This is a genomic window from Sphingomonas sp. 3P27F8, from assembly GCF_005502745.1.
Classification (GTDB): domain Bacteria; phylum Pseudomonadota; class Alphaproteobacteria; order Sphingomonadales; family Sphingomonadaceae; genus Sphingomonas.
Genome location: NZ_SCNL01000006.1, coordinates 170,853 through 228,523 on the forward strand (window position 1 = coordinate 170,853; position 57,671 = coordinate 228,523).

The following is a 57,671-nucleotide window of genomic DNA, read 5'->3' on the forward strand; positions in this document are numbered from 1 at the left end:
ATCGGCCCAGCCAGTGCCGATCCAGAAGGCCGAGCCGATCAGGATCGTCGCCGTCGTGCCCAGCGCCGCTCTCAGTGCGGCCGGGCGATCGCGGTGAAAGGTGCGGCGTGTCGTCTGCGCAAGCATTTCGGTGACGACCGGGCTTATCGCGCGCCGGCTGGGCGAACGCATCTGGTCCCGCAGATCGCGCACCGCATGATGCGCGTCGATCAGCTCTGCCGCGCGCCCCGCGAAGCTCAGCAGCAATGCGTCTTTCCATTGCAGCGGCGCGGCGGCGGTCGGTTCGAGAGCGCGAGCTTCGGCGACAAGCGCTGACGTGATCTCCGCGCGCGCACGTACGTCCTGGGGCGGCATCGTGAGCCAAGCGCTGATGCGGCCGATCAGCGCCTCGGCGGCGTCGGGCAGCGCCCCGATCGCGCGCAGCTGAGCGATGCGGTCCTCAGTCGCGCTTGCCAGCGGCAGGATCAGCGACAATTGATCCTGAAACGCCCGCACCGTGCGCACGCGCGGCAGGAAGCGCGCGGTGTCGAACGGCAGATGTATGGAAAGCTGATGCAGTTCGTTGATGTCGAGCACCAGCCGCCGCCGATCCCTGTCGAGCGATCCGTCTTGCGCCTCGCCCAGCGCGTCACGGGTCCAGCGTTCGACATCGCCGAGGATCGCATCGATCCGAGTTACCAACTGGCGCGTCACGGTCTGCGGCAGGATCACCGCGTGCACCAAGCTTCCGCAAACGATACCGAGCGAAATCTCCTGCACGCGCAGAATTGCGGTGGTGAAGATCGCGCCGGGCGCTTCAACGCTCGGAAAGCCGATGATGCTTGCGGTGTAGCCGGCGAGCAGAAAAAGATAGCTGCGCGGCGTGCGGTCCTGAAGCGCGATATAGAGGCAAAGGCCTAGCCACAACGCGAGCCCAAGCGAAAGCAATTCGGGCGCGTTGACCAGATTGGGCACCAGCACCACCGCCGCAACGGCGCCCAGCACCGTGCCGATCAGCCGGAACACCGCCTTGGATACAGCGGCGCCCGCGAGCGGCTGCGCGACGATATAGGCGGTGGCGACCGCCCAGTAAGGCCGTGTCAGCCCAATCCGCAGCGCGATCCAATACGCGAGCATCGCGCCCACAAAGCATTTTACCGAGAAGAGTGCGGCATTGAGGCCCCAACGCTGGGTCAAGACACAGCCCCCGTCATGGCGATCGCGATGACGATCACGATTTCGGAAACCAGCGACAAACGCAACCTCGAACGGATAACGACAGTGACTCTGTCACGCTTCCGGTTAGTCAAAATGACAGCGACGAGCGAGCCGTTTTTTGCACCGCACAATTCACGATGGTGCTGGGATCGAGCACATCCGCCTCTTGCGCGGCGGCGTGCGAAGGCTCACCCATGCCGCCATGCCCGTAATGGGCGAATCTTTTCGAGGATAGGTTTGATGGCAACCCGTTTTCTTTTTGCATCGATGCTGCTCGCCAGCGCCGCCGGCATCGCCGCTCCGGCGCTGGCGCAGGGCGGCAATCCGTTCGCCGCGCCCAGCACGCTGCCGTTCCAGGCGCCGCGTTTCGACATCATCAAGGACGGCGATTATCAGCCGGCGTTCGAAGCGGCGATGAAGGATCATCTGGCGGAGATCGCCAAGATCGCCGACAATCCCGCCGCACCGACCTTCGACAACACAATAACCGCGCTGGAGAAATCTGGCCGGATGCTGGACCGCGTGAGCCTCGCGTTTTTTGGCGTGGTGGGCGCCAACACAAACGAAACGCTCGACAAGGTGCAGGAAGCCGTCGCGCCGAAACTGTCGCAGCATCAGGACGCGATCAACCTGAACCCCAGGCTTTTCGCACGCGTGAAGACGCTGTGGGACAAGCGTGCCGCGCTGAAGCTGACGGGCGAACAGGCGCAAGTCCTGAAGGTCTATTATGACGGGTTCGTTCACGCGGGCGCGCAATTGTCGGCGGCCGATCAGACGACGCTCAAGGATTACAACACCCGTCTCGCCAGCCTGGAAACGAGCTTCCAGCAGAAGCTGCTGGCCGCCGCGAAGGCCGGTGCGCTGGTCGTGGACGACAAGGCGAAGCTCGCCGGGCTGGACGAAGGCGCGATCGGCGCGGCGGCCGCCGCCGCCAAGGGCCGCAACCTCGACGGCAAGTGGCTGATCCCGCTCCAGAACACCACGCAGCAGCCGAGCCTCGAGGACATGACCGATCGCGCGACGCGCGAGGCGCTGTTTATGAACGGCTGGACGCGCACCGAAAAGGGCGACGCCAACGATACCCGTCCGCTGATCCAGCAGATCGCTCAGCTCCGCGCCGAAAAGGCGAAGCTTCTCGGCTATCCCAACTGGGCGGCCTACACGCTATACGATCAGATGGCGCGCACGCCCGAGGCGGCATCCGCCTTCATGCGTCAGCTCGCCGCCGCCACTGCTCCGGCACAGAGGCGCGACGCAGCCGAATTGCAGGCGCAGATCAATGCTACCGGCGGCAAATTCCAGCTAAAGCCGTGGGACTGGGATCATTATGCCGCGCAGGTGCGCAAGGCGAAGTACGATCTCGATCAGAACGAGATCAAGCCGTATTTCGAGCTGACCCGCGTGCTGGAGGACGGGGTTTTCTACGCTGCCAACCAGCTTTACGGCCTGACGTTCAAGAAGCGCAGCGACATTCCCGTCTATCAGCCTGACGTCACCGTTTACACCGTTTACGACAAGGACGGGTCCGAACTCGGCCTGATGTATTTCGATTATTTCAAGCGCGACAACAAGAATGGCGGCGCGTGGATGTCGAACTTCGTCAATCAGTCCAAGCTGCTCGGCACCAAGCCGGTGGTATATAACGTCGCCAACCTGCCAAAGCCCGCCGCCGGTCAGCCTGCGCTCATCAGCTCGGACGACGTGACGACGATGTTCCATGAGTTCGGCCACGCGCTGCATGGCTTGTTCGCGAACCAGACCTATCCGGCGGTATCGGGCACGAATGTAGCGCGCGATTTCGTGGAGTTCCCGTCGCAGTTCAACGAGCATTGGGCGTGGGATCCCAAGGTGCTCGCGAACTACGCCAAGGATTATCGCACCGGAAAGCCGATGCCCGCCGCGCTGGTGGACAAGATCAAGAAAGCGGCCAACTTCAACCAGGGCTATGCACTGGGCGAGGTGATCGCCGCCGCGATGCTCGATATCGACTGGCATTCGTTGCCTGCGGGATCACCCAAGCAGGATGTCGACCAATTCGAGGCGAAATCGCTCGCCGCGACCGGGCTCGACACCACGGATGTGCCGCCGCGCTATCGCAGCAGCTATTTCCTGCACATCTGGTCGAACGGCTATTCGGCCGGATATTATGCGTATCTGTGGACGCAAATGCTGGAGCATGACGCCTTTCACTGGTTCAAGGACCATGGCGGCCTCACCCGTGAGAACGGCCAGCGGTTCCGCGACATGGTTCTCAGCAAGGGCCATACCGAGGATTATGGCCCGATGTTCAAGGCATTCTACGGCAAGGACCCTGATGTAGGCCCGATGCTGGAAGAACACGGCCTGACGATGCCTGCCAAGTAAGCCGCCGCATACGAAAAAGGGGCCGCCGGCAATCTCGCCGCCTGCCCCTTTTTTTAGTCGCGGGTGACGCGCGACTTCGGATCAATTCCGAGGATCGGTAAGCCGCTCCTCAGGTTCCTCGTCGTTGAGGATGCGCAACGCCGCCCCGTCGATATCGTCATACTGTCCGGTGCGGACCGCCCAGAAGAACGCGGCCAGACCGAAAAGCCCCAGCAGCAACGCGATCGGAATCAGAATGCCGACCGTGTTCACCGCGCCGCGTTCCGCAGTCGCATGGCGTTCGCCACGACGATCAGCGACGAGCCGGACATTGCGAGCGCTGCGACCAGCGGCGTGACGAGACCCGCGATCGCGAGCGGCACCGCGAGCAGGTTGTATCCGATCGCCAGCGCAAAATTCTGCGCGACGATCCGCATGGTGCGGCGCGCGGCGGAAACCGCGATCGGCACCGGGGCCAGCCGGTCGCCGAGAAACACCAGATCGGCGGCCATCTGGCCGACGTCGCTGGCGGTCGCCGGGGCCATCGAGACAAAGGCGGCCTTCAGCGCCGGGCCGTCGTTAATTCCGTCACCGACCATCAATACGCGATGCCCAGCGTCCTCGCTCGCGCGGACCATCGCATATTTGTCCTGTGGGGTGAGGCGCGCGTGGCCGGGAATGGCGAGCCGGGCAACCAGCGCATCGACCACGCCTGCCGTGTCTCCCGAAAGAATCTCGGGGGCAAGCCCCTGCGCGGCCAAGCGCATGACCGCTGCCGCGGCGTCCGCGCGCGGCTGATCGGCGACCCCGATCGACCACGCGGGATGTCCGTCGATACGAAAGACGATTGAGGCGTTATCGCCCGCGGGCCCAGCCCAGCCTGGCCGACCCAGCCGCGCCTCGACGCCGCCCGCTGTACCCCGCATGCCAAACCCCGCCTCCTCAACCACGTCCTCAACCAATGCAACCGGCTCGTCCGCAAGCGCCGACGCCACCGCGAGCGCGCTCGGATGGCGGCTGGCGCGGGCGAGCGCGTGCAGGATTGCGCGGTCGGCGGGGGCCGCAGGCAGGCCGCCCCGCACCTCGGGCCGCCCGAGCGTGATTGTCCCGGTCTTGTCGAGCAGCGCGATATCCGCCTGCGCGAGCCGTTCCAGCGCGGACCCGTCCTTTACCAGCACGCCAGCACGCATCAGCGCGCCGGCCGCAACCACCTGCGCCACCGGCACCGCCAGCCCAAGCGCGCAAGGACAGGTGATGATGAGCACCGCCACCGCATTGGTAAGAGCGGTGTGCCAGCCCGCCCCGAAAGCCAGCCAGCCCGCCAGTGTCAGCGCCGCCAGCGTGTGGACAGCAGGCGCATAAAGCCGGGAGGCGCGGTCAGCGATCCGCATATGCCGCGATTTTGCCTGACCCGCGCTTTCCATCAGCCGCGCGATATCGGCGATCGTGGTTGCCGCTCCCGCACGCGTCACCTTAACGGTCAGCGGTGCGGAAAGGTTGATCGTGCCGGCCAGCACTTCAGCGCCCGGCGCCACGGGCTCGGCCATGCTCTCCCCGGTGACGAGCGACCGATCGACCGCACTCACGCCGTCCTCCACCACGCCATCGGCGGCGATGCGCTCGCCGGCGGCAACCAGCATCCGCATCCCCGGCGAGAGCTCCGCGATGACGCGGCGCTGATGCGCGCCATCCCGCGCGATCACGGTCGCCTCGGCGGGCAGGCGGCGGAGCAGCGCATCCACCCCGCCGCGCGCACGATCGCGCATGACGCTATCCAGGAAGCGGCCGCCGAGCAGAAAAAACAGCAGCATCACCACGCCGTCGAAATACGCATGCGCGCCGCCAAGCACCGTTTCGTACAGGCTCATCGCGACGGTGACGAGCACCCCGATAGAAATCGGCACGTCCATATTGGTGCGTCCGCGCCGCAGCGCGCTCCACGCGCTCGCGAAGAAGATGCGGCCCGAATATGCAACGGTGGGCAGCGCGATCAGCGCCGAGAGCCAATGGAATAACTGCCGCGTCGCGCCGTCCGCGCCGGACCAGATCGACACCGACAGCAGCATCACGTTCATCATCGCGAAGCCGGCGACCGCAAGCGCCAGCACCAGCCGGCGCGATTCGCTGCGGGTGATATCTGCTGTATCGCCGGCGAAGGTGTGGGCGGTGAAGCCGAGATCGGCAATAGCGGCCACCAGCGCATCCTCACCGAGCTCGTCCAGATGATCGACGCGCACCTGCCGGTTCGTGAAGTTCACCCGCGCCGCTGCCACGCCCGGGAGCGCCACCAGCCCATGCTCCAGCTTGGAGATGCAACCGGCGCAGCGCAGCCCTTGGACCACGAAGGTCGATGCGGCGAGCGATCGCGCCGGTGCCTGCGGACGGGCGGCGGCAGTCATATCCGCACCTCGTCCTCGAAGCGCAGCCGCTGGGTTCCGCGCAGGCCGATGATCTCGATCAGCCAGCGCCCCGACGGCAACATCTGATCCGCGACATAGCGCGCGCTCGCCGCATCCCAGTGGAGCGTCAGCACGCGATCCGGCAGGCGGCCGAGCGGGTGGCGTGCCGTGGCTGTGAGCCGAACGTCAGGCGCAGGCACGCCGCGCCGGGTGAGCGATACGGAGAGCCGGTTTGCCGCACCCGTGGTATCGGCGCGCCAGCCGGCGTTCACTTGCGCGCGCGCCTCTGCGAGCCAGCGATCGTAATGCTGACTGGCGACGTAGCTGTTTTCCACCACCTCGCCGCCAAATGTGCTGATCGCGAACCGCGCCATCATCACGTTCACCGCTATCACCACGCCGAAGAAGGCGACGAGGATCATTGTCATGTGCCGGCCGGTGAAGGTGCGCGTCATCGGTTGCTCTCCGGGCGTTCGAAATAGCTGGTGTCGTCCGCACTTTCGGGTGGTGAATCGAGCGTCGTGGCGATGAAGCGCACGTCGCTGCGCGTCGCCCCTGCGGCTGGCGCGGCGACAAAAAGCTGCGCTTTGGCGACGCGATCCGCCGGAACGGTGATTGTCACCGATTTTCCCGCCGTGTCGCGCGCGCCGCCCTCCTTCCATAGTGCCGCGTCAATGCCTGACAGCGTCACCACGAAGGTGCGCGCGCGGCCCTCCATGTTGCTGAGCTTCACGGTGTAGGTGTTGCGGATAGCGCCGTCGGAAAGTCGCACCCAGAGCGGATTTCGCGTCTGGAGCACGCTCATCCCGATGTGCGTGCGCGTGCCGAGCGCGAACAGCATGCCACAGCCGACGCCCAGCCAGATCAGGAAATAGGCGATCGTGCGCATGCGCAGCAGCCGCTTGAGCGGTGACACGGGCGCTTCGCCGGCCGCCGCGCGCCTCATGTCCGCCTCGGTCGTATAGCCGATCAGGTGCGGCTCGCGGCCGACCTTCGCCATGATCTCGTCACACGAATCGATGCACAGGCCGCAGGTGATGCAGCCGATCTGCGGCCCTTCGCGGATATCGATCCCGGTAGGGCAAACCGCGATGCAGGCACCACAATCGATGCAGTCGCCGGCCTTTTCCCCCTGCGCCAGTCGAACGAGCGCGGGTGCCGGGGCGCCCGGCTCCGCCTGCGCGCGTTTCAGGCCGTGGGTGCGCGGCTCGCCACGCCAGTGCTTGTAGGTGACCGCAAGCGACTTCTCGTCCATCATGGCGGACTGGATGCGCGGCCACGGACACATATAGATGCACACCTGCTCGCGCATCAGCCCGCCGAGCGTGAAGGTGGTGAAGGTGAGAATTCCGACCGTCGAATAGGCGACGAACGGCGCGCTGCCCTTCATGAATTCGCGCGCCAGCGCCGGCGCATCGGCGAAGTAGAATATCCATGCGCCCCCGGTGGCGGCAGCGATGAGTAGCCAAACCAGGAACTTGGCCACGCGCTTGGCGATCTTCTCCGCGCCCCAGGGCGCGCGATCGAGCCTGATCTGCGCATTGCGATCGCCCTCGATCGCGCGTTCAACGTGGACGAACAGGTCGGTCCATACCGTCTGCGGGCAGGCATAGCCGCACCACGCGCGGCCAACCGCGGACGTGACGAGGAACAGCCCCACCGCCGCCATGACCAGCAGCCCGACGACATAGTAGAATTCGTTCGGCCAGATTTCGATCGCGAACATGTAGAAGCGGCGATGCGCGAGATCGACCAGCACCGCCTGGCTGGGCGCGAACGCGCCGCGATTCCAGCGCAGCCATGGCGTGACGTAATAGATCAGCAGCGTCACGGCCATGATCGCCCATTTCAGGCGCCGGAACGTACCCGACACGCGGCGCGGAAACACCTTGCGCCGCGCCTCGAAAAAGCGCGGCGTGGGGTTTTCGAAGGCGTCAGCGGCGGGCATTCGCGTCCGCCGCCGCCGCCATCATCGAACGGTTCATCTCGCCGCCGCCGAGCGAATGGACATAGGCAGCGAGCATCTTGATCGTCACGGGATCGAGCCGCCGTCCCCAGGCCGGCATGATGCCAAACCGCGCGTTGGTGACGGTATGCACCAGCGTGTCGCGATCCCCGCCATAGAGCCAGATCGCGTCGGTCAGGTTCGGCGCACCCAGCGTGCGATCACCCTTCGCATCCGGCCCGTGGCAGACGGCGCAATTGGCGGCGAACAATGCCTTGCCCCGTTTCGCCGCGACGCTCGCGGCCTCCTGATGCGAAACGTAGCGGACATAGGACACCGCATCCTCGACCTCGCCGGGGGTCAGCATGCCGTCACGCCCGAATGCCGGCATCTGAGACATGCGCGTCTGATCGTCGCCGGGTTGGCGGATGCCATGCGTGATCGTCTGCTGGATCGCCCGGAGATCGCCGCCCCACAGCCAGTCGTCGTCGTTCAGGTTGGGATAGCCCTTGCTCCCCGCCGCGCCCGAGCCATGGCATTGCACGCAATGCACCTTGAAGGCGGAACGCCCGCCCTCCACCGCCGCCGCGAGCAGCTTCGGATCGCCGGGAAGCTGCTCGATCGGCGTGCGTGCGAGCGCTGCGAGGATCGGCGCGCGACGGGCGTTCTCCTTTGCGGTATCGTGTGCGAGATCGGCTCGGCTCGACCAGCCCCACAGCCCCGGTGTCGCCCGGTGAAGCAATGGCACGGCGGGGTAAACGATCGCATAGCCGATCGCGAACACGATCGTGGCGTAGAAGATCAGCAGCCACCAGCGCGGCATCGGCGTGTCGAGTTCCTCGATCCCATCCCACTCGTGCCCGACCGTGCTGGTGCCGGTGGCATGATCGATGCGCTTGTTCTCAGCCATGATCGTTCTCGTCGAAGATGCTGTTGGCGGCGCGGCGGTTCGCCTCGCGGTTGTGCGGCAGGAAGGCCCAGCCGATCAGTACGACAAACACGCCGGTCATCACGATCAGCCCGTAGCTGTCGGCCAGGTGCCGCAGCGTTTCGTAGCTCATTGCGCCGCCTCCCGGGCCTGCGCCGACCTGTAGTCGACCTGCGTGCCAAGCCCCTGGAGATAGGCGATCAGCGCATCCATCTCGGTGATCCGCCCCGGATCGCCATCAAAATCGCGCGCCTGCACCCTGGGGTAGCGTTTCGCGAGGCCGGCGGTGTCGCCCTCGCCGAAGCCCTGCGTCCGTGCGTCCTCGTCAGCCTTGGCGATATCCTCGTCGGTGTACGGCACGCCCACCTTGCGCAGCGCGGCGAGATCGTCGCCCAGCCGGCTGGTGTCCAGGTTGTGCTCGGCGAGGAAGGCGTATTTCGGCATGATCGATTCCGGCACCACGGCCCGCGGATCTTTCAGGTGCTGGACGTGCCATTCGTCGGAATAGCGGCCGCCGACGCGCGCCAGATCGGGGCCGGTACGTTCCGATCCCCATTGAAACGGGTGGTCGTACATGCTCTCCGCGGCGAGGCTGTAATGCCCGTAACGCTCCACCTCGTCGCGGAACGGGCGGATCATCTGGCTGTGGCAGCCATAGCAGCCCTCGCGGATGTAGATGTTCCGGCCCGCCAGTTCGAGCGGCGTGTAGGGTCGCACACCGTCGACATGCTTCACGGTCGTCTCGATCCAGAACAGTGGCGCGATCTCCACGATGCCGCCGATCGCGACCACCGCGAGCGCGAGTAAGCCCAGCAGTGTGACGTTGCGTTCGATCTTCTTGTGGCGATTTGCCCAGCTAGCCATGGCGCAGCCTTTCCTTATCGAGCGAGGGCGGGAGCAAGTGGACGGTCGCGCTCGGGATCGAAGGCGGCGGCGGTCATCGGTGCTTCGGCGCGAAGCCTGCCGCGCACCGTCATCCACACGTTCCACACCATGAAGAAGGCGCCGGTGATATAGAGCAGGCCGCCCAGCGTGCGGATCAGGTAATAGGGATGGAGCGCCGCCACGACCTCGGCAAAGGAATAGACGAGGTAGCCGTCATCCCCATATTCGCGCCACATCAGCCCCTGCGTAATGCCTGCGACCCACATCGAGGAGGCGTAGAGAACGATGCCCAAAGTCGCGCACCAGAAGTGCCAGTTGACCATGCGCAGCGAATACAGCCGCTCACGCCCCCACAATCGCGGCGTCATGAAATAGATCGCGCCGAACGTAATCATCCCGTTCCAGCCGAGCGCCCCGGAATGGACGTGGCCGATCGTCCAGTTGGTGTAATGCGAGAGCGAGTTGACGGTCTTCACCGACATCATCGGCCCCTCGAACGTGCTCATGCCGTAGAAGGCGAGCGCGAACACCATCATGCGGATGATCGGATCGGTGCGGATCTTGTCCCACGCGCCGTTCAGCGTCATCAGGCCGTTTATCATGCCGCCCCAGCTCGGCATCCACAGCATCACCGAGAACACCATTCCGAGCGTCTGCGCCCAATCCGGCAGCGCGGTGTAGTGCAGATGGTGCGGACCGGCCCAGATGTAGAGGAAGATCAGCGACCAGAAATGGACGATCGACAGGCGATAACTGTAGATCGGCCGCTCCGCCTGCTTCGGCACGAAATAATACATCATGCCCAGGAAGCCGGCGGTCAGGAAGAATCCCACCGCATTGTGGCCGTACCACCATTGCGTCAGCGCATCCTGAACGCCGGAAAAGGCGGAATAGGATTTGGAGCCGACAAGGCTGACCGGCATCGACAGATTGTTGACGATGTGAAGCATCGCGATCGTGATGATGAACGCGAGATAGAACCAGTTGGCGACATAGATGTGCGGTTCCGAACGGCGCACGATCGTGCCGGCGAATACCGCGAGATACGCGACCCACACGATCGTCAGCCAGATATCGACATACCATTCGGGCTCCGCATATTCGCGGCCCTCGGTGATGCCCATGACGTAGCCGCTCGCGGCCAGCACGATGAATAGCTGATAGCCCCAGAACACGAAATTCGCGAGGTTCGGCCAGAACAGGCGCGCGCGACATGTGCGCTGCACGACATAGAAACTCGTTGCCAGCAGGGCATTTCCACCAAAGGCGAAGATCACCGCGGAGGTATGGAGCGGCCGAATGCGACCGAAATTGACGAACGGCGCGAAATTGAGCTGTGGAAAGGTTAGCTGCGCGGCGATCAGCACGCCGACAAGGAACCCGACGACGCCCCAGAAGACCGTCGCGATCACGCCCCAGCGAATCACGTCGTCATAATAGCTGCCCGCCATCGCGGGCGAAACGCGCGGTCCCATGCCGTCGCGCGCCTTGGCCCCCAGCCCGCGCACCGCGACGAAAAAAGCTGCGACGGCCGCGATGCCCATATGGATCGCGAATCCACCATCCACCGCCGTGGCCGATGCCAGCAACGCCAGCAGCGCGATGAACAGCCACCCGGCGGAGGCGCTGATATCCTTTGCCATTCGGTACACCTCGTTGCGGAAGGATGGCGCGGCCGCCCGTTCCCGTGCCGGCCGGCCGCGCCCCCCTCCCGTATTCCGGAAAGATGCCGATCACCCCCCGGCGTCCGGCCTGTCGATCTTGCGGGGTGCGAGCCCGGTCGCCTTGATCCGCGTCAAAGGCGCAATAATTCAGGCAGGTTCATCGTCCCCGCACGGGCAATCCGCCCCGGCGCGCTTGCGCGGCGCGCAGCTATGGCAGCCCCACATGCCATCATCGCGCGCTGGGCGCTTCTGCCGATCGAACGGAATGGTGATTGCATGGCCGGGCTGGCCGCAGATCGCGATCGCCATCCCCGGCATCGGCATGAAGGCATGCAACGGAACGGCGGCAAACCCGATCACCGCCGCGCCCACCAACGCCCGCGCCGGCAGATTACACTGCACTGCTGAACCGTGTCGCGCTTTGCTGGCGATAGGGGTCGATCGTCGCGGCGATCGCGCGTGCATAGGGTAGCGCTTCGGGCATGAGCGTCACCCGCGTGCCGCTCCAGCCGATCAGCCGCTCCGCCGCGAACGGCCGGAGACGTGCACGCACCCCGGCGAGATCCGGCAATCCGGCGAGATCGGCGCTGCCCCGGCACAGCAACTGCTCGATCGCCACGCCGCGCCGCCGGTCGAGCGCGTCGCGCCGGATTCCGCGCGCCGCCGCGAACTGGCCGTTGGCGATCCGCAAGTGATAGCGGCCGGCATTCTTCTCGTTCTGGAGCAGCGCGCCGGAAAAACTGCTGATCGCCGAAACGCCCACGCCGATCAGCACGTCCGCCGGATCGTCGGTAAAGCCCTGGAAATTCCGCCGCAGCCGGCCCCGCCGCTCGGCCACCGCCAATTCATCCGCCGGGCGCGCGAAATGGTCAAATCCGATAGCCTGCCAGCCGTCATCCAGCAGCCGCAGCTGCGCCGCCTCCGCCTGACGGAAGCGTGCCTCCGGCCCTGGCAATGCTGCCGTATCGATGCGGCGCTGGCGTGGGATAAGATGGGGCACGTGGGCATATCCGAACACCGCTAACCGGTCCGGCGCCATGTCGAGCGCGGTGTCGATCGTCTCGATCAGCATGGACACGTCCTGCGCCGGCAGGCCATACATTAGATCATAGTTGATCGAGCGCACGCCGCTGGCGCGCAAGCGCGCGGTGACGTCAGCGATCAATGCACGCGGCTGGATCCGGCCGATCGCGGCCTGAAGCGCGGGGGCGAAGGTCTGCACACCAAGGCTCGCGCGCGCGATCCCCACCGTCGCGAACACGTCATCCCAAGCCGGCGCGAAGTGGCGAGGGTCCAGCTCGACCGAAACGGAGGCCTCCGGGCAGGCAAAGGCCCGACGCACCTGAGCCAGCAGCAGCGCGAACTGCGCCGGCTCCAGCGCGTTGGGGCTGCCGCCCCCGAATGCGATCCGGCCGATGCGCCCGCGCCCGCCGAGCCGCCGCGCGACCAGCTCCACCTCCTCGCTCAGCCGCTGGAGATATGCGCCGATCCGTGCCGCGCGGTTCGCGGCGCCGGTATTGCACCCGCAGTACCAGCAGATTTCATGGCAATAAGGTATGTGGAGATACAGCGACATCGCCGCATCCGGCGCAACGCCCGCCAGCGCCTCCTCCATATCGCGCGCACCCATTTCGCCGAATTCTGCGGCAGTGGGGAAACTGGTGTAACGCGGCACCGGCGTCGCCAGCAGCTCGGGATGATAGGTCCACATGCTGATCCGGCTATCGCGGATCCCGGCTCCGGTATTTGACCGCCGTCAAGCCGGCAGCGCGACCGCCACGATCGCGCCACCGGCGCGGTGCAGAAAGCAATGCGAGGCCCCGCCGGCAGAAGTCGCGATGGGCGGTTCGCCGGAAAGATCGGTCTCGATCGCCTGCGGCTCGGCGATGTCCGCGCGGCCGAAGCGCTTGGCGTGCGCTTCCTTGAGCGTCCATCTGGCCAGTCGGTCGCCGCCTTCCCGCAGTTCGCGCGCGCTGAACAGATCGGCCGGAGGCGCGCATTGGTCGAGCGGCTCGATATCGACGCCGACCGGCACGCGGGCGAGCGCGATGGCGCACCAGCCATGCTGGCCAGCCATACTGATGTACCAGCCTGCCGGCGAGATTATGCCAAGCGCGCCGAAACAGGATCGTGATAGAATAATTCCATCCGGATGTACTTCAGCCACCGCAGCCAGCAGCGCCCGCGAGATCCGTCGCCGCGCCGCACCCCATTCGGCGTGCGGACGATGCGCGAGATCGGCGAGGTCGTCCGTCGTCAGCGCGGCGCGGGCGACCAGCGGGCTGGCTGCATCCAGCCGGCCATGCCAGACAAGGGCGGTATCCGGAGGAAGCGCGGGAATCGCGCCGCCCGCCGCCGCCCACATCACCTGGGTCATCCGCCGCGCGCGAGGCGGGCGGGCGAGCCTTCCCATGAAGTGCCGCGGGGCAGATATTCGCCCTTCATCACCACCGAAAGATCGCCAAGCTGCGCGTCCTCCCCGATCTCGGCATCGTAGAGCACGATCGCATAGGAGCCGATCGTCGCACGATCGTTAACAGTCACGCCGCTCACTTTCATCACGCGATCCTCGAACAGATGCGTCTGGAGCCCGGCGAAATCATTAAGCGCCACATCGTCACCGATCGTCACCAGATCGTGCTCGGTAAGGTCTGTCGTATCGAGATAGCAGCGCCGCCCGATCCTGCACCCCATCAGCCGCAGGTAGGCCGGCAGCCATGGCGTGCCCCGCAGCGGCTCCAGCAGATTGGGCACGGCAAGGTTTTCGTACGTCGCCGTCACCAGTTCGGTTCGCCAGACGAAGGTGCTCCACAATGGCTGCGTGGTCTGCCTGTAGCGCCCCATCACCAGCCATTTGAGTGCCACCACCGTCAGCCCGCAGGCCAGCGCAAAGCCGACGTAGAGGAACGGGAAGGCGACGAGCACGAGGTAGCCACCATTACGCATGTCGTCGATCTCGCCCACCGCCGATAGCAAGAGACTGAAGAACACGATGAACAAGGTCAGCGACAGCGTGACCCGAATCGCCTCGATCGACAAGCGCTTGGCCACCAGCTTCGGCCCGGGATTGAAGCGCGCGCCCTCGTCGAACAGCCCCACCGTCTGGCGTACCGGCAGCGAGATCGGCGGGGAGCCGAACCAGGTGCCGTCCGCACGCGCCGCCGCGCCATCGGCCGGCGGCTTGGACAGCACGCCGATCAGCACGCCGTCGCCGATCGTGGCGCCGGTGGGGAGCAGCGCGGAATTGCCGATGAAGGTGCGACGGCCGATCTTCGTATGCGCCAGCCGGATCGCGCCCGGCTCCACCCGCGCCGCGCCGAACAACACCGCATCGGCGATGAAGCTTTCCGGCCCGATATCGACGAGATCGGGCACGATCGCGGCCGCGGTGGAAATTTCCGCGCGCCGCCCCACCTTCACGCCAAGCGCGCGATACCAGGGGATGACATAGAGCGTCGCGTAGATCGGGTGCAGCAGCCGCAGCGCCAGATCGTTCACCTGCTGGACGAACCAGAAGCGCACGTAGAACCAGCTATCCATGCGATACGCACCCGGGCGGACGCGGCCCAGGAACAGCCGTTTGGCGATCACCGTCAGCACGCACATCAGGATCACATAGGTGGTCGCCAGCACGGGCGAGAGCATCAGATAGGTGTAGCTTTCGCTGCGCCAGTCGATCTCGATCATCGCGATGAGCCCCGGTGCGATCGGGACGATCGCCACCAGCGGCAGGATCAGCGCGGCCAGCGTGAGCGCAAGGCCGACGAGCAAGCGCCGCACGGCGCCACCGCGCGGGCGCGGCTCCCAGACGATGCCGCTTTCGATGCGCGCGGCGGGCGATCCGCTCCAGCGCTCATGGGCTGGGATATGCTCGCCGACGGGCAGCGCGGAAAGATCCTCCAGCGCGGCCCCCTCGCCGATCACACTGTCGCGCCCTACCACCGCCATCGATCCGACAAAGGCTCCGCGCCCGATTTCCGCCCGACCGAGCCGCAACAGCCCGCGCTCGACCGAACTGGTCGCGAGCATCGCGTAATCGCTGACGATCGCGCCCTCGCCGATCGTCACCAGATCGGCCACGTCGATATTGCCACGCCCGATGAAGGCATCGCTTCCGACCTTCGCGCCGAGCAGCCGGTAATAAGTGCGGATGAGCGGCGTGCCCGCCAGATACGGCGTCGCGATCACCTCCGAAAAGCGGCGGACGAACCACCAGCGGAAATAATAGCTGCCCCACAGCGGATAATCACCAGCGCGAAAGCGCCCGATCACCAGCCATTTTACGATGATCGACGCGAACATCGCCAGCGGCGGGATGAACATGAAGGCAAGGCCGCTCAGCATCAGCGCCGTCACGCGATCGACCTGATCGGCGAGCCGGGTGTAGGCGACATAGGGGAAAAACCATTGCAGGCCCGCGATCGTGAAGATCGGGATCAGCGCGATGGTCTGCGCCAGCCCACACAGCCAGCGCTTCCACGCCGCGATCCGGTGGAACGGCGGCGCATCCGCCGATTGCTCCGGCGCGGCCTGCTCCAGCCGGGCGGCGAGCGCGCGGATGCTGGGTGCGGCATAGAGATCCTGGATCGACACGCCCGCCAGCCCCGGCGCCTTGCGGATCGCGGAGACGAGCCGCGCGGCTTTCAGCGAATGGCCGCCGAGATCCTCGAACAGATCGTCGGTCACCGACACTTTCTGCGGCGCGAAGGACTCCGTCCAGATGGCGTGCAGCGTCGCCTCCAGCGGCGTCGCGGGCGCGATCGTCTCGCGATCGGCGACGGGAGCGAGCGTTGGGCGTTGCAGCGCCTTGCGATCGACCTTGCCCGAAGCGGGGAGCGTCGGCAGCGCGTCGAGCAACTGATAGCCGGCCGGGCGCATGTAATTGGGCAACCGATCGCGCACCCGCCCGCGCACCGTCTCCAGATCGACGCTCGCGCCGCCGCGCGGAACGATGAAACAGGCGAGAAACTCCGCGCCGTCGTCATCACGGAACAGGTGGACAACGGCCTGCGCGATCGTGGGATCGTCGGCAATCACGGCTTCGATCTCGGCCAGTTCGACGCGGAAACCACGGATCTTCACCTGCGTATCGATGCGACCGATGAAATCGATATCCCCCACCGCGTCGAGCCGCACGAGATCGCCCGACCGATATACCAGCACCGGGGCGCCCTCCGGCCCGTCGAACGGGGTGTGGACGAACTTCTCGCCGGTAAGATCAGGGCGATTGACATAGCCTGCGCCGACCCCGGGGCCACCGATCACCAGCTCGCCCTCGGCGCCGGCCGGGACCGGCCATAGCTTTTCGTCAACGATCCACGCGGTATAGCCGGGCAGCGGCCGCCCGATCGTGACGCGGCGGCCGGGCTGCACCTCCGTCCAGGTGGCCGTCACCGTGGTTTCGGTCGGGCCATAGGTGTTGAGCATCCGAAGCCCCGGCCGCGCCCAGCGCTCGACGAGGTCCGGCGGGCATGCCTCGCCGCCAAGGTTGAGCAGGCGCAGCGTCGGCATGGCCGTTTCCACCAGGCTGAGCAGCGAGGGCACGACGTGCCACACCGTCACCCCCTCGGCGGCCAGCACGATCGCCATGTCCGGGCCGGCGGTGGCGAGCGCCTCCGATGCGACGAGCAACTCCCCTCCGACGAAGAAGGCGCTCCACATCGTTTCCACCGACATGTCGAAGGCAAGGCTGAAGCCGCCGAACACGCGATCGGATTCGTCCAGCGCGAGGATCGCGCATTCCGAGCGGACGAGGTGGCAGGCGTTGCGATGCGTTATCATCACGCCCTTGGGGCGCCCCGTCGTCCCCGAGGTGTAGATGATATAGGCCAGGTCGTCGGGCGTCGCGCCGGTCTCCGTGCGCTCCGGCGGATAGGCGGCAGCAGCGGCGAGATCGCCCAGCATCATATCCACCGCCAGCGTGCGGACCGGCATCGCCGCCGCCCGCTCGCTTTCGGTGATGACCAGCACCGCGCCGCTATCGCTGGCGATGTAGTCTATCCGATCCTGCGGGTAGGCCCAGTCGACGGGCACATAGCAGGCACCGCACCACAAGGTGCCGAGGATCGCCATGTATTGATCCAGCCCGCGCGGCAGGCAGATCACCACGCGGTCGCCGCGCCCGACGCCAAGATCGCGAAGCTGGCGCGCGAAACGCCACGCGCGATCGCGCAGTTCGCTATAGGTCAGCGCGGTGCGGCGGCTGCTCTCGGGATCGACATCGATCTGCCGCACCGCGCAGTTCGCGGCGAATTTCTTGCACGCGTTGTCGAAAATCTCGTGGAGCAGCTCATCGCGCGCATAGGGCTCGTCCTCCCGAAGCGCCGGGGAGGGCGCGATCGGCGCGAAGATTGTGGGAGCGATTTCGGTTACGGTGGCCATGCCCCTAACTGCGCGATTTCGCGCGCATTTGCCACCCGTGCGTCAGTCGAACGCGGCGTCTCGCGCCCCGATCGTCACCGCGAGCGGGGAGAGGCCGGCAATAGTGACCTCGAGCCGGTCGCCGGGTATGACCGCGCCGACGCCGGCGGGCGTGCCGGTGTAGATCAGATCACCCGGCAACAGCGGCTCCAGCCGCGACAGATGCGCGATCACCTCGGCCGGCCGCCAGATCATGTCGGCCACGTCGCCGCACTGGCGCGTCTCGCCATTTAGCGTCAGCCGGATCTCGCCCGAGCCGACATGACCGCTTTCGCTGACCCGCCGCAACGACCCGATCGGCGCCGAGCAGGCGAAATTCTTCGCGGTGTCCCACGGTCTGCCCTTGTCCTTGGCGCGTGCCTGAAGATCGCGTCGCGTCATGTCCAGCCCGGCGGCGTAGCCATAGACGAGATCGAGCGCCCGCCCCGGCGCAACCGCCGCGCCGCCCTTGCCGATCGCGACGACCAGTTCTGCCTCGTAATGGAGATCGGCCGTCGCCGGGGGATAAGCGATCGTGCCGCCGCCCGGCACCAGCGCCTGCGCGAACTTGTAGAAGAAGAACGGCGGCTCTCGATCGGGATCGCTGCCCATCTCGCGCGCATGATCGGCATAGTTGCGGCCGACGCAGAAGATCCGTCCAGCCGGAAAGCGTTCATCGCAGTCGTCCACCGCGATCATCGGCAGCATGGGCGGATCGAACGGGGTGGACATGAATCGTGTTCCTGGATGGCGTGATGCCTACGTGCGTATCGCCTGCCGCCTGCGCAAGCCCGCGTTTCAGGCGGGAAGCAAGGTAGCGCGCAATCGCAGCAGCCCCTCCGCCAATACCGTGATCTCGGCGTCGCCCAGCGAACCGGCGAACACCGACGCGGACAGCGCGAAGCCGGGTGAGATGCCGGCGATCGGCACCGCGACTGTACAGATGCCACGGTGCGCGAAGCCATGATCGAGCGCGAACCCGCGTTCGGCGGCCGCCTTCACCTGCGCGGCATAGTCGTCGAACGACAGCGGCGTCTGCCAGCGCACGGCGTGATAGCGCCGCGCGAGTTCCTGCTCGTCTATCCTCTCCTCGGCCGCGAGCGCGCGCCCCACCGCGCCGCCACCGAGCGGTTGCCGCTGGCCGTCCGCCAGCGCGACGCGCAGCCCGGACTTGCTCTCCGCCCGTGTGACCAGGCCGACGCGCTCGCGCGCGATCACCTTCCACAAGGCGACCGCCGCGTCATTGGCCTCGGCAAGCTTCGCCATATGCGGCCGCGCGCGCTCCGCCAGCGCGCGTGCGCTATCGTTGCGCAGCGCATCGCTGGACGCCCAGGCGCGCGTCAGGCGATAGTGTTTCGTCCGCGCGTCCCGCTCGATCGCCCCCTCGGCCAGCAGGGTTTTCAGCAGGTTGAAACAGGTCGACGGGCTGAGCCCGGCGATCCGGGCGATATCGGAGAGTGACATGGGATTGGTTTCGGCGAGCAAGCGCAAAATCGCGAAAGCCTGCGAAACGGAGCGCACCGGAGACGTCATCGCCCAGAATTAGTTTTCACAATGATGAAAATCAATTCTCAATATTGAAGAATTTCGAAAGTCGGATTATCGCCCCCACATCGACCCGGGAGAGAAAATGTGAACCGCATTCTTGAAGGAAAGGTCGTCGCGATCACCGGCGCCGGGCGCGGCATCGGGCGCGAGATCGCGCTGCTGTGCGCGCGGGAGGGTGCCGCGGTGGTCGTCAACGATCCCGGCGTGGCGCAGGGCGGCGACGGCGCGGACAGGGGCCCCGCCGAAACGACGGCGGCGGATATCGTCGCGGCGGGCGGGAAGGCTTGTGCCAACCTCGCCGATGTCGCCGATCCCAAGGCGGCGGCATCGGTCATCGAGGATGCCGTCCAGCGCTTCGGCCGGGTCGACGCGGTGGTGAACAACGCCGGCATCCTGCGCGACACGATCTGGCACAAGATGAGCTACGAGGACTGGACGAGCGTCATCGATGTCAACCTCACCGGCGCATTCAACGTATCAAAGGCCGCGACGCCCTATTTTCGCGAACAGCAATCGGGCAGCTTCATCCATTTCACCTCCACCAGCGGGCTGATCGGCAATCTGGGGCAGGCAAACTATTCGGCAGCGAAACTGGGGCTGGTCGCGATGTCGCAGTCGATCGCGCTCGACATGGCGCGGGTCGGCGTGCGATCCAATTGCATCGCCCCTTTCGCGTGGAGCCGCATGACTGCCTCCATCCCCGCCGAGACGCCCGAACAGAAGCAGCGCGTCGAACGGATGCAATCGATGAGCGCTGACAAGATCGCCCCGCTCGTCGCCTATCTAGCATCCGATCGATCGGTTGACGTGACGAACCAGATCTTCTCGGTGCGTCGCAACGAGATCATGCTGTTCTCCAAGCCACGCCCGATCCGTTCCATGGTGAAGGTCGAGGGCTGGACGGCGGAGAGCATCGCCGATGAGCTGATCCCGGCCTTCCGCTCCAGCTTCGCCCGCGCCGACGAGGTTTCGGCACACGTTTTCCCTTACGATCCGGTTTGAGGATATCGCCATGAGCAACACCAACCCCGGCATGGACGCGGAGGTCTTCGAGCAGTTCATCGAGCAGCTTCACCGCTATGTGCGCGATCGACTGATCCCGGCCGAGCGCGCGATCATCGAGAGCGACGAGATTCCCGCCGATATTCTCGCCGAGATGCGCGATATGGGTCTGTTCGGGCTGACCATGCCCGAGAAATTCGGCGGCGCGGGAATGAACGTCAGCCAATATGTGCGGACGATCCACACGCTGAGCTATGCGATGCCCGCGTTCCGCTCGATCATCTCGATCAACATCGGCATGTTCTGCTCCGCCTTGAAGAACGGCGGGACGGCGGCGCAAAAGGCCGAGTGGCTGCCGCGCGTCGCGGCGGGCGAGATCGCCTGTTTCGGGCTGACCGAGCCCGGATCGGGATCGGATTCCGCCGGGCTGCAGACGAGCGCCGTCAAGACCGATACCGGCTGGGTGCTGAACGGCACGAAACGCTACATCACCAATTCGCCCCACGCGAAGGTCGGCCTCATCATGGCGCGGACCGGCAAAGAGAATTTGCCCAAGAACGCGCACGTCTCCGCCTTCATCGTGCCGATGGAGGCGCCGGGCGTGTCGATCGGCAAGTCCGACAAGAAGATGGGCCAGTCCGGCAGCCATATCGCCGATATCATCCTCGAAGATGTCCACGTCACCGATGACGCGCTGCTTGGCGGGGAACTCGGCAAGGGCTTTGTTTACGCCATGATGAGCCTGGACAACGGGCGCGTGTCGGTCGGCGCGGCGGCCACCGCTTATGCCCGCCGCGCGCTCGACAGCGCGATCCGCTACGCCACCGAACGCAAGGCGTTTGGCGAGCCGATCGCCAATTTCCAGCTCATCCAGCAGATGCTCGCCGACAGCGAGATCGAGATCTACGCCGCAGAAACGATGATGGCGGACGTCACGCGCCGCGCCGATGCGGGGGAGAACGTGCTGCGCAAGGCGGCGGCGTTCAAGGTGTTCGCCTCCGAAATGTGCGGCCGCGTGGTTGATCGCTGCGTACAGGTTTATGGCGGGGCGGGGTATCTTGCGGAATATGATGCCGAGCGCTTCTTCCGCGATGCGCGCATCTACCGCATCTACGAGGGGACGACGCAGATCCTCCAGCTCCAGATCGCCAAGCACATGCTGCGCGAATTCAACGCACAGGGCTGAGCGGCGGTGTACGATCTGCTTGGCGGCCTGTCGGTGATCGAGGCATCGTCCTTCGTCGCATCGCCGACTGCCGGGCTGTATTGCGCGCAGATGGGGGCGGAGGTGATCCGCGTCGATCAGATTGGCGGTGGCCCGGATTTCCGCCGCTGGCCGGTCACGGCGAACGATGACTCGCTCTATTGGGAAAACCTCAACCGCGCGAAGAAATCGGTCGCGCTCGATCTCGCCCGGCCGGAGGGGCGCGAATTGTTGCAGGCGCTGATCCGCGTGACCGGGCAGGTCATCACCAATTTTCCGGTGAAGGGCTTCATGGCGCATGACGTGCTGGCGCAGGAACGGGCCGATCTCATCACCGTTCGCGTGATGGGCTGGGCGGATGGCACCCCGGCACTGGACTATACCGTCAACAATTCGGTCGGTTATCCGCTGCTCACCGGCACGGGGCCAGAGCCCGTCAACCATGTGTTGCCGGCATGGGATCTGCTGAGCGGGGCCTATGCCGCCTTCGCGTTGCTCGCCGCGCTGCGACGCCGCGCGGAAACAGGCAACGGCGGGGAGATCCGCATTCCGCTCTCGGATGTCGCCATCGGCACGGTCGCCAATCTCGGCAGCCTGGCGGAGGTGATGTACGAGGGGCATGACCGGCCCCGGCTGGGGAATACGGTATACGGGCTGTTCGGGCGCGATTTCGTCACCGCCGATGGCGTGCGGACCATGATCGTCGTCGTCACGCCACGGCAATGGGCGAACCTGATTGCCGCGCTCGGCCTGGAAGAGGCGGTCGCGGCGGCGGAAGCGCGGCTGGGTGTATCGTTCGCTACCGATGACGGGCTGCGCTTCGATCATCGCGACGCGCTGTTTCCGCTATTCGAGCAGGCGGTCGGGGCGCGCGCGCACGCCGATCTCGCCGCCGCGTTCGATGCTGGCGGTGTGGTCCATTCGGCGTACCGCAGCATGTCCGAAGCGGTGCGGGATCCCGCCCTGGTGGCGGACAATCCGATCTTCGGCGTGGCCGAAAACCCGAGCGGCATCGTCTATCCTGCCGCCGGCGCCTTCGCCACCGTGCCGCAGCTCGATCGTCAGCCGCCGCGCCCCGCGCCCCGCAACGGCCAGCATACCGAGCAGGTGCTGGCTGAACGACTGTCGCTCTCATCGGGCGAGATCGCCCGTCTCATCGACTCCCGCATCATAGGAATTGCCCAATGACCCAGCGCCGTGCCGCCATCGTCGCCCCGATCCGTACCGCCGTCGGCAAGTTCGGCGGCGCCCTCGCCGATCTGAATGCCGGGCAGCTTGGTGCGGTGATTCTCAAGTCGCTGATCGAGCGGACGAAGATCGATCCGGCGCGGGTGGACGACGTGGTTTTCTCGCAAGGCTATGGCAATGCCGAGGCTCCCGCGATCGGCCACTGGTCCTGGCTCGCCGCGGGTCTGCCGATCGATGTGCCGGGCTATCAGCTCGATCGGCGCTGCGGCTCCGGGCTGCAGGCGGTTATCAATGCCGCGATGATGGTGCAGACCGGCATGAGCGACGTGGTAGTCGCGGGCGGCGTCGAGAGCATGTCGAACGTCGAATATTATACCACCGAGGGCCGGCGCGGCACCCGCGCGGGCGGGCTGATGCTGCATGATCGCCTCACCCGCGGGCGGCTGATGTCGCAGCCGATCGAGCGGTTCGGCGTCATCAGCGGGATGATCGAGACGGCCGAAAACCTCGCGCGCGATTACGGCATTTCGCGCGAGGCGGCCGATGCCTATGCCGTCCGCTCGCACCAGCGCGCCGCTGCGGCATGGGCCAACGGCTTGTTCGATGACGAACTCGTTCCCGTTCCGGTGCCGCAGCGCAAGGGCGATCCGGTGATCTTCGCGCATGACGAAGGGTATCGCGCCGATGCCAGCCTGGCGACGCTGGGCGCGCTGAAGCCGCTGGAGGCGAAGGCGATCCCGGGCGCGATCGTCACTGCCGGCAACGCCAGCCAGCAGAATGACGCCGCCGCCGCCTGTCTCGTCGTCGCGGAGGACAAGCTGGAAGAGCTGGGGCTGGAGCCGATCGCCTGGTTCCACAGCGCCGCCGCCGCGGGTTGCGACCCCGCGCGCATGGGGATCGGCCCGGTGCCGGCGGTCGAGCGATTGTTCGCCCGCAACGGCCTGGGCTGGGGCGATATCGATCTCGTCGAGCTGAACGAAGCGTTCGCGCCGCAGGTGCTGGCCGTGCTCAAGGGCTGGGGCTGGTCGGAGGACGACAGCCGCAACGAGATCCTCAACGTCAACGGCTCCGGCATTTCGCTGGGCCATCCGATCGGCGCGACCGGCGGTCGCATCCTCGCCAATCTCACCCGCGAGCTGCAACGCCGCGACGGGCGCTACGGTCTAGAAACCATGTGCATCGGCGGCGGACAAGGGATAGCAGCGATCTTCGAACGCGCCGCCTGAGCGCTAACCGGAGAGGACATGATGGACGACTGGAGCGCGTGGACCGGCCGCAGCGACACACAGACCGACCGGGTGGATCTGGGCGCCGTGACACGCTGGTGCGCGACGCTCGATCGCGCCATCCCGCATGATGGCTCGGTGCCGGTTGGCTACCATTGGTGCCTGTGCCTCCCCGATGCGCCCACCGCGATGCTGAGCCCGGACGGGCATCCGCGCCGTGATCTCGGCACGCGCAGCTTCCTTCCCCCTGTAACGTTGCCACGCCGGATGTGGGCATCGAGCCGGATGGAATTCGCCAGGCCGCTGCGCGTCGATGACAGGGTGACGCGGCAATCACGTATCCTGTCGGTGTCGCAGAAGCACGGGGCGTCCGGCGAGCTCGTCTTCGTCGATGTCGCGCACGATGTGCTCGCTGACGGCGTGCTTGCGGTGCGAGAGGTGCAGTCGATCGTCTATCGCGAGGCCGCGGCCAAGGATGCGCCGCCGGCTCCCCCGCCTGCCGGGGCCGGCAGGTTCGATGCGGCGGCATGGGGCACGGTACGCACGATCGCGCCATCGCCAGCGTTGTTGTTCCGCTATTCGGCGCTCACCTTCAACAGCCATCGCATCCACTACGATCTAGCTTATGCCACATCGAAAGAGGGATATCGCGGGCTGGTGGTGCAGGCGCCGCTCACGGCGACCTTGTTGCTGGAGCTGGCGCGGCGCGAGCTTGGCGATCATGCCCTGCGCACGTTCTCCTTCCGCGGCATTTCACCCGCGATCGCGAGCGAGACGCTGCATCTGGCGATGAAGAGCGATGGCGAAGGGATCGAACTGGGCGCGTTCGCCGCCGATGGCCGGCGCGTGATGCAGGCGCGCGCCGAGCGCTGATCTCAGCGCGCAGGCGTACCGCGTTTGCGGACGACGCGGCGATAGAAACTCCGCAGCAACACCAGCACCGCGACCGCCACGACAACGACCATGACGGCCACCGCGATCGCCGCCCACGGGCTGGCGAAGGCGGTAAGCAGCAGCCCGGTGGTGGCAATGTCTCCACCGGTTGACAGGGCGATATTCGAGAACGGCTCCGGGCTGGCATTGGCCACCGCCCGGGTGCCGGCCTTTGCACCATGCGTCAGTAACGCCGCGCCGCCGCCGAGCAACACCGCGATAACCTGCCACGTCGGATCGCCGGGATCGACGATGGCGAGCGCGAGCAGCGCCCCGCCGACCGGGCGGATCAGCGTGTGGACGGAATCCCACGCGCTATCGATCCACATCACCTTGTCCGCGAAGAATTCGGCCACCGCGCCGACGCCCGCGACAGCGATCACCCAGGGATTGGCAAACACATCCAGCGCATGGAGATGGGCCGGCATCGCGATCCAGCCGAAATGCATCGCAAGCCCCGTGACGAACACGCAGACATACAGGCGCCATCCGCTCAACAGGCTGACGCTTGCCGCCAGCCCAAGGATGCCCGCCGCTGTCATTGCAGTATCCTAACAGTCATCCACGCCGGGCGCACCCTCGATCAGGCATCGGACGCAACCGGCGCGAGCGGCACCTTTACGGTGAAGGTGCTGCCCGCGCCCGGCCCGCCACTTTCCACCGCGATGGTTCCCTCGTGCAGTGCGACGAGCTGCTTCACCAGCGCCAGCCCGATGCCAAGTCCACCCTGCGCGCGGATGCGGTGATCCTCGACCTGCTCGAATATCTGGAAGATGCGCGACTGCATCTCGATCGGAATCCCGATCCCCGTGTCGGCCACGACGATCTCCGCATGGCTCGCATCGCAACGCACCTTCAGCGCGACCGCACCGCCGGGCGGGGTGTATTTCGCGGCATTGATCAGCAGATTGCCGATGACCTGCGCCAGCCGCGTGTGATCGGCGATCAGCCACACCGGCGACGGCGGCAGTTCCTCGCTGAATTCCAGTTCGCTCGCCTCGAAGCCCTGCCGGCTCATCTCAACGGCGGTTCTGACCACCTCGCACAGGTCGATCCGCTCGCGCTGGAGCGATATCTTGCCCTCGCTTATCCGCGAGATATCGAGAAGATCCTCGATGAGGCGCGAAAGGTGCGTGAGCTGCCGCCCCATCTGCTCGCGGATCGCGGCGGTATGCTCGCCGGTGTCGCGGCGATTGAGCAGGTGCAGGCCGCCGCTCAGCGCCGCCACCGGGTTGCGCAGTTCATGCCCCAGCATCGCGAGAAACTCGTCCTTGCGGCGATCGGCATCGCGCAGTGCCGCGGTCAGCGCCTCGAGTTGGTCGCGCTTCTCGGCGAGCCGCCGCCGCTGGCGGTAGAGATCGAAGAAGATCCGCGCCTTGCTGCGCAGTATATCCGGCTCGATCGGCTTCTGGATGAAATCAACCGCGCCAGCCTCATAGCCGCGAAAGCGGCGCTGCTGGTCGGCGCTCCCCGCCGTCACGAAGATGATCGGGATATGCCGGGTCCGCTCGTTGCCGCGCATGAATTCGGCCAGCTCGAACCCGTCCATGCCCGGCATCTGAACATCGAGCAGCGCCAGCGCGACATCATGGTGCAACAGCAGCTCGAGCGCCGCCTCCCCCGATCGCGCTTTCAGCACGGTCACATCATCGCCACGCAGCAACGCCTCCAGCGAAAGGAGATTGCCTTCCAGATCATCGACCAGGAGAAAATTAACCCGCTCCATCAAGCCTCTTAAATTCCTCCGAAATCAAGCAAACAGGACGCGATCGCGTCGAGAGACAATGGCCGTGCGGCGGGGCATTCGTGCAGCGCCGCCGCCGGCATTGTTGATGCGGTGGCGGTCGCCGGATCCTCCACCATCACGATGCCGCCGGCCTCGGCCACCGCCGCCAATCCGCGCGCGCCATCCTGATTGGCGCCGGTAAGCACCACGCCAGCCAGCGCGGGACCATAAGCGTCCGCGGCGCTTTCGAACAGCACATCGATCGAGGGCCGGGAATAGAGCACCGGATCGTCGGCCGACAACGACAGCGTGCGATCGCCCTCCACCAGCAGGTGATAGTCGGGCGGCGCGAAATAGACCTTGCCCGCCGCGACCGGCTCCTTGTCCTCCGCCTCGCACACGTCGATGCGGCATTTCGATCGGAACAACGCCGCGAGAACATTGCGCCGGTCCGAGGGCACATGCACCACCACGATCACCGCGAGTGGATAATCGACCGGCAGACGCGGCAGGATCGCGGACAGCGCCTCCACCGCGCCGGCGGAAGCGCCGATCACCACCGCCTCGATCCGTGCGGCGCTCACGGCTCGCGTCTCTGGTAGATTTTCTCGTCGCGCACGAAATCGGTGAAAGAGCCCGCGTGCTCGGAGAAACGCAGGCTCTCCTTCGCGCCCAGCCCGAGAAAGCCGTTGCGTGCCAGGGACTCGCGGAACAGCCCGATCGCGCGGTTCTGCAGCGGGCGATCGAAATAGATCAGCACGTTGCGGCAGGAGATCAGGTGCATCTCCGCGAATACCGCATCGGTGACGAGGCTGTGGTCGGAGAATACGACGCGATCGCGCAGCGTCTTGTCGAACGCCGCCGCGCCATAGGCCGTGCTGTAATAATCGGAGAGCGAGGTCTTTCCGCCGGATTTCTGATGGTTTTCGGTGAACGCCTTGATCCGGTCCAGGGAATAGATGCCGCTCGATGCGATCTTCAGCGCCTCCGGGTTGATGTCGGTTGCGTAGAACAGCGTTCGTTCCTCAAGCCCCTCCTCGCGGAACAGGATCACGAAGGAATAAAGCTCCTCGCCGCTGCTGCACCCCGCAATCCAGATCCGCAGCGAGGGATAGGTGCGCAGGTGCGGCACCACCTTTTCGCGGAGCGCACGGAAATAGAGCGGATCGCGAAACATCTCGCTCACCTGCACCGTGAGATAACCGAGCAGCGTCGTCAGCATCGCCGGCTCGTGAAGCAGCGCCTCCTGCATGGCGGAGAAATTGCGGAAGCCGAGCTGCTCGCGCGCCTGCCGCAGCCGCCGCTTGACCGATGCGCGCGCGTAGTTGCGAAAATCATAATGATATCGCCGGAACAGCGCATCGAGCAGCAGCTCGATCTCGATATCCTCGATCTCGTCGCGCATCGGCGGCGGCCTAGCGCGGCATCCAGACGCGGACGAGCGAGAGCAGCTTGTCCACGTCCAGCGGCTTGGCCATGTAATCGTTCGCGCCCGCCTCGATGCAGCGTTCCTGATCGTCGGGCATCGCCTTGGCGGTGAGGGTGATGATCGGCAGCTTGCGCCAGCGCTCGTCGTCGCGGATCGCGCGCGTCGCGGTTAGGCCGTCCATCACCGGCATCATCACGTCCATCAGCACCAGATCGATCGCCGCGGCCGGGTCGGCGGATGCCTTTTCGAGCGCGTCGAGCGCCTCCTGCCCGTTGCGCGCGATCTCCACCCGCGCGCCGCGCGGTTCGAGGATGTTGGTCAGCGAATAGACGTTGCGCACGTCATCCTCGACGATGAGGATACGGCGCCCTTCCAGAATGGCGTCGCGGCTGCGCGCCTTCTGGATCATTTTCTGCTGTTCGAGCGGCAGGTCGTTGACCACCTGATGAAGGAACAGCGAAACTTCGTCGAGCAGCCGCTCGGGGGAACGCGCGCCCTTGATAATGATCGAATCCGAATAGCGGCGCAGGCGCTGCTCCTCGTCAGGCGAAAGATCGCGCCCGGTATAGACGATCACCGGCGGGAAGGCGTGCGTGCCATCCGCGCTCAGCGTCTCCAGCAGCGAGAAGCCGGTCGCGTCGGGCAGCGACAGATCGAGCACCATGCAATCGAACGTCTGCTGCTCCAGCCGCTCCAGGCATTCTGCCGCCGTGCCCGCGCCGACTGTCTCCACCTCGCCCGACGACAGGAGCTTTGCCACCGCATCTCGCTGGCGCGCGTCGTCCTCGACGATCAGCACGCGCCGCACGGTGCGGGTCAGCGTGGAGGCCAGCGATTCCAGCACCCCGGCCAGATCCTCGCGCTTCACCGGCTTCTTGAGATAGCCGATCGCACCGAGCGACAGCGCGGTCTGCGTATGATCGCTGCCGGATACCACGTGAACCGGGATATGCCGCGTCGCCACGTCCCGCTTCAGCCGGTCAAGCACCGCCAGGCCGGACTGATCGGGCAGCCCCACGTCGAGGACGACCGCGCTTGGCCGGTGGCTCCGTGCCAGCGCGAGCGCCTCTTCCGCAGTGCCGGCGACGAGCGTCTGGAAGCCCATCTCGCGCGATAGATCGCGGACGATCCCGGCGAATGTGGTATCGTCTTCCACAACCAGCAGGATGCGGCGCGCGTCGGCCAGCTGATCGCGATCGTCCTCGATGCGTCGCGGGCGCACGGCGACGCGCGGTAGTGACGACGTGTCAACGCGAGCCGGGGCGGCCGGTGCGGCAACAGGCGCCGCGGGCTCGCGCGGCGCGACGTGCGCGGGATCATAGGTGGACGGGATCGTGACGGTGAAGGTGCTGCCCTCGCCCTCCGCGCTGGTCAGTGTGATAGCGCCCCCGAGCAGCCGCGCCAGCTCACGCGAGATCGAAAGGCCAAGGCCGGTGCCGCCGTATTTCCGGCTGATCGTGCCATCGGCCTGCTGGAACGCCTCGAAGATGCTGCGCTGATGCTCCGCGGTGATGCCGATGCCGGTATCGGTGACGGCGAGCGCGATCCGATCATCCGCGACGCGATCGATCGACACCCGCACGCTGCCGGTCTCGGTGAACTTGAACGCATTGGAGAGCAGGTTCTTCAGGATCTGCTCCAGCCGCTGCCGATCGGTATCGATCGTCGGCGGGCAATCCGGCGCGATGACGATATCGAGCGCCAGTCCCTTCTCGTCGGCGACCGGCTGGAACAACGCACGCAGGTCTTTCGCCAGCCGTTCCATTTCCACCGTTTCCGGCTGCACCTGAACATGCCCCGCCTCGATCTTCGACAGATCGAGGATGTCGTTGATGAGGCCGAGCAGATCATTCCCCGACGAATGGATCGTGCGGGCGTAATTCACCTGCTCGTCGGAGAGATTGTCGTCAGGGTTGTCGCCGAGCAGCTTGGAGAGGATCAGCAACGAATTGAGCGGCGTGCGCAGTTCGTGCGACATGTTGGCGAGGAAATCGGACTTGTACTGGCTGGCCTGTTCCAGTTCGCGCGCCTTCAGCTCCACTGCGGCATTGGAAAGCGCGAGCTTGTCGCGCTGCACCTCAAGCCGCTGCGCCTGTTCCTCGAGCTGGACGTTGGTCTGCTCAAGTTCCGCCTGTTGCTGCTCCAGTCGCGTCTGCGATTCGCGCAGCGCGCGCCCCTGCTCTTCCAGTTCCTCGTTCGAAACGCGCAGTTCCTCGCTCTGGACCTGCATTTCCTCGGACTGGCGCTGCGTTTCCTCCAGCAGGTTCTGCAATTCCGCGCGATACCGGGCAGAGCGCAGGGCGACGCCCAGCGGCCCCGCCACTTCGCCAAGCAGTTCCAGCGTGCGATCGTCGATCGGGCGCAGGAAGCCGAGTTCGATCACGCCCTGCACAAGGCCATCGGCAGCCGCGGGCGCAATGGCGAGATGACGCGGGCGATCGCGCCCCAGCGCCGAGCCGATCGTCAGATAACCATCCGGCACATCGCCGATCACCACCGACGCGCCATCCACCGCGACCTGTCCGAGCAATCCTTCGCCGCGTGAAAACGCTTCGACGATCGTGGCGTCGGGCGGCACGCCATAGGTCGAGACGCGGCGATAATTGCTGCCGTCGCCGATAAACACCGCGCCCGCCTGCGCATCCAGGAAGCGCACCAGAAATGCCAGGATATTGTCGCCGATCTGCGCGGTGCCGAGATCGCCGATCACGGCCGACGCCAGTCCCACCTGCCCGGACTGGAGCCAATCCCGCCGCGCCCGCGCCAGTGCGGCGCGGCGGATCAGAACCCCGATGAACAGCGTCAGCGCCACCCCGACGATACAGGTAATGAGGATGCTGAGCCGTGCCACCTGATACGCCGCGTCCATCGCCACGACGCCTTCGCGCCGCAGCCGCGTTTCTTCCTGCAGCATCACCTCGAGCTGCTCGCGGATCGCATCCATCTCCGCCTTGCCGCGATCGCTGTTGACGATCGCGATAGCCGGCGCGGCGCCCTGCGTGCGGCGAACGTCGATCGTCTCTTTCAGCTCGGCGAATTTGCTGCGGATATGGCGCCGCAGGGCCACCAGCCGCGCCGTTTCGATGGGGTTGCCTGCGGTGAGTGAGGCGATGTGGTCGATGCGGCCGTCCAGCCCCGCGACCGCGTCGCGATAGGGTTCCAGATAGCGTTCGTTGCCGGTCAACAGATAACCGCGCTGCCCCGTTTCGGCATCCTGCACGACGGAAAGCAGATCGTCGATCGAGCGGATGATCGTATGCGACTTCTGAAGCTGCACCGCATCGTCTGAAAGTCCCCGCACGTTGAAGAAGGCGATGGCGCCGGTGGCGATGAAGAACAGGATCATCACCGCGAGCCCCAGCGCAGTGCGGGCGTCCAGGCCGGATTTCGAAACCGGCGTTGGCCGCTGGGTCGCGTTCGTCATCTGCATCCGGGCGTTCTGCGCCGAAGAGCCATCGGCATGCAACGTGCGGCATAGAGAAATCGCCGCTTATGGCAAGAAAGCGGGGATTGGAACGCAGGCGATATAACCTGGGTTAAGACGATTGCCCGGTCTGCCGGCGCGCGCGCCAGCGGTCGTACAGCCGCACGGCGCAGATCACGGCCCCGATCGTCAGCACCGGCCCGATGTCGAAACGCGCGCGATTATTCTCCCACACGTCGAACGAACTGGAGATCGCGATCACCCACCCGCCCAGCAGCAGGAGAACCGCCTCGATCGCCAGCGCGGGCGCCATGTTTGCTAAGGCGCGGGCGCGCAGCAGCGCGATCAGCCGCACGCAGACGGAAACGCCGAACGCGACGAACAGCAGCAACCCGGCGAGCGCGGTCAACGATATCTGCATCAGCGGCGCCGCAGTGCGCGCCGGATCGTCGGTCCGGCCAAGCCACGCCGCCGGCTGAAGCCCGACGATCGCGTTGGCGGCACGCTCCCATGGCGCGATCACCGCACGGTTCCGCTCCAGGCCCTTGAACTCGCTCGGCGGTCGGTTGAAATGGTAGAGCGAGGTCGCGAGCACCCCGGCGAAACCGCCCGGGTCGGCCGCCAGCCCCACCATCGCGTCACGTGTGCGCGCGGCACCGATTTTCGTGTACAGGATGTGGTTCCAGTTATCCTCACCGGTCGATTTGCGCAGGTTGTCGAGGCTTGGCTCGCCAGTCGGCGGGATCGGCGGCAGCATCGCGAGATACACCGGCGGCGGCGAGAAGCCCTGCACCACGGCGAAGCGCGACAGCCGCCCGTCCCGGATCATCGCCACGCGCGTGGCGAGCGGAAGGCGATCGACCGTGGTGTGATCGACGTTGAGCGGCGCCCAGCTGCTGAGCGCCGTGGAGCCGAAAACCACGACGTTCTTCAGCATCACCGCGCCGATCGCCATCGCGGGCAATGCCGCCGCCAGCGCCACCCGCCGCCGAAGCCCCGCGCCGGCCAGCAGGGCGATCGCAAGCACCGCGACGAACAGCGCCGGATGAATCATCGAACGCAGCAACGTCGTCGTCGCCAGCGCCGCGAAGCCGAAGAACAGCCAGCCTGCCGAGCGGCGCGCCAGCCCGGCATGGATTCCCCACAGCGCCATGCACAGCAGCCACGGCACCAGCCCGTCATAATAAAGCTTCTGGGAAAACAGGAGCACGGCGGGTGACACGCACAGCCATGCCGCCACGATGAAGGCGAGCCGCGGGCGGCCCGTCAGATCGCGCACGAGCGCCTGGACCGCAAGAATCCCGCCCAGCGTCACGATCGCGTAGATCACGCCGATCACCCACGGAAATCCCGCCGGCCCCGCCCGAAGCGCCAGGCCGATCATCAGGTTGAACAACGGCGGCTGGCTGTGAAGATACCAGAGCGTGCGCCACAGATGCTCCCGCAGCAGCGCAAGGTCCGCGATCTGCATCCAGCTCGTCAGATTGTCCGCATCGAAGCGTTGGCCAAGCGCCAGAACGATAAGCCGCACCGCGACGAACAATGCGGCAACGATCAACGCCGCCCGCGCATGGCCGCTGCGCACTTCCCCCTGAATTGCCATCGATCTTCACTCCCGTTCGCAGCCATCGCTAGCCGCCCAACGGTAAAAGCCGTGATAATCTCGACTTTTGGCGGTCTGCCAGCGCCGGAACCGCATCATGCGCGCGGATCGGCAGGCGCCTGCGCGCCAATCGGTTTTCGACATGCGGTTCGTGGCTGGAATTCCCGCCACGGCTCGCCTATAGGCTCGGCGAAGTCGATCCTTTTGGCCATTTAAGCGCCAATCGGCACGCGGGTGTGGCGGAATTGGTAGACGCAGCGGACTCAAAATCCGCCGTTGGCAACAACTTGTCGGTTCGAGTCCGACCACCCGTACCATTGCCGGGCGCTACCCGGCGGAATTTCCGTGGCGGCGGCCGACTCCCCTGACGCAACCTGTGGGCGCGGGCCGTCCCCCGGCCTCCCCGTCTGGCCGGGCGCGCGATCGGCAGGCGATCCCATCCCTGGCGCGCGGCATCGCCCTCAGCTGTTGGCGAGGATCGCTTCCAGCACCTCCCGAAAGCCGGCTTCCACACCAGCGCGGGCGCGATGCCGGCCTCCGGATACCAATTGCTCGCCGCGCCGCCACACGCCGTCGATCGCGCCGCGGCCTGCCGCGAAGATCAGCGAATCGAGCAACGCATCATCGTCGCGGGCGAGCAACGCCGGATGCGCTGCATCGAGCGATACGATGTCTGCGGCATTGCCCGGCGCCAGCGCCGCCGATGCGCCGAGCGCCTGTGCACCTCCCGCCAGCGCCGACGCCAACAGGGCGCGCCCGGTCGATCGCGTGCGGTCGCTGGCCAGCGCGTTGCGCAGCCGCCGCGTCAGCCGCTGACCATATTCGAGGACGCGCACCTCCTCCGTCATATCGATCAGCACGTTCGAATCCGAGCCGATGCCGATCCGGCCGCCGGCGGCCAGATATTCGGCGGCCGGAAAGATCCCGTCGCCCAGATTGGCCTCGGTGATCGGGCACAGTCCGGCCACCGCGCCGCTGCGCGCCAGCGCCAGTGTCTCGGCTTCGGTCATGTGCGTGGCATGGACGAGGCACCAGCGATCATCGACGGGCGCATTGCCCAGCAGCCATTGCACCGGCGTCGCGCCGCTCCATGCGAGGCAGTCTTCCACCTCGCGGACCTGCTCGGCGATGTGGATGTGGATCGGCGCGTCCCCGGCGAGACGCTCGAGCAGCGCGAGTTGCTCGGGCGTCACTGCGCGCAGGCTGTGCGGAGCGATGCCGACACGCGCGTCTGACAACGGCCGCGCGGCGGAACGGCTCTCGTCCAGCAATCGCGCGTAGCCGTCGATGTCGTGCAGAAAACGGCGCTGCCCCTCGATCGGCGCCGCCCCGCCGAAGCCGCCGTGCGCGTAGAATACGGGCAGCAGGGTCAGCCCGATGCCGGTTTCCGCCGCCGCCGCGACGATCGCTTCCGCCATCGCCGCCCGATTCGCATAGGGCGCGCCCGCCGGATCATGATGAAGGTAGTGAAATTCGCCGACCCGGGTGAAGCCGGTCTCCAGCATCTCGACATAGGCCATCGCCGCGATCGCCGCGAGTTGGTCCGGCGTCAGCCGGTCCGCGAACCGATACATCACGGCGCGCCACGTCCAGAAGCTGTCGGCGCTCTCGCCGCGCGACTCCGCCAGTCCCGCCATGCCGCGCTGAAACGCGTGGCTGTGGAGGTTCGGCATGCCCGGCAGCGCGATCGCATTGCGGGAATCGCCGGCGCGTGGCGCCACGCCCACATCGATCGCCGCCAGCGTTCCGTTCGCGATCGCGACGCGCACATCGCGCGCCCAGCCGGCCGGCAGCAGCGCGCGCGCGAAATGAAGGACCGTTTCCGTCTGCCGCATCACGCCATCCCTTACCCGCCGTTATGTCTATACATTACGCCTGCAAGGTTCAATGGCGGGTCTGGCGACGGTACTGGCACGCTCCGCCGCAGATCTCCCCGCGATTTGCGTGGAGCGGCCCGAGCGGCGTGCAAGATCATGCCGGCCGCGGATTCACTCGCCGCTCAGTCGCGCCAGCTTTTCGGTTTTCTGTCGCTCGTGCGCCTTGCTGAGCATCACGCTGCAGGTCAGCCTCGCGCGCTCGGCAACCCGCTCGAGGCATTGGCCCGCATAGTCCGGCGAAAGCGGTGCGACGATCGAATCGAGATGCTCGTGCTCCACGGTTTCGAACGAGAAGATCGTTTCGAGATAGGTGTCGAATGCCTCGCGCATCCCCTCCCATTGCCCGCGCTCCGCCAGCCACGGCAGCGTCGCGCCGGAGGTGGTGAGCAGCACGAACTGTTTGTTCTGCAGTGTCTCGCTCGGGCGGTCGTGCCGGATCGCGGTGGCGGTGAGCCCGGCGCCCAGCACGCGATCGATATAGCCGACGATGATCGCCGGCGGCATCCCGAACCAGATCGGATAGACGAGCGTGATGGCGCCCGCGTCGCCCACCAGCGCCAGTTCCTGCCGCACGTCCGGCGAGAGGTGAAAGTCCGCGGCCTCGGGGCGTTCTTCCGCGCGAAGCAGCGGATCGAAGCCGGTTCGATAAAGATCGCGGATGGTGACGGACTGGCCGCATTCGCGCACGGCATCGGCATAAGCGGCGGCGACCGCGTGGTTGAAGCTTGCCTCGGCGGGATGCGCCAGAACGACGAGGTGGTGAAGATCGGCCGGCGTCACATTGACCATCGATTTTCTCCTCCACCCCTGTCTAGCGCATCGCCGCGCGATGCTCCAATCCAATCGCGCGAGGCGCCGGCGAGCCGGGGGTTGCGCGGGCGTTGCCGACAAACAGGGTGGCACTCGCATGGGCGGGCGCTTAGGTGCTCGGCGATGAACGCATCGGTCAACAGACGCTGGTGGATACTGGTGCGGCGCTACGGCCCGGCATCGGCGCGGGGCCGCCGCCGCATCGCGATGGGCACCGGCGCGATCTCGATCGGGCTGGCCGCGCTGCTGTTCGCCAGGCTGGCGGACGCGGCGAACGGCACCTTCCTCGCCCTCACCCATGCGTACTGGTGGGCGCCCCTGATCCTCACCCCGCTCGGCTTTGCGGGCATCGCGTGGACCACGCGGCGTTTCGCGCCGGAAACCGCCGGGTCCGGAATACCGCAGGTCATCGCGGCGGCGCACGATCCGTCGCGTGCCGAGAAATTGCTGCTGTCGCTGAAGGCGGCGCTGATGAAGGGCGTCTTCACGATCGCCGCGCTGCTTTGTGGCGGATCGGTGGGGCGCGAAGGCCCGACAGTGCAGATATCGGCGGCGATTCTGGCCTTCCACCACCGGATATTCCGGGTGCCGATGCGCGCCTCGATGATTATCGCCGGCGGTGCAGCGGGCGTCGCCGCCGCCTTCAACACGCCACTGGCCGGCGTGACCTTCGCGATCGAGGAACTGGCCGACGCGTACGAACAGCGCGTCGCGCTGCTTGTGATGACGACGATCCTGATCGCCGGCATGGTCAGCCTGGGTCTGTCGGGCGACTATATCTATTTCGGCGCGGTAGGCGAAACGATGAACGCCGGCGCGGTGCTGCGAATCGCGCCCGTCGCGGGCATTCTCGGCGGGCTGACAGGTGGCCTGTTCGCGCGCGCGCTGCTCGGCATGGGCGCCGCGCGCGCGCGCTGGCTTCCGTTTCTGAGCGGCCGCCCCATCCTGTGGGCGCTGGGCTGCGGCATGCTGGTGGCGCTGCTGGGCGTCGCGACGGGATTGACGTGGGGCACCGGCTATTCGGCGGCGCGCGCGATCATCGATGGAACCAATGCGCCGTACTGGTTCGGCCCGGCCAAGTTCGCGACGACGCTGGCGACGGCGTCATCGGGCCTGCCCGGCGGCATCTTCGCACCGTCTCTTGCGACTGGCGCCGGTCTTGGTGCGCTACTCCGCCCGCTCTTCCCGGGCGAGCCGGGCGGTGCTGTCGTCTTGCTCGGAATGGTCGCCTATTTCACCGGCGTCGTTCGCGCGCCGCTGACCGCGGTGATCATCATCGTCGAGGCCACCGCCAGCCGCGGGCTGATCCTGCCATTGTTCTTCGCGGCGCTGATCGCGCACGCCGTTTCGGCGCTGGTTTGCAAGGAACGCCTGTATCACGGGCTCGCGCGGCCATGGAAAGCCGCACTGTCTTCGGCCGCGCAACGCTGATCCTCGCCCTGATGGCCGCGCCGGACGGATCGGGCCGGCTGGCGTTGTCCGAATTACATCGACGCGTTCCGGCGCGGGTTCGCCCGCTCGCCACGCACGGCCTGTGCGGCGGCTTGCCGTCTGGTCAGGTGAACGGCCTCAGTCTGTCGCGGTAGCGAGCAGCACCGGGTCGATCTCGCGATCGAACGCGATACCGGCGCGGCCCTGAGTCTGCCAGGCGACTCGCCCTGCGACCCAGCCGATACCGGCCAGTTCCACCTCGACCGGGGCATCGGGCGCCAGCGGGCGGGGTAGTTCCGCCATCAGCCCGCCGGGAGACAGGTTGCGGACGCTCACCTTGATCGCGCGCTTCGCGTCGCCCATGCGCAGCCTCGCACCGAGCTGGACGCTCGCGCGCCCGCGCTCACCGCCATCGCCGCCGCCGGCCGAGACCGCGTCGGCAAATTCGTTCTTGCCGAGATGCTTCATGACCACGTCAATTAGCCGTCAAATCTTGCCGAATTGCCAACATCCTCATCGGCCGTTCCTCGATCTTGACGTTATCAGTCCTCGCGCGAGACCTTTTCCTGCCGTTCGTGACGCTCCTGCGCCTCGACGGTCATCGTCGCGATCGGCCGTGCCTCCAGCCGGCCCAGGCTAATCGGCTCACCCGTCACTTCGCAATAGCCATATTCGCCGTCGTCGATGCGGCGCAGCGCCGCCTCGATCTTCGCGATCAGCTTGCGCTGGCGATCGCGGGTGCGCAATTCGATCGACCAGTCGGTTTCGCTGGAGGCGCGATCGTTCAGATCGGCCTCGCGCATGGAATCGACCTGAAGCTGCGACAGCGTGCCCTGCGCCTCCCGCAGGATCGCCTCTTTCCAGTCGAGCAGCTTGGCGCGGAAATACGCCCGCTGCCGCTCGCCCATGAACGGTTCGTCGGGGCTCGGCCGGTAACCGCCGCCGTCATTGGCCGCGTCGTGGCCATCGTCGCCCTTGCCCGTTCGATCGTACGCCGTCGCCATCGATCTTCTCCCCGCCGGTGCCGGCGATTTGTGCCGCCGTGCACTGTCAGAGCGCGCCTATAATCACGCACGGAGGAGCAAACAAGCGACCACGGCAACTGAAACTGTGGATCATCTTCTTGAGCCGCTTTGCCTTTCCCGCGGCTGAACCCCGCAGGGTGCGAGATGCCCGTCGCGCGGCCAAATACTGTCTCGGAATGAAACGGCTGGCGGCCGGACGCTGCTTTTATTGGATAGTGTTGCGTCGGGGCATGCGTAATCGTGGTAAATGATATTGCGCTTAAATCTTTGTTTTGCACTTGTCCGGTAGCGGCAGTGCGAGACGCGATGGGACAGCGGCGGGAGTACGTCGCCGAAAGAGACAAGAGAGACGAACCATGTCTGTGCGGATGGCCTTGGCAAAACTCGCGGCGGTAGCCGCCAGTGGCGCAATAGTTGGCGGGGGCGCGGTGCATGTGGCGGAAAGCTCCAAGCCGCGCACCGAATTCAGCAAGAAGCGCATCGCGAAGAAGCCTGTCCGGCGCCCCGTCGAGCGCGTCGCCGCGCGGACCCGGTTGCGCCCGGCCCCGCGCACCTGCGAACCCACGGTCGTCACGGTCTCCACCCAGTCGCCGCCGGTCCCGCTGCCGCCCGCGCCTGAAATGCTGGCCAGCACCGGCCCGTCCGCGCCGCCCGCGATCATCGGTGGCGGATTCGGGGGTGGATTTGGCGGCGGCTTCTTCGCCGGCGGTTTCTTCGGCGGCAGCGGCGGCGGATCGAGCGGAATCGTCGTTTCCTCCACGTCGAGCTCCAGCGGCGGATCGACCAGCTCGAGCGGCGGCTCCACGTCAAGCTCGACTTCCTCGGGCGGATCGAGCGGCAACGTCTCGTCCTCGACCGGCGGATCCTCCTCGTCGACATCCACCGGCGGGGTGAGCAGCACTTCGTCCACGTCGAGCGGCAACGTGAGCAGCACGTCCTCCAGCGGGAACGTCAGCAGCACCTCATCGTCGAGCGGCAACGTATCCTCGTCGTCCAGCGGGAATGTCTCCTCGTCGTCGAGCGGGAACGTGTCCTCATCCACCTCGACCTCGTCGAGCTCGAGCGGCAACGTCTCGACCTCGACCAGCTCCAGCTCGAACGGGTCGAGCACGTCGACATCGTCGTCCACTTCCAGCTCGTCCTATGGCTCCAGTTCGAAGGGGTGGAGCTCGAACGGCGGCTGGTCGTCCAACGGCGGGTGGAGCTCGAACGGCGGGCATCACGGCAGCAGCGGGTCGAGCAGCGGCAATCCCACGCCCGTTCCCGCCCCGCCGATGGTGTTGCTGTTCGGCGCCGCGGCAGCCGGGCTGGTCGCGCGTCGTCGCCTGGCGCGCAAGGCGGCCGCAGCCGCCTGACCGGCGTCAGGCCGCCGCGATCGCGCGCTCGATATCCGCGACCGTATGCCCGGTGAGATCGCTGGCGATCTCTCCCCCCAGGCGCTCGCTTACCGCCTTGTGATAATGCTTGCGCAACTCGCCGAGCGTGCGCGGCGGCGCGATGACGATCAGCGACTCATAATCGTTAGACAGCGCGCGGGTGCGAAGCATGTCCGCCGCTTCGGCAGCGAATTTATCCTCCGCGAGCTGATGATAATCGGTTTCGCTATACGCGCTGCGACCCCAGCCGACGCTTGAAAACGAGCGGCCGGGGCGGTCCGATCCCTGCTCGTGCGCGGCCGGATTGTCCTGCTCGCGATGCTGTTCGACGACGAGATTGGGGTGCGGCACGTCGCCCTCATTGCGCAGCAGCAGCATCTTGCGGCCATCGGCGACGAGGATGAGCGCGTTGTGCGAAAGATGCATGGCCGGGTCTCCTGGCTGGTGAAGCGGATATCGTCTGCCTGCAACGCGGGGAGGCGCACCCGGGTTGCCTCCCCCCGCCGCCGCCGTCATAGCGCGGGGATGCACGATATCCGCCTGATCCGAGAGCATCCGTCCGATTTCGACGCCGCGATGGCGAAGCGCGGCAAAGGGGCCGAGAGCGCCGTCATCCTCGAACTAGATCGTCGCCGCCGCGAGCTTATCACCGAGCTTCAGACCGGGCAGGCGCGGCGCAACGATGCGTCGAAGGCGATCGGCGCGGCCAAGGCGGCGAAGGACGAGGCGACCGCATCGGCGCTGATGGCCGAAGTCACCGCGCTCAAGCAACGCCTGCCCGAACTGGAGGCGGAGGAAGCGCGGCTGGGTGGCGAGCTGGACGATCTGCTCGCCGCTCTGCCCAATATCCCGCTACCCGATGTGCCGCAGGGCGCGGACGAAAACGATAACGCGCTGGTGCACGAGCGCGGCACGCGGCCGGAATTCGCCTTCGCGGCGAAGGAGCATGATGCGATCGGCCCGGCGCTGGGGCTGGATTTCGAGACCGGGGCGCTGATCGCCGGCGCACGCTTCACGCTTGTGCGCGGGCAGATGGCGCGGCTGGCGCGCGCGCTCGGCCAGTTCGGGCTGGATACGCTGACCCGCGAGCACGGCTATGAGGAAGTCTCGCCGCCGCTGCTCGTGAAAAGCGAGGCGATGTTCGGCACCGGGCAGCTCCCGAAGTTCGCCGAGGATCTGTTCGAGACCACCGACGGCCGCTGGCTGATTCCCACCGCCGAGGTCAGCCTGACCAATATCGTGCGCGAGAAGATCCTCGCCGCGGAGGAACTGCCGCTGCGCTTCACCGCGCTCACACCCTGCTTCCGTTCGGAAGCGGGCGCGGCGGGGCGCGACACGCGCGGCTTCATCCGCCAGCATCAGTTCGAGAAGGCGGAGATGGTCTCGATCGTCACCCCCGATCAGTCCGAGGCCGAGCATGAGCGGATGACAGCGGCGGCGGAGGACGTGCTGACCCGGCTCGCCCTGCCCTTCCGCCGGATGAAGCTGTGCACCGGCGATATGGGCTTCACCGCCGCGCGCACATACGATCTGGAGGTGTGGCTGCCGGGCCAGGGGCGCTATCGCGAGATTTCGTCCTGCTCCACGTGCACCGATTTCCAGGCGCGCCGCATGAACGCCCGGTTCCGGCCGGAGGGCGAAAAGGCGACGCGCTTCGTCCATACGCTCAACGGCTCGGGGCTGGTCGTCGGGCGGATGATCGTCGCGATCCTGGAGAATTATCAGCAGGAGGATGGATCGGTATCGGTGCCGGACGTGCTTCAGCCCTATCTCGGCGGCATCGACCGCCTGGAACCGCGCTGACATGCGCATCCTGCTCACCAATGACGATGGCATCCACGCGCCGGGCCTGAAGGTGCTGGAACGGATCGCGCGGGCGCTTTCCGACGATATCTGGATCGCGGCGCCGGCGGAGGAGCAATCGGGCGCGGGTCGCTCGCTCACCCTGTCTCGCCCGTTGCGCGTGCGCCAGTTCGATGCGCGGCGCTTCGCGGTGGCGGGCACGCCGACCGATGCGGTGATGATGGCGCTGGCGCAACTGATGCCGGAAAGGCCGGACCTGATCCTGTCGGGCGTCAATCGCGGCGCCAATCTTGCCGAGGACGTGATGTATTCCGGCACCGTCGCGGCGGCGATGGAGGGGGCGCTCGCCGGCATCCCCGCGATCGCGCTGAGCCAGCGTTACGGCGATACCGGCATGGGCGACGAAGTGTCCTTCGCCGCCGCCGATGCGTGGGGCGAACGCGTGCTGCGCCCCGTGCTCGATCGTCCCTGGGTGCCGGGAACCATGGTGAACATAAATTTCCCGCCGGTCGCCGCCGACGCGGTGAAGGGCGTGCGGGTGGTGCGGCAGGGAATGCGCGATTACGGGCGCGCACGGTTCGAGCGGCGCGACGATCCGCGCGGCTTTCCCTATTACTGGCTCTCGCTCGGGCGTATCGAACACGCGCTGGAGGCGGGCACCGATCTTGCCGCCGTGGCCGAGGGGTATGTCACCGTCACGCCGCTGCATCTGGACCTGACGCACGATGCCTCGCTACAAGCGCTGGGCGACGCCTATCTGTAAACGGAGGATCGGGATGCGGCAGCGGCTGAGCGCATTGGCGACCTGCCTGTTGCTCGGCGCCTGCATCCCGCAGGTGGACGCGCCCCGCCGCGCCGCGCCGCCGCCGCCGCCGTCGTCGCCGCCACGTTATCAGCCGGTGCCGCGTTCGGCCCCGCGGCCCGATCGGGTCGAGCAGCTTCCCGCCCCGCGGCCGGCATGGGAAACGCGCGGGGCGCAAACCGACGCGCGCTATGTGGCGGCGCAAACCTATGTCGTGCGCCCCGGCGATACGCTCAGCGCTATCGAGGATCGCACCGGCGCGGCCGCCCCGGTGATCGCGTCCGCCAATGGCCTGTCCGCGCCTTATGTCATCCGCACCGGGCAACGGCTGACGATCCCGCCCGGCCGCTATTATCTCGTACGCCAGGGCCAGACCGGCATCGCGATCGCGCGGGCCTATGGCATTGAATGGTCTAGGATCGTCGCGGCCAACAACCTGACGGAGCCCTATGTGCTGCGCGCCGGGCAGCGCATCCTCATACCCGGTGGCGAGCGTCCGGTCAGCGCCGCTGAGCGCGCCGCCGCGTTCAGGCTCGACATCGACGATATCATCACCGGCGGCGAACCGGCGATCGCGGAGAATCAGCGCCCCGCCCCGCCCTCCACCACGCCGCGGCGCGTGCTCCCCGCGAGCGCCGCCATCGCCGCCCCGCTGGCAGCCCCGGGCCGCTTCCTCTGGCCGGTCGACGGCCAGGTCGTGAAGCGCTTTGGCGCGGGCGCGAGCGGGGAGCGCAACGACGGGATCAACATCGCCGTCCCGCTCGGCACGCCGATCCGCGCGGCGGCCGATGGCACGGTCGCCTATGTCGGCGACGCGATCACCTCGATGGGCGGGCTGGTTATCATCAAGCATGGCGAGGGGTGGACCAGCGTGTACGGCCACGCCTCCAGGCTGCTGGTGCAGCGCGGGCAGGCGGTGAGGAAAGGGCAGACGGTCGCACTCTCCGGCGCGACGGGATATGCCGATCGGCCGGAAGTGCATTTCGAGCTGCGCCGCGGGCGCGGGCCGGTCGATCCGCTGACGCAATTGCCGCGCGGGTGAGGTGCGTGTAACGCGCGTCGCATTATGACCGAGCTGAAGTCCGACCTGCTCCGCCTGCTTTCCGAGCGCGGCTATGTCCACCAGATGACCGACGCGGCCGCGCTCGATGCGCTGGCGCGGAAGCAGGTGGTGCCGGGCTATATCGGCTTCGATCCCACCGCGCCCTCACTGCACGTTGGCAGTCTCGTGCAGATCATGCTGCTGCGTCGCCTGCAACAGACCGGGCACAAGCCGATCGTGCTGATGGGCGGGGGCACCGGCAAGATCGGAGATCCGAGCTTCAAGGACGAAGCGCGCAAGATGCTCGCCGAGGAGGGGATCGCGGCCAACGTCGCCTCGATCAAACGCATCTTCGAACGCTTCCTGACATTCGGCGATGGCGCATCTGATGCGATCATGCTCGACAATGCCGAGTGGCTGGACGCGCTCGAGTACATTCCCTTCCTGCGCGAAGTGGGGCAGCATTTCTCGGTCAACCGGATGCTGTCGTTCGATTCGGTGAAGCTGCGGCTCGATCGGGAGCAATCGCTGAGCTTCCTCGAATTCAATTACATGATCCTGCAGGCCTATGACTTCCGCGAACTGGCGCAGCGGCAAGGATGCAGGCTCCAGATGGGCGGCAGCGACCAGTGGGGCAATATCGTCAACGGCGTCGAGCTGGCGCGGCGCATGGACGGCACCGAAGTGTTCGGCGTGACGACGCCGCTCATCACCACCGCCGACGGCGGCAAGATGGGCAAGACGATGGCCGGCGCCGTGTGGCTGCACGAGGACCAGCTGCCGCATTTCGATTACTGGCAGTTCTGGCGCAACACCGACGACCGCGATGTCGGGCGCTTTCTCCGGCTGTTCACCGATCTTCCGCTGGACGAGATCGCGCGGCTGGAGGCGCTGGAGGGGGCGGAGATCAACGCGGCCAAGATCGTGCTCGCCAATGAGGCGACCGAGATGTGCCGCGGGCGCGAGGCGGCGGAGCAATCCGCGGAAACGGCGCGCCGTACCTTCGAGGAAGGTACGGGGGGTGATGCGCTGCCAACTTTCGCCGCATCCGGCGCGGTGCCGCTCGTGGACGCGCTCGTCGGGCTCGGCTTCTGTGCATCGAAGGGCGAAGCGCGGCGACTCATCAAGCAGGGCGGCGCGCGCGTTTCCGGCGAGAAGGTGTCCGACGAGGGCGCCAGCATCACGCCTGGCGACGAGCCGATCCGTATCTCCGCCGGCAAGAAGCATCACGGCCTGCTCGTCGCCGGCTAGTGGCGCAACCCGCGATAGGCAATGCAGTGTTGACCATTTCCGTTGGCGATCGCTTCACGCGGCGACCGTAGCCCCTTGAGGTGACGGATAAGGGGATAACGCGTGTCTGTATCTCATGCCGTGTGGAACGGTTTTGACGCGCGCGGCGAGTTGCGCGACAGCGTCTACCATCGCGCCGGCGCGACCCTAGATAACGGCGCGGCGTTGCCGCTGCTGATCGTCAACATCTCCCCGTCGGGCCTGATGGCACGCAGCACCGAGCCGCTGGCGCCCGGCGCAACGCTGGCGATCGCGCTGCCGGTGGTCGGGCGCGTTCGGGCGGAGGTGCGCTGGGCGCTAGGCGGCAGGGTGGGGTGTCAGCTTGAGCGGTCGATTCCGTCGTCGCGCTATTATGAGATGCTGGCCGCGCTGACGCGCTGACGTCCCGAAAGCGCGGCATCGAGCGCGTCGCGGTCGAGCTTCCCCTCCCAGCGCGACACCACCACCGTGGCCACCGCGTTGCCGATAAAATTGGTGAGGCTGCGGCATTCGCTCATGAAGCGATCGACGCCGAGGATCAGCGCCATGCCGGCGACCGGAACCGCTGGCACGATCGAGAGCGTGGCGGCAAGCGTGATGAACCCCGCGCCGGTCACCCCCGCCGCGCCCTTCGACGATAGCATCGCCACCCCGAGCAACAGTAACTGGTGCCCGAGCGTCAGGTGCACGTCACACGCCTGCGCGATGAACAGCGCGGCGAGCGTCATGTAGATATTCGTCCCGTCGAGGTTGAAGCTGTAACCGGTCGGAACGACCAGCCCGACCACCGATTTGGGGCAGCCGGCGCGCTCCATCTTCTCGATCAGCAGCGGCAACGCGCTTTCGGACGACGAAGTGCCGAGCACCAGCAGCAGTTCCGCCTTCAGATAGCCGATGAGGCGCAGGATCGAGAAGCCGCACAGCCTCGCTACCGCGCCGAGCACCAGAAGCACGAATAGCAGCGCGGTGAGATAGAAGGTGCCGACCAGCGCGGCGAGATTGGCGAGCGTGCCGACACCGTACTTGCCGATGGTGAACGCCATCGCCCCGAACGCGCCGATCGGGGCCGCTTTCATGAGTATCGCGACGACGCGGAACACTGCCGCCGACACATCCTCCAGCAAGGCGATGACGCGCTCGCCGCGCTCGCCGATCGTCGCCAGCCCGATGCCGAACAGGATCGCGATGAACAGCGTCTGGAGGATGTTCCCCTCCGTCAGCGCGGACAGGAAGCTTTCCGGAATGATCGACATCAGAAAGCCGGTGATGCTCGTCTCATGCGCCTTGGCGGCATAATCGGCGACCTTGCCGGCATCGAGCGTGGCCGGATCGATGTGCAGCCCCGCGCCCGGCCGCACGACATTGGCGACGATCAGTCCGACGATCAGCGCCACGGTGGAAAACGTGATGAAATAGGCGAACGCCTTGCCCGCGACGCGCCCCACGGCGCGCAGATCGCGCATCCCGGCGATTCCGGTAACGATGGTGAGGAAGATCACCGGGGCGATGATCATCTTAACGAGCTTGATGAACCCGTCGCCGATCGGCTTCATCGCCTCGCCAGTCGCGGGCCAGAAATGACCCAGCATCACGCCCAGCGCGATCGCGATCAGCACCTGGAGATAAAGATGCGCATACCACGGCCGCGGCGCCTCGGGCGGCGCATCATGCGGTATCGCGATCATCCAGGTTCCTTCCTTCGCCGGTTTCGCGCTTTCTTATGCGCAAGCAGCAGGCAGCGGAATCCCTCTCGCCGCAACTAGCCGATCTTCGCGACGCCCAGCTCCGGTATATCGATCGCGGGGCAGCGGTTCATCACCACCTTTAGCCCGGCCGCCTCCGCCCGCGCGGCGGCGGCCTCGTCGATCACCCCCAATTGCATCCATACCGAGCGCGCACCGGCCGCGATTGCTTCGTCCACCGCCGCACCGGCGGCGTCCGAACGGCGGAAGATATCGACCATGTCGATAGGTTCGCCGATCTGCGCCAGATCGCGAAACACGAATTCACCGTGAATATGCTCACCGGTTATCTGTGGGTTGACTGGGATCACACGATAGCCGTGGCTCTGGAGCAGCGCCATGACACGATAGGACGGGCGATCGGGGCGATCGGACGCGCCGATCATCGCGATCGTCCGTGTCTCTTCGAGCAGCGCCTTGATCGCGGCGGGATCGTTCAGCGGCAAGGGCTGAGCCTTTCTGGAAAACTGGTCCGCTCGTGCCGGCGGCGTCAGGCGCGCCAGCACGACCGGTGCGCAATTAACTCACGGAACGCCCATCGGTTTCCAGCCAATGCGCGACCTGTTCTGCAATAGGTCGGAAGATCCGATCAGCCGGGTTGGCGGCGGGCGGATCGCCCGCATCAGAGGCGCTGCGGATGGCGATGTCCAGCGGAATGCGCCCGAGGAAGGGAACTCCCCGCGCGCGCGCCGCCGCCTCCGCCCCGCCGCTGCCGAACGGATCGGATATCTCGCCGCAATGCGGGCAGGCGTAGCCGGCCATATTCTCGATCACGCCGATGATCGGCACGCCCGTCTGCTCGAACAGATCGATCGCCCGGATCGCATCGATCAAGGCGAGATCCTGCGGCGTGCAGACGATCACCGCGCCGGCCGGGCGATGCTTCTGCACCATCGTCAACTGCACGTCGCCGGTGCCGGGCGGAAGATCGATCACCAGCGTATCGGCGACGCCCCACTCGGCGTCCATCAACTGCCCCAGCGCGCCAGCCGCCATCGGCCCGCGCCACGCCAGCGCCTTGCCTGGCGCCACAAGCTGCCCCATCGACAGCAGCGGGACGCCATATGGGGTCGCAACCGGCAGCAGCACCTTGTCCCTCGCCTCGGGCCGCGTGCCCTCGACGGCCATCAGGCGCGGCTGCGACGGGCCATAGATATCGGCATCGACCAGCCCGACCCGTCGCCCCAGCGCCGAAAGCGCGATCGCGAGATTGGCGGACACGGTGGATTTGCCCACACCGCCCTTGCCGCTTGCCACCGCGATCGACCGACGGTGGACGCGCTCCGCGGTCACGACGACGCGCACCTCGCGCCCGGGCGCGGTCGCCGCCATCTTCACTGCAGCCTCCATGGCATCGCGTGCTTTGGCATCAAGCCCGGTCGCATCAAGCACCACGCCGACGCGCGCGCCATCCACCTTCACCGTGGCACGGGCGCCCGCCACCGCGGCCACCGCCGCCTTCACGTCATTATCGTCCATAACCGCGCCGATACGATCGAAGTGCGCGCTTGGCACTGTTTTTCGCGGATTCGATTCTTATAAGGGGTGCATGATGACCTTTCCGCGCTGGTTCCGGCGCCAACCCATCCTGATGAGCGAAACACCCGGCAGCCCCTGGGGGCCGGGCGACGACGACGGCAAGAGCGGGCCGCGCAATCCCTGGGCAGTGCCGCCGGGGGGCCGCAAGGCGGCCTCCAAGCCGACCGCGCTCGATGAATTCCTGCGGCGTGCGCGCGGCGGCGGCAACGGCAGCGGCCCGCAGCTTCCGCCGGGGGTCAATGCGCGCAACCTGTGGCTGATCGGCACGGGGCTGATCCTCGCGCTGTGGGTGGTTTTCACCTCGGTCCATCAGATCGGGCCGCAGCAGCGCGGCGTTGTCACTTATTTCGGCCGTTATTCGGGCATTCTCGAGCCGGGCATCCGGCTAACCCTGCCGGCGCCGATCGTCGAGGTGGACAAGGTGGACGTGGAACAGGTGCGCAACGACGATTTCCCGCGCGACGGCGGCGAGAACGTGCTTACCGAGGACCGCAACATCATCGATCTCGCCTACACGGTGCGCTGGCGGGTGGAGAATCCTCGCGACTTCGTGTTCGAGATCAAGGATCCGGAGGAAACCGTCCGCGCCACCGCCGAGAGCGCGATGCGGGCCGTGGTCGCCACCACCAAGATGACCGATGCGATCGGCTCTGGCCGCACCACGATCGAGGCGCGCGTCGCCCGTGCGATGCAGCAGATCCTCGACGCTTATCAGGCCGGGGTGCGCGTACAGGGCGTCTCGATCAAGCAGGCCTCCGCGCCGGCCAGCCTGGTGGATGACTTCAACGCCGTCACCGCCGCCCAGCAGGAGGCGGTCGCGAACCTCAACAACGCCCGCTCCTATTCGCAGCAGGTCATCGCCCATGCCCAGGGCGAGGCGGCGCAGTTCGACAAGGTCTATGAACAATACAAGCTCGCGCCCGAGGTGACGCGCCGACGGATGTATTACGAGACGATGGAAGCCGTGCTGGGCAAGACCGACAAGGTCATCGTCGAGACGCCGGGCATCGCGCCATGGGTGCCGCTGGACAAGCTGCGCAAGCTGCCGGACAATGCGCCGGCCCAGCCCGCCGCGCAGCAGGGGGGCCAGAAGTGAGCCCTGCCCGCAATCCCGTCGCGATCGGTTTCGCCGCGCTTGCCGTCGTCATCGCTGCCGCCGCGACCTTCGCCATCATTCCCGAAACGAAACAGGCGGTGATCCTGCGTTTCGAGAATCCGGTCGTCACCTACAATCAGTGGCAGCCGGGTCAGGTGATCGGGCGCAATACCGGGGCGGGCCTGATCGCGCGCATCCCGTTCATCGACAAGGTCGTGTGGGTGGACAAGCGCGTGCTCGACGCCGATCTCGACAACACGCTCGTGCTGTCGACCGATCAGCTGCGGCTGAACGTGGATGCGTTCGCCCGTTTCCGCATCGTCGATCCGCTCAAGGCCGTGACATCGACCGGCTCGACATCGGCGACCGAGGAGCGCGTCGCCGATCAGCTCCGCCCGCTGCTCGGCACGGCGCTGCGCAACGAACTGGGCAAGGTGCCGTTCGCGTCGCTGCTCACGCCGGAGCGCAGCAAGGTGATGGACGCGATCCAGGAATCGCTGCAGCGCAACGCGCGGCAATATGGCGTGCAGATCGTCGATGTGCGGATCAAGCACGCCGATCTGCCGGAAGGCAGCCCGCTGGAAAGCGCGTTGCAGTCGATGCGCACCGCGCGACAGCAGGAAGCGAACACGATCCGCGCGCAAGGGCAGAAGCAGGCGCAGATCGTCCGCGCCGATGCGGATGCGACGGCCGCCAAAGTCTATGCCGAAGCATTCAGCAAGGATGCGGATTTCTATAACTTCTATCGCGCGATGCAGTCCTACCGCCGCACGTTCGGCGCGGACAGCGGGCCGCCGCCGGAAGGCTCGACGACGATCCTGATGTCGCGAGACAACGCCTATCTGAAGGAATTCGAGGGTCGCGGGAAATGATTGTGAGGGCCGGGAATTTGCCCGGCTTTCGGATCGTTCATATTCAATCGTCGTTCATCGGCGAAATGCCATTGAAACGCACCCGTCTATCGCCGGGTGATTGAGAGGAACATGAAGACCGTGCGCTACGCTTACGCCCTTACTGGCGCTCTCCTTCTCGGCGGCACCGCCGCCTCGCTTGCATTGCAGCATCCCGCCACCGCCGCACAGGTGGCGCAGAACGAGCCCGGGACGATCAACGCCGGTGCCCCGCGCGCCGGCGCGCCGATGAGCTTCGCCGACATGGTCGCTAAGCTCCAGCCGGCCGTCGTCAACATTTCCACCGATCAGAAAGTGACCGTGCAGCAGCCCGCGAACCCGTTCGCCGGCACGCCCTTTGGCGACCTGTTCGGCCAGTTCGGCGGCGGCAACGGCGGCGGCCGTGGCGGCGCGCCGGTCACGCGCGAGGCGCAGTCGCTCGGCTCCGGCTTCATCATTTCGCCCGACGGCTATATCGTCACGAACAATCACGTCGTCGCGGCGGGGATGCGCGGAGCGGTCGTCACGTCGATCCGCGTGACGCTGCCCGATCGGAAGGAATATGTCGCCAAGCTGATCGGGCGCGACACCGCCTCCGATCTCGCGCTGCTAAAGATCACCGCGCCAGGGCCGCTACCGTATGTGAAATGGGGCGATTCGGCGCATGCGCGCGTCGGGGACTGGGTGTTGGCGATCGGCAATCCGTTCGGCCTTGGCGGCACGGTTACAGCCGGCATCATCTCCGCCGTCCATCGCGTCACCGGCCAGGGGGGCGCCAATGATCGCTTCATCCAGACCGATGCGTCGATCAACCAGGGCAATTCCGGCGGCCCGATGTTCGACATGAACGGCAATGTGATCGGCATCAATTCGCAGATCTTCTCGCAGTCGGGCGGCAATATCGGCATCGGGTTCGCGATTCCGGCCGAGGAAGCGCGCCCGATCATCGATACGCTCATGAAAGGCGGCTCGGTGAAGCGCGGCTATCTCGGCGTCGGCATCCAGCCGGTGACCGACGATATCGCCGCGGCGCTCGGCTTGGCGAAGAATTCGGGCGAGATCATCGGCCGCGTCGAGCCGAACGGGCCAGCGGCGAAGGCGGGCATCCGCGCGGGCGATGTGGTGACCAAGGTGAACGGCAATGCCGTCACCCCCGATACGACGCTGTCGTATCTGATCGCCAATGTGGCGCCCGGCTCCACCGCCAGGCTCGACATCATCCGTGATGGCAAGCCCATGTCGATCACCGCCAATGTCACCACTCGTCCGCCGGAGGATCAGCTCGCCGCCACCGCCGGCAATGGCGACGATTTCTCCGCCGACGACGATGGCGATCAGGGTGGCGATCAGGCAACCACGCCGAGCAACGCGATCGGCCTTACCGTGCAAACGCTGACTCCGGCGATCGCGCGCCAGGTGGGCGTCGATTCGACGGTGCAGGGCGTGGTCGTGAGCCAGGTCGATCCGGCGAGCGATGCCGGGCAGAAGCTTCGTCGTGGCGATGTGATCTCCGCGATCAACGGCACGCCGGTGCGCGCCCCCGCCGATCTGGCGCGTGGCGTGCAGGCGGCGAAGGCAGCCGGGCGGCCGCAGGTGCTGCTGATGGTCAACCGCGCGCGCGGACAGAGCGGCTTCGTGCCGGTCAAGATCAAGTAAGCCGCATCCGATCGAAACGAAGGGGGCGCCGCACGTTCATCGCGCGGCGCCCTTTTCGTGCCCGGCGTGGACGTATAGGCTTCATGCTCGTCAACGAGTTTCCGGGGGAATGGGCATGACCGACGGCATCCTGATCGGCGCGGGCAGCGGCGGGGCCGCCCCGCAACTGCTTCAATTGAAGCGCGCGAACCGCCACGGCCTGATCGCGGGGGCGACCGGAACGGGCAAGACCGTGACCGTCCAGGGCATTATCGAGGGCTTTTCCGCGCAGGGCGTCCCCTGCTTCGTCGCGGACGTTAAGGGCGATCTTTCCGGCATCGCCATGGCCGGATCGCCCCAGGCCAAAACGCATGAGGCCTTCGCCCAGCGCGCGGCGGACATCGGCCTGACCGACTGGCATTATGCCGACAACCCCGTGCAGTTCTGGGATCTCTATGGCGAACAGGGCCATCCGATCCGCACCACCGTAAGCGAGATGGGCCCGCTGCTGCTGGCGCGCCTCATGGATCTCAACGAGGTGCAGGAGGGCGTGCTGACGATCGCCTTCCACGTCGCCGACAAGGAAGGGCTGCTGCTGCTCGACCTCGACGACCTGCAATCCATGCTCGCCAACTGCGCCGATCGCGCGGACGAATTGACCACGACCTACGGCAACGTTTCGAAGCAGTCGGTCGGCGCGATCCAGCGTTCGCTTCTCCAGCTCCGCAGTCAGGGTGGCGAACATTTCTTCGGCGAACCGGCGCTGGAGATGGACGATTTCATCCGCACCGATGACAGGGGCCGGGGCGTCGTCAACATCCTGGCCGCCGACAAGCTCATGGCCAGCCCGAAGCTCTATTCCACTTTCCTGCTGTGGCTGATGAGCGAGCTGTTCGAGCATCTCCCCGAAGTGGGCGATCCCGACAAGCCGAAACTGTGCTTCTTCTTCGACGAGGCGCACCTGCTGTTCGACGAGGCGCCCAAGGCCCTGCTGGAGAAGATCGAGCAGGTCGTGCGGCTGATCCGGTCGAAGGGTGTCGGCGTATATTTCATCACGCAGAACCCGATCGACGTCCCCGATACGATCGCGGGCCAGCTCGGCAATCGCGTGCAGCATGCATTGCGCGCCTTCACGCCGCGCGATCAGGCAGCGGTAAAGGCCGCGGCGCAGACGTTTCGCGCCAATCCCGGAGTTGATGTCGCCACTGCGATCACCGAGCTTAAAGTGGGCGAGGCCCTGGTCTCGCTGCTCCAGGCCGATGGCGCGCCATCCCCGGTCGAGCGCACGCTGATCCGCCCGCCCGCAAGCCGGGTCGGCCCGATCTCGCCAGTCGAACGCGGCGTATTGATCCAGACCGACGCGGTCGGCACGAAATACGATACGCTCGTCAACCGCGAATCGGCGCACGAACTGCTCGCTGCGAAAACCGCCGAGGCCGCCGCCGCCGCTTCCGCCGCACGCGCTCAGGACGATGCGGAAAAAGCCGCCGCGCTTCAGGCGAAGCAGGATGCGCAGGCCGCAAAGGAAGCCGAACGCGCCCGCATCGCTGCGGAGCGCGAAGCCGCCAGTTCGCCCTGGAACAAGGCGATCACCTCGGCAACGCGCGCGGCGAGTTCCTCGATCGGGCGGCAGGTGGCGAACGAGATCGGCAAGCAGGTGTTCGGCGGCCGCAGCCGCTCGTCCTCGAGCGGCGGGCTGGTCGGCAGCGTCTTGCGCGGCGTGCTCGGCGGATTGTTCCGCGGCTGAAGGAAGAAGCTACGCGACCCGATCGGGCTGCGCGGCGATGAGCGCGACGATGAACTGCCGCACCTCGCCCTCGATCGGCGTGGGGCGGCCGGTCGGCAGGTGCACGTGGACGCTCACCATGTCGATCACCGTGCACAGCTCGCCGCGCTGGTTGGTAAGCTCGATTCTTTTGACGAGACTGGAATTGCCAAGGCTCTCGATCTTCACCGATGCCTCGATCGTATCACCCAGCACAAGCGGACTGAGATAATCCACCGTCGCGCGACGAACGTGGAATTCGGTATCGTGCCAGACAGTGCCGAGCACCTCGCCGATCCCGGTCCACTCCCAATAATCGGTGATCGCCACATCCGCATATTCGAGATAGCGGGAGTTGAACACCACCCGCTGCCCGTCGATCTCGGCGTAGCGGACCTTGAAACGGGTGGAGAAAGCGAAGCCGGGACGAGTCATGCGGCCGCGATGGCGTCGCGGCGCGCGCGCGTCAAGCGGCGAGGTGCCCCGCCCGCTGGGCGATCGCTATTTACCGATGTGCCGAATAATCCCGGTAAAAGAACATTGCGGCTAATTGGCTTTCTTCGATATGCCAGCTCGCGGCATATCGACCGGTCGGGGGCGTTGTTAAACATGAGACTGTTGGCACCTTTTGTGATCTTTCTCCTCTCGATGGGGGCCACCACCCCGGCATCCTCGACGGTGGCGGGCGATTTTTGCGCGCGGCTGGCAGCTAACAGCGGCATCAGTCAGGCTGCGACAGGTGGCGAGCCCACTTCCTGGACGGTAAGCGCCCTGAACTTCGGGCAACGCTTCCTCGTTGGCGGCACGGCCGCAACCGGGGTCGGCGTGCTTCCGGTCGAGCCTTCGACGGTAGAAGACTACCGACGGCTCGAGGACATGTGCCTGCCAGAGAAAAAAGGCGCCATTTGCAAGCTGGTCGGGCCGGTCATTTTCAAATTCATCTGGAAGGGTCGCAAGATCATCACACCAGTGGAAACTGGCGAGCGCGCGACCGTTTCGGTTGCTGGAATCAAGGCGACGTGCCGATCCGAGCCTAAACAATAAGGCATGGTAACAAGCTTGTTACGCGTTGCGACTGCTCTCAATCCCTGGGTCGCAGCGGCGCGACGGCTTCACGAGCACAGTCTCCCGCCGATCAGAACACCAGCTTCGCACCGACGAGCGCCAGCGTCACGGCGAGGATCGGCACCAGCACCCGATCCGACACCCGGCTGGCCACCAGGCTCCCGATCACGATGCCGGGCACCGACCCGGCGAGCAGCGAGACCAGCAGCGACAAATCCACCGCACCGAGCGAGAGATGCCCCAGGCCGGCGATCAGCGTCAGTGGCACGGCATGGGCGATATCGGAGCCGACGAGCCGCTTCACCTCCAGCCGGGGATAGAGCACCAGCAGCGCCGTCATGCCCAACGCGCCCGCGCCGACCGAGGTGAGCGAGACGAGCGCGCCCAGCACCGCCCCGAGCAACACCGTCAGCGCCGCGATCCGGCCTTCGTTCACCCGCGCGAACCGCGGCGCGAGCCGCGTGACGATCCGCTCGCGAAACAGGATCGCGACCGCCGTCAGCAGCAGCGCGCTGCCCAGGATCGTGGCGACCATCTGCCCCGCGTCGCGCGAACCGCGCATGAAATGATCGAGAACGAACAACGTCGCGATCGTCGCAGGCACGCTGCCGGTGGCGAGGCGACGCACCACGCGCCAGTCCACCGTTCCGCGCCAGCCGTGGACGACGGTGCCGACCGTCTTGGTGGCCGACGCATAGAGCAGGTCCGTCCCCACCGCCGTCACCGGATGGAATCCGAAGACGAGCACCAGCAGCGGCGTCATCAACGATCCGCCGCCGACGCCGGTCAGGCCGACGAGCAGGCCCACCAGCACCCCGGCCAGCGAATAGAAGGGATTATAGACGATCGACATGCGCGCGCCCGCTCAACCGAAGCGGCGAACGGTCGCGTGACCGTCAGCGGATCGCGCCATCAGCCGGCGGTACGCGCAGGCGTGTTCACGCCCATCATCTGCAGGTAGCGCTTCACGTTGCGCGCCGCCTGCCGCAACCGTTGCTCATTCTCGACCATCGCGATCCGCACATAACCCTCGCCGTTCTCGCCGTAGCCAACACCTGGCGCAACCGCGACCTTGGCGTGAGTCAGCAATTGTTTGGAGAACTCAAGGCTACCTAGGTGGGCCAGGGCTGGCGGCAGCGGTGCCCAGGCGAACATCGACGCGCGCGGCGACGGAATTTCCCATCCGGCGCGCCCGAAGCTCTCCACCAGCACATCACGGCGCTTGTGGTAAAGCTGACGGTTCTTCTCGACGATGTCCTGCGGCCCGTTGAGCGCGGCGCAGGCGGCCGCCTGGATCGGGGTGAACGCGCCATAATCGAGATAGGATTTCACGCGCGACATCGCCGCGATCAGCTTCCTGTTGCCGACTGCGAAGCCGATCCGCCAGCCTGCCATCGAATAGGTCTTGCTGAGCGAGGTGAATTCGATCGCGACATCCTTCGCGCCCGGCACCTGCAGGATCGAGGGCGTGGGATTGCCGTCGTAATAAAGCTCCGAATAGGCGAGGTCCGAGAGGATCCACACCTGATTGTCGCGCGCCCAGGCAACCAGACGCTCGTAGAAGGCGAGGTCCACCGTTTCAGCCGTCGGGTTCGACGGATAGTTCACGACCAGCACCGAGGGGCGCGGCACGGTATAGGCCATCGCCCGTTCCAGGCTTTCGAAATAATGCTCGTCCGGCGTGGTGGGCACCGCGCGGATCGTCGCGCCGGCGATGATGAAACCGAAGGTGTGGATCGGATAGGACGGGTTCGGCGCGAGCACCACGTCGCCGGGCGCCGTTATCGCGGTGGCGAGGCTGGCCAGCCCCTCCTTCGATCCCATGGTTACGACCACTTCGCTCTCGGGATCGACATCGACGCCGAAGCGGCGGGCGTAATAATTGGCCTGCGCGCGGCGCAGCCCCGGAATCCCCTTGGACTGGGAATAGCCGTGCGCGCCCGGCTTCTGCGCGACTTCGCACAGTTTCTCGATCACGTGCGCGGGCGGGGGCAGATCGGGATTGCCCATGCCAAGGTCGATAATGTCCTCTCCCCCCGCGCGCGCCTGTGCCCGCATCGCATTCACCTCGGCGATAACGTAGGGCGGCAGACGCTTCATGCGGTAGAATTCGTCGGACATCATGGCTCCTTTCGACAGCCGCATCCTATCGCGTCTGGAAGCCGGGTGACAGTGCCGCCTGCTAGGCCGGTGCAAATAGCTGCTATCTCCCTGTCGTAACGCTGCTAGGCTAAGGCCCAGCCACCCCAGCGGCGCGCGCCGCTCAAGGAGAGGTCGATGCCAGAGTTTGAATCGCCTACCCTCGCCGACATGCAGCGCTGGACCTGGGTGCTCGGGCGTGCCCAGCAGATGATGCTCGAACAGGGGCTGGCGACGATGCGGCCGGGCGATGGTGCCGCGGCCATGCCGGGGATGCCGATCGTTCCCGGCTTCAACGATCCCGAGACGCTGGCGCGCGCATCCGATTTCTGGCGTGACAGCCTGTCGTTGTGGCAACGCTTCCTCAATCCCGGCTCCGACGCACCCGAGGCAGCGGACAATCATGCGCGCGACAGGCGGTTCAAGGCGGAGGCGTGGCGAGACAATCCGCTGTTCGCATGGATTCGCGACAGTTACTTCCTGATCGCCGATCACATGCTGAAGAACGTCGACGCGATGACCGGGCTCGAGCCGGCGCAGAAGGAACAGTTGCGCTTCGCCGCCAAGGGCTTCGTCGATGCGATGAGCCCGAGCAACTTCGCACTGACCAACCCGGAAGTGATCGAAAAGACGATCGAGACCGGCGGCGAGAACCTGCTCAAGGGCCTTCAGCACATGCTGGCGGACATGGCGCGCGGGCAACTGACCCACACTGATAGCAACGCGTTCGAGATCGGGCGAAACCTGGCCGCGACGCCCGGCAAGGTGGTGAAGCGCACCCCGCTGTACGAACTGATCCAGTATACGCCGACGACTGATAAGGTGCTCGCCACGCCGCTGGTGATCTTTCCGCCGTGGATCAACCGTTACTACATCCTCGATCTGACGCCGGAGAAAAGCTTCATCCGCTGGTGCGTCGATCAGGGCATAACGGTGTTCGTGGTGTCGTGGAAATCCGCCGACACCTCGATGGCCGACGTGATGTGGGACGATTATGTCGCGGCCCAGATCAGCGCGATCGATGCGGTATGCGATGCGCTGGACGTGCCCGATGTTCACGTGATCGGTTATTGCGTCGCGGGCACCACGCTCGCCGCGACACTGGCGCTGCTCGCCGCGCGGGAGCAGGCGGACAAGGTGGCGAGCGCCACCTATTTCACCGCGCAGGTCGATTTCTCGCGCGCGGGCGACCTCCTCAATTTCGTCACCGACGATCAGCTCGCGATGATCGCCAGCTTGTCGCCGGACGGGTTCCTCGACGGGCGCTACATGGCGCTGACGTTCAATCTGCTGCGCGGGCGCGATCTGATCTGGAACTATGT

Annotated in this window: 51 protein-coding genes and 1 tRNA gene (2 of these 52 cut by a window edge); 19 read left to right on the forward strand and 33 right to left on the reverse strand. The window is 66.3% G+C overall.

All coding sequences use genetic code 11. From position 1 onward, the window contains the following. Positions 1–1,176: the 5' portion of an FUSC family protein gene (locus FFS35_RS09325; RefSeq protein ID WP_137786814.1), read on the reverse strand. It extends 873 nt beyond the left edge of the window; 1,176 of the gene's 2,049 nt are visible here — the first part of the coding sequence; its start codon is at positions 1,174–1,176; its stop codon lies off the left edge, out of view. Between the two features lie 261 nt (positions 1,177–1,437). On the opposite strand from FFS35_RS09325, the gene FFS35_RS09330 reads away from it, so the two are divergent. Continuing rightward, positions 1,438–3,561, forward strand: a complete 2,124-nt coding sequence (locus FFS35_RS09330; RefSeq protein ID WP_137786815.1) for a M3 family metallopeptidase — start codon at positions 1,438–1,440, stop codon at positions 3,559–3,561. A gap of 81 nt (positions 3,562–3,642) precedes the next feature. Here the strand turns inward: FFS35_RS09330 and ccoS are convergent, their stop codons facing one another. From ccoS to FFS35_RS09400, 14 genes are all read right to left on the reverse strand, one after another. Beyond that, positions 3,643–3,813 (reverse strand): cbb3-type cytochrome oxidase assembly protein CcoS, encoded by a 171-nt coding sequence (gene ccoS, locus FFS35_RS09335; protein WP_137786816.1) that lies wholly within the window; start codon positions 3,811–3,813, stop codon positions 3,643–3,645. Next, complete coding sequence (locus tag FFS35_RS09340; protein WP_137786817.1) at positions 3,810–5,939, reverse strand: heavy metal translocating P-type ATPase; 2,130 nt, start codon at positions 5,937–5,939, stop codon at positions 3,810–3,812. Before FFS35_RS09340 ends, ccoS begins: the two co-directional genes overlap by 4 nt. Then, positions 5,936–6,394, reverse strand: coding sequence for a FixH family protein (locus FFS35_RS09345; RefSeq protein ID WP_137786818.1), 459 nt, complete (start codon positions 6,392–6,394; stop codon positions 5,936–5,938). Before FFS35_RS09345 ends, FFS35_RS09340 begins: the two co-directional genes overlap by 4 nt. Beyond that, on the reverse strand, positions 6,391–7,887 hold the full coding sequence (gene ccoG, locus FFS35_RS09350) for a cytochrome c oxidase accessory protein CcoG (protein ID WP_137786819.1): 1,497 nt from the start codon (positions 7,885–7,887) through the stop codon (positions 6,391–6,393). The genes FFS35_RS09345 and ccoG overlap by 4 nt, the downstream gene beginning before the upstream one ends. Then, the gene (gene ccoP / locus FFS35_RS09355) at positions 7,874–8,794 is read right to left on the reverse strand and encodes a cytochrome-c oxidase, cbb3-type subunit III (protein WP_137786820.1); all 921 of its coding nucleotides are present in this window, start codon (positions 8,792–8,794) and stop codon (positions 7,874–7,876) included. Before ccoP ends, ccoG begins: the two co-directional genes overlap by 14 nt. Then, positions 8,787–8,945, reverse strand: coding sequence for a cbb3-type cytochrome c oxidase subunit 3 (locus FFS35_RS09360; RefSeq protein WP_137786821.1), 159 nt, complete (start codon positions 8,943–8,945; stop codon positions 8,787–8,789). The genes ccoP and FFS35_RS09360 overlap by 8 nt, the downstream gene beginning before the upstream one ends. After that, entirely contained in the window at positions 8,942–9,676 is a 735-nt protein-coding gene (ccoO, locus tag FFS35_RS09365) for a cytochrome-c oxidase, cbb3-type subunit II (protein ID WP_137786822.1), read from the reverse strand. Before ccoO ends, FFS35_RS09360 begins: the two co-directional genes overlap by 4 nt. Before the next feature lie 14 nt (positions 9,677–9,690). Next, positions 9,691–11,340, reverse strand: coding sequence for a cytochrome-c oxidase, cbb3-type subunit I (gene ccoN, locus FFS35_RS09370; RefSeq protein WP_137786823.1), 1,650 nt, complete (start codon positions 11,338–11,340; stop codon positions 9,691–9,693). Between the two features lie 168 nt (positions 11,341–11,508). Beyond that, on the reverse strand, positions 11,509–11,763 hold the full coding sequence (locus FFS35_RS09375) for a hypothetical protein (protein ID WP_137786824.1): 255 nt from the start codon (positions 11,761–11,763) through the stop codon (positions 11,509–11,511). Continuing rightward, complete coding sequence (locus tag FFS35_RS09380; protein WP_171007576.1) at positions 11,753–13,072, reverse strand: radical SAM protein; 1,320 nt, start codon at positions 13,070–13,072, stop codon at positions 11,753–11,755. The genes FFS35_RS09375 and FFS35_RS09380 overlap by 11 nt, the downstream gene beginning before the upstream one ends. 45 nt (positions 13,073–13,117) lie before the next feature. Then, positions 13,118–13,738: a 4'-phosphopantetheinyl transferase superfamily protein gene (locus FFS35_RS09385; protein ID WP_171007577.1), complete on the reverse strand. Its 621-nt coding sequence runs from the start codon at positions 13,736–13,738 to the stop codon at positions 13,118–13,120. After that, the gene (locus FFS35_RS09390; RefSeq protein WP_137786827.1) at positions 13,735–17,742 is read right to left on the reverse strand and encodes a Pls/PosA family non-ribosomal peptide synthetase; all 4,008 of its coding nucleotides are present in this window, start codon (positions 17,740–17,742) and stop codon (positions 13,735–13,737) included. Before FFS35_RS09390 ends, FFS35_RS09385 begins: the two co-directional genes overlap by 4 nt. A 42-nt stretch (positions 17,743–17,784) precedes the next feature. After that, positions 17,785–18,492, reverse strand: coding sequence for a fumarylacetoacetate hydrolase family protein (locus tag FFS35_RS09395; RefSeq protein WP_137786828.1), 708 nt, complete (start codon positions 18,490–18,492; stop codon positions 17,785–17,787). 66 nt (positions 18,493–18,558) lie between these two features. Then, positions 18,559–19,293, reverse strand: a complete 735-nt coding sequence (locus tag FFS35_RS09400; RefSeq protein WP_137786829.1) for a helix-turn-helix domain-containing protein — start codon at positions 19,291–19,293, stop codon at positions 18,559–18,561. 99 nt (positions 19,294–19,392) lie between these two features. Here FFS35_RS09400 and FFS35_RS09405 point away from each other — a divergent pair, with 99 nt between their 5' ends. From FFS35_RS09405 to FFS35_RS09425, 5 genes are read left to right on the forward strand one after another with little or no spacing between them, the layout of a single operon-like run. After that, entirely contained in the window at positions 19,393–20,310 is a 918-nt protein-coding gene (locus tag FFS35_RS09405; protein WP_137786830.1) for an SDR family NAD(P)-dependent oxidoreductase, read from the forward strand. 10 nt (positions 20,311–20,320) lie between these two features. Further along, positions 20,321–21,496 (forward strand): acyl-CoA dehydrogenase family protein, encoded by a 1,176-nt coding sequence (locus tag FFS35_RS09410; protein WP_137786831.1) that lies wholly within the window; start codon positions 20,321–20,323, stop codon positions 21,494–21,496. A 6-nt stretch (positions 21,497–21,502) separates the two neighbouring features. Continuing rightward, complete coding sequence (locus tag FFS35_RS09415; protein WP_137786832.1) at positions 21,503–22,702, forward strand: CoA transferase; 1,200 nt, start codon at positions 21,503–21,505, stop codon at positions 22,700–22,702. Further along, positions 22,699–23,928, forward strand: coding sequence for an acetyl-CoA C-acetyltransferase (locus FFS35_RS09420; RefSeq protein ID WP_137786833.1), 1,230 nt, complete (start codon positions 22,699–22,701; stop codon positions 23,926–23,928). The genes FFS35_RS09415 and FFS35_RS09420 overlap by 4 nt, the downstream gene beginning before the upstream one ends. 21 nt (positions 23,929–23,949) lie before the next feature. After that, a complete protein-coding gene (locus FFS35_RS09425; RefSeq protein WP_137786834.1) occupies positions 23,950–24,801 on the forward strand; it encodes a MaoC family dehydratase N-terminal domain-containing protein in 852 nt (283 codons plus the stop codon). A gap of 2 nt (positions 24,802–24,803) precedes the next feature. Here the strand turns inward: FFS35_RS09425 and FFS35_RS09430 are convergent, their stop codons facing one another. The 6 genes from FFS35_RS09430 to FFS35_RS09455 form a co-directional block, all read right to left on the reverse strand. Beyond that, the gene (locus FFS35_RS09430) at positions 24,804–25,403 is read right to left on the reverse strand and encodes a DUF4126 domain-containing protein (RefSeq protein WP_137786835.1); all 600 of its coding nucleotides are present in this window, start codon (positions 25,401–25,403) and stop codon (positions 24,804–24,806) included. 41 nt (positions 25,404–25,444) lie between these two features. Beyond that, positions 25,445–26,587, reverse strand: coding sequence for a hybrid sensor histidine kinase/response regulator (locus FFS35_RS09435; RefSeq protein ID WP_137786836.1), 1,143 nt, complete (start codon positions 26,585–26,587; stop codon positions 25,445–25,447). Positions 26,588–26,595: 8 nt separating this feature from the next. After that, positions 26,596–27,171 (reverse strand): chemotaxis protein CheB, encoded by a 576-nt coding sequence (locus tag FFS35_RS09440; protein ID WP_137786837.1) that lies wholly within the window; start codon positions 27,169–27,171, stop codon positions 26,596–26,598. After that, positions 27,168–27,992 (reverse strand): CheR family methyltransferase, encoded by an 825-nt coding sequence (locus FFS35_RS09445; RefSeq protein ID WP_137786838.1) that lies wholly within the window; start codon positions 27,990–27,992, stop codon positions 27,168–27,170. Before FFS35_RS09445 ends, FFS35_RS09440 begins: the two co-directional genes overlap by 4 nt. Positions 27,993–28,002: 10 nt before the next feature. Next, positions 28,003–31,446: a response regulator gene (locus tag FFS35_RS09450; RefSeq protein WP_137786839.1), complete on the reverse strand. Its 3,444-nt coding sequence runs from the start codon at positions 31,444–31,446 to the stop codon at positions 28,003–28,005. A gap of 106 nt (positions 31,447–31,552) precedes the next feature. Beyond that, positions 31,553–33,043: a hypothetical protein gene (locus tag FFS35_RS09455; protein WP_137786840.1), complete on the reverse strand. Its 1,491-nt coding sequence runs from the start codon at positions 33,041–33,043 to the stop codon at positions 31,553–31,555. A gap of 230 nt (positions 33,044–33,273) precedes the next feature. Here FFS35_RS09455 and FFS35_RS09460 point away from each other — a divergent pair. Next, positions 33,274–33,360 (forward strand) — tRNA-Leu (locus FFS35_RS09460). 144 nt (positions 33,361–33,504) lie between these two features. On the opposite strand, the gene FFS35_RS09465 is transcribed toward FFS35_RS09460, so the two are convergent. Beyond that, positions 33,505–34,878 (reverse strand): formimidoylglutamate deiminase, encoded by a 1,374-nt coding sequence (locus FFS35_RS09465; RefSeq protein WP_137786841.1) that lies wholly within the window; start codon positions 34,876–34,878, stop codon positions 33,505–33,507. Between the two features lie 153 nt (positions 34,879–35,031). Next, positions 35,032–35,709, reverse strand: a complete 678-nt coding sequence (locus FFS35_RS09470; RefSeq protein WP_171007579.1) for an NAD(P)H-dependent oxidoreductase — start codon at positions 35,707–35,709, stop codon at positions 35,032–35,034. A gap of 144 nt (positions 35,710–35,853) precedes the next feature. Here FFS35_RS09470 and FFS35_RS09475 point away from each other — a divergent pair, with 144 nt between their 5' ends. After that, complete coding sequence (locus FFS35_RS09475; protein ID WP_137786843.1) at positions 35,854–37,161, forward strand: chloride channel protein; 1,308 nt, start codon at positions 35,854–35,856, stop codon at positions 37,159–37,161. Between the two features lie 138 nt (positions 37,162–37,299). Here the strand turns inward: FFS35_RS09475 and FFS35_RS09480 are convergent, their stop codons facing one another. From FFS35_RS09480 to FFS35_RS09495, 4 genes are all read right to left on the reverse strand, one after another. Then, positions 37,300–37,629: a PilZ domain-containing protein gene (locus FFS35_RS09480; RefSeq protein ID WP_137786844.1), complete on the reverse strand. Its 330-nt coding sequence runs from the start codon at positions 37,627–37,629 to the stop codon at positions 37,300–37,302. Between the two features lie 74 nt (positions 37,630–37,703). After that, the gene (gene dksA, locus FFS35_RS09485) at positions 37,704–38,069 is read right to left on the reverse strand and encodes an RNA polymerase-binding protein DksA (protein WP_249341554.1); all 366 of its coding nucleotides are present in this window, start codon (positions 38,067–38,069) and stop codon (positions 37,704–37,706) included. Positions 38,070–38,445: 376 nt separating this feature from the next. Beyond that, entirely contained in the window at positions 38,446–39,315 is an 870-nt protein-coding gene (locus FFS35_RS09490) for a hypothetical protein (RefSeq protein ID WP_212742189.1), read from the reverse strand. Positions 39,316–39,547: 232 nt separating this feature from the next. After that, positions 39,548–39,988 (reverse strand): host attachment family protein, encoded by a 441-nt coding sequence (locus FFS35_RS09495; protein ID WP_137786846.1) that lies wholly within the window; start codon positions 39,986–39,988, stop codon positions 39,548–39,550. 99 nt (positions 39,989–40,087) lie between these two features. Between FFS35_RS09495 and serS the strand changes: the two genes are divergently transcribed. The 5 genes from serS to FFS35_RS09520 all read left to right on the forward strand — a co-directional run bounded on the left by serS (position 40,088) and on the right by FFS35_RS09520 (position 44,880). Then, complete coding sequence (serS, locus tag FFS35_RS09500; protein WP_137786847.1) at positions 40,088–41,365, forward strand: serine--tRNA ligase; 1,278 nt, start codon at positions 40,088–40,090, stop codon at positions 41,363–41,365. Position 41,366: 1 nt separating this feature from the next. After that, positions 41,367–42,128, forward strand: coding sequence for a 5'/3'-nucleotidase SurE (gene surE / locus FFS35_RS09505; protein ID WP_137786848.1), 762 nt, complete (start codon positions 41,367–41,369; stop codon positions 42,126–42,128). A 13-nt stretch (positions 42,129–42,141) separates the two neighbouring features. Further along, complete coding sequence (locus FFS35_RS09510; RefSeq protein WP_171007580.1) at positions 42,142–43,209, forward strand: M23 family metallopeptidase; 1,068 nt, start codon at positions 42,142–42,144, stop codon at positions 43,207–43,209. A 24-nt stretch (positions 43,210–43,233) separates the two neighbouring features. Next, on the forward strand, positions 43,234–44,460 hold the full coding sequence (tyrS, locus tag FFS35_RS09515) for a tyrosine--tRNA ligase (RefSeq protein ID WP_137786850.1): 1,227 nt from the start codon (positions 43,234–43,236) through the stop codon (positions 44,458–44,460). Between the two features lie 102 nt (positions 44,461–44,562). Further along, the gene (locus tag FFS35_RS09520) at positions 44,563–44,880 is read left to right on the forward strand and encodes a PilZ domain-containing protein (RefSeq protein ID WP_249341546.1); all 318 of its coding nucleotides are present in this window, start codon (positions 44,563–44,565) and stop codon (positions 44,878–44,880) included. Here the strand turns inward: FFS35_RS09520 and FFS35_RS09525 are convergent. From FFS35_RS09525 to FFS35_RS09535, 3 genes are all read right to left on the reverse strand, one after another. After that, on the reverse strand, positions 44,850–46,163 hold the full coding sequence (locus tag FFS35_RS09525; RefSeq protein ID WP_137786851.1) for a dicarboxylate/amino acid:cation symporter: 1,314 nt from the start codon (positions 46,161–46,163) through the stop codon (positions 44,850–44,852). The genes FFS35_RS09520 and FFS35_RS09525 overlap by 31 nt on opposite strands. A 74-nt stretch (positions 46,164–46,237) precedes the next feature. After that, on the reverse strand, positions 46,238–46,666 hold the full coding sequence (locus FFS35_RS09530) for a CoA-binding protein (RefSeq protein ID WP_137786852.1): 429 nt from the start codon (positions 46,664–46,666) through the stop codon (positions 46,238–46,240). Positions 46,667–46,739: 73 nt separating this feature from the next. Then, positions 46,740–47,699, reverse strand: a complete 960-nt coding sequence (locus FFS35_RS09535) for an Mrp/NBP35 family ATP-binding protein (RefSeq protein WP_137786853.1) — start codon at positions 47,697–47,699, stop codon at positions 46,740–46,742. A 70-nt stretch (positions 47,700–47,769) separates the two neighbouring features. Here FFS35_RS09535 and FFS35_RS09540 point away from each other — a divergent pair, with 70 nt between their 5' ends. The 4 genes from FFS35_RS09540 to FFS35_RS09555 all read left to right on the forward strand — a co-directional run bounded on the left by FFS35_RS09540 (position 47,770) and on the right by FFS35_RS09555 (position 53,127). Then, a complete protein-coding gene (locus FFS35_RS09540) occupies positions 47,770–48,855 on the forward strand; it encodes a protease modulator HflK (RefSeq protein WP_137786854.1) in 1,086 nt (361 codons plus the stop codon). Beyond that, the gene (locus FFS35_RS09545) at positions 48,852–49,727 is read left to right on the forward strand and encodes a protease modulator HflC (RefSeq protein WP_249341547.1); all 876 of its coding nucleotides are present in this window, start codon (positions 48,852–48,854) and stop codon (positions 49,725–49,727) included. The genes FFS35_RS09540 and FFS35_RS09545 overlap by 4 nt, the downstream gene beginning before the upstream one ends. A gap of 120 nt (positions 49,728–49,847) precedes the next feature. Then, positions 49,848–51,401: a Do family serine endopeptidase gene (locus tag FFS35_RS09550; RefSeq protein WP_137786872.1), complete on the forward strand. Its 1,554-nt coding sequence runs from the start codon at positions 49,848–49,850 to the stop codon at positions 51,399–51,401. Positions 51,402–51,516: 115 nt separating this feature from the next. After that, the gene (locus FFS35_RS09555; protein WP_137786856.1) at positions 51,517–53,127 is read left to right on the forward strand and encodes a helicase HerA-like domain-containing protein; all 1,611 of its coding nucleotides are present in this window, start codon (positions 51,517–51,519) and stop codon (positions 53,125–53,127) included. A gap of 9 nt (positions 53,128–53,136) precedes the next feature. Here the strand turns inward: FFS35_RS09555 and FFS35_RS09560 are convergent, their stop codons facing one another. Continuing rightward, positions 53,137–53,580: a thioesterase family protein gene (locus FFS35_RS09560; protein WP_137786857.1), complete on the reverse strand. Its 444-nt coding sequence runs from the start codon at positions 53,578–53,580 to the stop codon at positions 53,137–53,139. A 9-nt stretch (positions 53,581–53,589) separates the two neighbouring features. Here FFS35_RS09560 and FFS35_RS09565 point away from each other — a divergent pair, with 9 nt between their 5' ends. Continuing rightward, complete coding sequence (locus tag FFS35_RS09565; protein ID WP_249341548.1) at positions 53,590–54,189, forward strand: hypothetical protein; 600 nt, start codon at positions 53,590–53,592, stop codon at positions 54,187–54,189. A gap of 91 nt (positions 54,190–54,280) precedes the next feature. On the opposite strand, the gene FFS35_RS09570 is transcribed toward FFS35_RS09565, so the two are convergent. After that, positions 54,281–55,063, reverse strand: coding sequence for a sulfite exporter TauE/SafE family protein (locus FFS35_RS09570; RefSeq protein ID WP_137786858.1), 783 nt, complete (start codon positions 55,061–55,063; stop codon positions 54,281–54,283). A 59-nt stretch (positions 55,064–55,122) separates the two neighbouring features. Next, positions 55,123–56,331, reverse strand: a complete 1,209-nt coding sequence (locus FFS35_RS09575; RefSeq protein WP_137786859.1) for an LL-diaminopimelate aminotransferase — start codon at positions 56,329–56,331, stop codon at positions 55,123–55,125. Between the two features lie 156 nt (positions 56,332–56,487). On the opposite strand from FFS35_RS09575, the gene phaC reads away from it, so the two are divergent. After that, a protein-coding gene (gene phaC, locus FFS35_RS09580; protein WP_137786860.1) for a class I poly(R)-hydroxyalkanoic acid synthase crosses the window boundary here: on the forward strand, positions 56,488–57,671 show its 5' portion. The gene runs 553 nt beyond the window's last position; 1,184 of the gene's 1,737 nt are visible here — the first part of the coding sequence; the start codon lies at positions 56,488–56,490; its stop codon lies off the right edge, out of view.

Excerpts from the sequence above, each read along its gene's own strand:
- FFS35_RS09430 (WP_137786835.1), bottom strand. The coding sequence starts at position 25,403 with ATGACAGCGGCGGGCATCCTTGGGCTGGCGGCAAGCGTCAGCCTGTTG.
- ccoN (WP_137786823.1), bottom strand. The coding sequence starts at position 11,340 with ATGGCAAAGGATATCAGCGCCTCCGCCGGGTGGCTGTTCATCGCGCTG.
- FFS35_RS09330 (WP_137786815.1), top strand. The coding sequence starts at position 1,438 with ATGGCAACCCGTTTTCTTTTTGCATCGATGCTGCTCGCCAGCGCCGCC.
- serS (WP_137786847.1), top strand. The coding sequence starts at position 40,088 with ATGCACGATATCCGCCTGATCCGAGAGCATCCGTCCGATTTCGACGCC.
- FFS35_RS09450 (WP_137786839.1), bottom strand. The coding sequence starts at position 31,446 with ATGCAGATGACGAACGCGACCCAGCGGCCAACGCCGGTTTCGAAATCC.
- FFS35_RS09470 (WP_171007579.1), bottom strand. The coding sequence starts at position 35,709 with ATGGTCAATGTGACGCCGGCCGATCTTCACCACCTCGTCGTTCTGGCG.
- FFS35_RS09345 (WP_137786818.1), bottom strand. The coding sequence starts at position 6,394 with ATGACGCGCACCTTCACCGGCCGGCACATGACAATGATCCTCGTCGCC.
- FFS35_RS09390 (WP_137786827.1), bottom strand. The coding sequence starts at position 17,742 with ATGGCCACCGTAACCGAAATCGCTCCCACAATCTTCGCGCCGATCGCG.
- FFS35_RS09385 (WP_171007577.1), bottom strand. The coding sequence starts at position 13,738 with ATGACCCAGGTGATGTGGGCGGCGGCGGGCGGCGCGATTCCCGCGCTT.
- FFS35_RS09445 (WP_137786838.1), bottom strand. The coding sequence starts at position 27,992 with ATGCGCGACGAGATCGAGGATATCGAGATCGAGCTGCTGCTCGATGCG.
- surE (WP_137786848.1), top strand. The coding sequence starts at position 41,367 with ATGCGCATCCTGCTCACCAATGACGATGGCATCCACGCGCCGGGCCTG.
- FFS35_RS09380 (WP_171007576.1), bottom strand. The coding sequence starts at position 13,072 with ATGTGGACCTATCATCCCGAGCTGCTGGCGACGCCGGTGCCGCGTTAC.
- ccoG (WP_137786819.1), bottom strand. The coding sequence starts at position 7,887 with ATGCCCGCCGCTGACGCCTTCGAAAACCCCACGCCGCGCTTTTTCGAG.
- FFS35_RS09435 (WP_137786836.1), bottom strand. The coding sequence starts at position 26,587 with ATGGAGCGGGTTAATTTTCTCCTGGTCGATGATCTGGAAGGCAATCTC.
- FFS35_RS09465 (WP_137786841.1), bottom strand. The coding sequence starts at position 34,878 with ATGCGGCAGACGGAAACGGTCCTTCATTTCGCGCGCGCGCTGCTGCCG.
- FFS35_RS09475 (WP_137786843.1), top strand. The coding sequence starts at position 35,854 with ATGAACGCATCGGTCAACAGACGCTGGTGGATACTGGTGCGGCGCTAC.
- FFS35_RS09395 (WP_137786828.1), bottom strand. The coding sequence starts at position 18,492 with ATGTCCACCCCGTTCGATCCGCCCATGCTGCCGATGATCGCGGTGGAC.
- dksA (WP_249341554.1), bottom strand. The coding sequence starts at position 38,069 with ATGGGCGAGCGGCAGCGGGCGTATTTCCGCGCCAAGCTGCTCGACTGG.
- FFS35_RS09455 (WP_137786840.1), bottom strand. The coding sequence starts at position 33,043 with ATGGCAATTCAGGGGGAAGTGCGCAGCGGCCATGCGCGGGCGGCGTTG.
- FFS35_RS09525 (WP_137786851.1), bottom strand. The coding sequence starts at position 46,163 with ATGATCGCGATACCGCATGATGCGCCGCCCGAGGCGCCGCGGCCGTGG.
- FFS35_RS09535 (WP_137786853.1), bottom strand. The coding sequence starts at position 47,699 with ATGGACGATAATGACGTGAAGGCGGCGGTGGCCGCGGTGGCGGGCGCC.
- FFS35_RS09565 (WP_249341548.1), top strand. The coding sequence starts at position 53,590 with ATGGCGTCGCGGCGCGCGCGCGTCAAGCGGCGAGGTGCCCCGCCCGCT.
- ccoP (WP_137786820.1), bottom strand. The coding sequence starts at position 8,794 with ATGGCTGAGAACAAGCGCATCGATCATGCCACCGGCACCAGCACGGTC.
- FFS35_RS09495 (WP_137786846.1), bottom strand. The coding sequence starts at position 39,988 with ATGCATCTTTCGCACAACGCGCTCATCCTCGTCGCCGATGGCCGCAAG.
- FFS35_RS09555 (WP_137786856.1), top strand. The coding sequence starts at position 51,517 with ATGACCGACGGCATCCTGATCGGCGCGGGCAGCGGCGGGGCCGCCCCG.
- FFS35_RS09570 (WP_137786858.1), bottom strand. The coding sequence starts at position 55,063 with ATGTCGATCGTCTATAATCCCTTCTATTCGCTGGCCGGGGTGCTGGTG.
- FFS35_RS09560 (WP_137786857.1), bottom strand. The coding sequence starts at position 53,580 with ATGACTCGTCCCGGCTTCGCTTTCTCCACCCGTTTCAAGGTCCGCTAC.
- FFS35_RS09400 (WP_137786829.1), bottom strand. The coding sequence starts at position 19,293 with ATGACGTCTCCGGTGCGCTCCGTTTCGCAGGCTTTCGCGATTTTGCGC.
- FFS35_RS09575 (WP_137786859.1), bottom strand. The coding sequence starts at position 56,331 with ATGTCCGACGAATTCTACCGCATGAAGCGTCTGCCGCCCTACGTTATC.
- FFS35_RS09510 (WP_171007580.1), top strand. The coding sequence starts at position 42,142 with ATGCGGCAGCGGCTGAGCGCATTGGCGACCTGCCTGTTGCTCGGCGCC.
- FFS35_RS09410 (WP_137786831.1), top strand. The coding sequence starts at position 20,321 with ATGAGCAACACCAACCCCGGCATGGACGCGGAGGTCTTCGAGCAGTTC.
- FFS35_RS09420 (WP_137786833.1), top strand. The coding sequence starts at position 22,699 with ATGACCCAGCGCCGTGCCGCCATCGTCGCCCCGATCCGTACCGCCGTC.
- ccoO (WP_137786822.1), bottom strand. The coding sequence starts at position 9,676 with ATGGCTAGCTGGGCAAATCGCCACAAGAAGATCGAACGCAACGTCACA.
- tyrS (WP_137786850.1), top strand. The coding sequence starts at position 43,234 with ATGACCGAGCTGAAGTCCGACCTGCTCCGCCTGCTTTCCGAGCGCGGC.
- FFS35_RS09540 (WP_137786854.1), top strand. The coding sequence starts at position 47,770 with ATGATGACCTTTCCGCGCTGGTTCCGGCGCCAACCCATCCTGATGAGC.
- FFS35_RS09340 (WP_137786817.1), bottom strand. The coding sequence starts at position 5,939 with ATGACTGCCGCCGCCCGTCCGCAGGCACCGGCGCGATCGCTCGCCGCA.
- FFS35_RS09480 (WP_137786844.1), bottom strand. The coding sequence starts at position 37,629 with ATGAAGCATCTCGGCAAGAACGAATTTGCCGACGCGGTCTCGGCCGGC.
- FFS35_RS09360 (WP_137786821.1), bottom strand. The coding sequence starts at position 8,945 with ATGAGCTACGAAACGCTGCGGCACCTGGCCGACAGCTACGGGCTGATC.
- FFS35_RS09425 (WP_137786834.1), top strand. The coding sequence starts at position 23,950 with ATGGACGACTGGAGCGCGTGGACCGGCCGCAGCGACACACAGACCGAC.